The 52155-nt window shown below is 40.9% G+C and carries 50 protein-coding genes, 1 rRNA gene and 2 pseudogenes; 7 read left to right on the top strand and 46 right to left on the bottom strand.

Going from position 1 to position 52155, the window contains the following annotated elements:
* From O0550_RS21920 to rpsU, 29 genes are all read right to left on the bottom strand, one after another.
* Nucleotides 1-104, bottom strand: a 16S ribosomal RNA gene (locus O0550_RS21920); the annotation flags it as partial.
* A 692-nt stretch (nucleotides 105-796) separates the two neighbouring features.
* The gene (locus O0550_RS21915; protein WP_258427227.1) at nucleotides 797-1630 is read right to left on the bottom strand and encodes an alpha/beta hydrolase family protein; all 834 of its coding nucleotides are present in this window, start codon (nucleotides 1628-1630) and stop codon (nucleotides 797-799) included.
* A 185-nt stretch (nucleotides 1631-1815) separates the two neighbouring features.
* On the bottom strand, nucleotides 1816-3375 hold the full coding sequence (locus tag O0550_RS21910; RefSeq protein ID WP_003342979.1) for a S41 family peptidase: 1560 nt from the start codon (nucleotides 3373-3375) through the stop codon (nucleotides 1816-1818).
* Nucleotides 3365-5428, bottom strand: coding sequence for an S-layer homology domain-containing protein (locus O0550_RS21905; RefSeq protein WP_258427226.1), 2064 nt, complete (start codon nucleotides 5426-5428; stop codon nucleotides 3365-3367). The genes O0550_RS21910 and O0550_RS21905 overlap by 11 nt, the downstream gene beginning before the upstream one ends.
* Entirely contained in the window at nucleotides 5400-5903 is a 504-nt protein-coding gene (locus tag O0550_RS21900; protein ID WP_003342984.1) for a C4-type zinc ribbon domain-containing protein, read from the bottom strand. The genes O0550_RS21905 and O0550_RS21900 overlap by 29 nt, the downstream gene beginning before the upstream one ends.
* Before the next feature lie 29 nt (nucleotides 5904-5932).
* Nucleotides 5933-7048, bottom strand: a complete 1116-nt coding sequence (locus tag O0550_RS21895; RefSeq protein ID WP_258427225.1) for a Nif3-like dinuclear metal center hexameric protein — start codon at nucleotides 7046-7048, stop codon at nucleotides 5933-5935.
* A complete protein-coding gene (locus O0550_RS21890; RefSeq protein WP_258427224.1) occupies nucleotides 7015-7755 on the bottom strand; it encodes a tRNA (adenine(22)-N(1))-methyltransferase in 741 nt (246 codons plus the stop codon). The genes O0550_RS21895 and O0550_RS21890 overlap by 34 nt, the downstream gene beginning before the upstream one ends.
* Nucleotides 7756-8017: 262 nt before the next feature.
* Nucleotides 8018-9157 carry an acyl-CoA dehydrogenase family protein gene (locus tag O0550_RS21885; protein WP_003342989.1) on the bottom strand — a complete coding sequence of 380 codons (1140 nt, stop codon included), beginning with the start codon at nucleotides 9155-9157 and terminating at the stop codon, nucleotides 8018-8020.
* A 215-nt stretch (nucleotides 9158-9372) separates the two neighbouring features.
* Complete coding sequence (locus O0550_RS21880) at nucleotides 9373-10311, bottom strand: MraY family glycosyltransferase (RefSeq protein ID WP_258427223.1); 939 nt, start codon at nucleotides 10309-10311, stop codon at nucleotides 9373-9375.
* A gap of 143 nt (nucleotides 10312-10454) precedes the next feature.
* A complete protein-coding gene (rpoD, locus tag O0550_RS21875; RefSeq protein WP_003338179.1) occupies nucleotides 10455-11579 on the bottom strand; it encodes an RNA polymerase sigma factor RpoD in 1125 nt (374 codons plus the stop codon).
* 36 nt (nucleotides 11580-11615) lie between these two features.
* The gene (dnaG, locus tag O0550_RS21870; protein WP_003338180.1) at nucleotides 11616-13460 is read right to left on the bottom strand and encodes a DNA primase; all 1845 of its coding nucleotides are present in this window, start codon (nucleotides 13458-13460) and stop codon (nucleotides 11616-11618) included.
* A 91-nt stretch (nucleotides 13461-13551) separates the two neighbouring features.
* Nucleotides 13552-14373: a pyruvate, water dikinase regulatory protein gene (locus O0550_RS21865; protein WP_003342998.1), complete on the bottom strand. Its 822-nt coding sequence runs from the start codon at nucleotides 14371-14373 to the stop codon at nucleotides 13552-13554.
* An 18-nt stretch (nucleotides 14374-14391) separates the two neighbouring features.
* Nucleotides 14392-15024 (bottom strand): transcriptional regulator CcpN, encoded by a 633-nt coding sequence (gene ccpN, locus O0550_RS21860; protein WP_003338182.1) that lies wholly within the window; start codon nucleotides 15022-15024, stop codon nucleotides 14392-14394.
* A 218-nt stretch (nucleotides 15025-15242) separates the two neighbouring features.
* Entirely contained in the window at nucleotides 15243-16016 is a 774-nt protein-coding gene (gene recO / locus O0550_RS21855) for a DNA repair protein RecO (RefSeq protein WP_258427222.1), read from the bottom strand.
* Nucleotides 16007-16165: a YqzL family protein gene (locus O0550_RS21850; protein ID WP_003338185.1), complete on the bottom strand. Its 159-nt coding sequence runs from the start codon at nucleotides 16163-16165 to the stop codon at nucleotides 16007-16009. Before O0550_RS21850 ends, recO begins: the two co-directional genes overlap by 10 nt.
* Before the next feature lie 108 nt (nucleotides 16166-16273).
* Nucleotides 16274-17191 (bottom strand): GTPase Era, encoded by a 918-nt coding sequence (gene era, locus O0550_RS21845; RefSeq protein WP_003338186.1) that lies wholly within the window; start codon nucleotides 17189-17191, stop codon nucleotides 16274-16276.
* Entirely contained in the window at nucleotides 17184-17582 is a 399-nt protein-coding gene (locus O0550_RS21840; protein ID WP_258427221.1) for a cytidine deaminase, read from the bottom strand. The genes era and O0550_RS21840 overlap by 8 nt, the downstream gene beginning before the upstream one ends.
* Nucleotides 17583-17703: 121 nt before the next feature.
* Complete coding sequence (locus O0550_RS21835) at nucleotides 17704-18078, bottom strand: diacylglycerol kinase family protein (protein ID WP_258427220.1); 375 nt, start codon at nucleotides 18076-18078, stop codon at nucleotides 17704-17706.
* 11 nt (nucleotides 18079-18089) lie between these two features.
* Nucleotides 18090-18569 carry an rRNA maturation RNase YbeY gene (ybeY, locus tag O0550_RS21830; protein WP_003338190.1) on the bottom strand — a complete coding sequence of 160 codons (480 nt, stop codon included), beginning with the start codon at nucleotides 18567-18569 and terminating at the stop codon, nucleotides 18090-18092.
* Nucleotides 18570-18642: 73 nt separating this feature from the next.
* Nucleotides 18643-19608: a PhoH family protein gene (locus tag O0550_RS21825; protein WP_003338191.1), complete on the bottom strand. Its 966-nt coding sequence runs from the start codon at nucleotides 19606-19608 to the stop codon at nucleotides 18643-18645.
* A 30-nt stretch (nucleotides 19609-19638) separates the two neighbouring features.
* Nucleotides 19639-20850: a sporulation protein YqfD gene (gene yqfD, locus O0550_RS21820; protein WP_258427219.1), complete on the bottom strand. Its 1212-nt coding sequence runs from the start codon at nucleotides 20848-20850 to the stop codon at nucleotides 19639-19641.
* A 20-nt stretch (nucleotides 20851-20870) separates the two neighbouring features.
* Nucleotides 20871-21155 (bottom strand): sporulation protein YqfC, encoded by a 285-nt coding sequence (gene yqfC, locus O0550_RS21815; protein ID WP_003338194.1) that lies wholly within the window; start codon nucleotides 21153-21155, stop codon nucleotides 20871-20873.
* Nucleotides 21156-21478: 323 nt separating this feature from the next.
* On the bottom strand, nucleotides 21479-21721 hold the full coding sequence (locus O0550_RS21810) for a CDGSH iron-sulfur domain-containing protein (RefSeq protein WP_003338195.1): 243 nt from the start codon (nucleotides 21719-21721) through the stop codon (nucleotides 21479-21481).
* Between the two features lie 388 nt (nucleotides 21722-22109).
* Nucleotides 22110-22772 carry a spermine/spermidine synthase domain-containing protein gene (locus O0550_RS21805; protein ID WP_003343006.1) on the bottom strand — a complete coding sequence of 221 codons (663 nt, stop codon included), beginning with the start codon at nucleotides 22770-22772 and terminating at the stop codon, nucleotides 22110-22112.
* A gap of 263 nt (nucleotides 22773-23035) precedes the next feature.
* Entirely contained in the window at nucleotides 23036-23668 is a 633-nt protein-coding gene (locus O0550_RS21800) for a hypothetical protein (RefSeq protein WP_258427218.1), read from the bottom strand.
* 11 nt (nucleotides 23669-23679) lie between these two features.
* Nucleotides 23680-24675 carry a flotillin-like protein FloA gene (floA, locus tag O0550_RS21795; RefSeq protein ID WP_003338198.1) on the bottom strand — a complete coding sequence of 332 codons (996 nt, stop codon included), beginning with the start codon at nucleotides 24673-24675 and terminating at the stop codon, nucleotides 23680-23682.
* A gap of 6 nt (nucleotides 24676-24681) precedes the next feature.
* On the bottom strand, nucleotides 24682-26031 hold the full coding sequence (locus tag O0550_RS21790; RefSeq protein WP_096886890.1) for an NfeD family protein: 1350 nt from the start codon (nucleotides 26029-26031) through the stop codon (nucleotides 24682-24684).
* Between the two features lie 202 nt (nucleotides 26032-26233).
* The gene (locus O0550_RS21785) at nucleotides 26234-26680 is read right to left on the bottom strand and encodes a GatB/YqeY domain-containing protein (RefSeq protein WP_003338200.1); all 447 of its coding nucleotides are present in this window, start codon (nucleotides 26678-26680) and stop codon (nucleotides 26234-26236) included.
* 18 nt (nucleotides 26681-26698) lie between these two features.
* Nucleotides 26699-26872, bottom strand: a complete 174-nt coding sequence (rpsU, locus tag O0550_RS21780) for a 30S ribosomal protein S21 (RefSeq protein WP_003338202.1) — start codon at nucleotides 26870-26872, stop codon at nucleotides 26699-26701.
* Nucleotides 26873-27252: 380 nt separating this feature from the next.
* On the opposite strand from rpsU, the gene O0550_RS21775 reads away from it, so the two are divergent.
* Together O0550_RS21775 and O0550_RS21770 are read left to right on the top strand one after the other, a co-directional pair.
* Complete coding sequence (locus O0550_RS21775) at nucleotides 27253-28629, top strand: UDP-N-acetylmuramoyl-tripeptide--D-alanyl-D-alanine ligase (protein ID WP_258427217.1); 1377 nt, start codon at nucleotides 27253-27255, stop codon at nucleotides 28627-28629.
* 701 nt (nucleotides 28630-29330) lie between these two features.
* A complete protein-coding gene (locus O0550_RS21770) occupies nucleotides 29331-29903 on the top strand; it encodes a coiled-coil domain-containing protein (RefSeq protein ID WP_258427216.1) in 573 nt (190 codons plus the stop codon).
* A 94-nt stretch (nucleotides 29904-29997) separates the two neighbouring features.
* Here O0550_RS21770 and O0550_RS21765 read toward each other — a convergent pair whose 3' ends face one another.
* Nucleotides 29998-31146, bottom strand: a complete 1149-nt coding sequence (locus O0550_RS21765) for a D-alanine--D-alanine ligase (protein ID WP_258427215.1) — start codon at nucleotides 31144-31146, stop codon at nucleotides 29998-30000.
* A gap of 621 nt (nucleotides 31147-31767) precedes the next feature.
* Here O0550_RS21765 and O0550_RS21760 point away from each other — a divergent pair.
* The gene (locus O0550_RS21760; protein WP_258427214.1) at nucleotides 31768-32397 is read left to right on the top strand and encodes a dienelactone hydrolase family protein; all 630 of its coding nucleotides are present in this window, start codon (nucleotides 31768-31770) and stop codon (nucleotides 32395-32397) included.
* A 210-nt stretch (nucleotides 32398-32607) separates the two neighbouring features.
* Here O0550_RS21760 and O0550_RS21755 read toward each other — a convergent pair whose 3' ends face one another.
* On the bottom strand, nucleotides 32608-33966 hold the full coding sequence (locus O0550_RS21755) for a class I SAM-dependent rRNA methyltransferase (protein ID WP_258427213.1): 1359 nt from the start codon (nucleotides 33964-33966) through the stop codon (nucleotides 32608-32610).
* Between the two features lie 85 nt (nucleotides 33967-34051).
* Between O0550_RS21755 and O0550_RS21750 the strand changes: the two genes are divergently transcribed.
* On the top strand, nucleotides 34052-34984 hold the full coding sequence (locus O0550_RS21750) for a Na/Pi cotransporter family protein (RefSeq protein WP_174250741.1): 933 nt from the start codon (nucleotides 34052-34054) through the stop codon (nucleotides 34982-34984).
* 88 nt (nucleotides 34985-35072) lie between these two features.
* Here O0550_RS21750 and O0550_RS21745 read toward each other — a convergent pair.
* From O0550_RS21745 to O0550_RS21685, 13 genes and pseudogenes are all read right to left on the bottom strand, one after another.
* Nucleotides 35073-35589 (bottom strand): annotated as a pseudogene (locus tag O0550_RS21745) (GNAT family N-acetyltransferase).
* 83 nt (nucleotides 35590-35672) lie between these two features.
* On the bottom strand, nucleotides 35673-36344 hold the full coding sequence (locus tag O0550_RS21740; protein WP_003338211.1) for an LrgB family protein: 672 nt from the start codon (nucleotides 36342-36344) through the stop codon (nucleotides 35673-35675).
* Nucleotides 36345-36349: 5 nt separating this feature from the next.
* A complete protein-coding gene (locus O0550_RS21735) occupies nucleotides 36350-36730 on the bottom strand; it encodes a CidA/LrgA family protein (protein ID WP_003338212.1) in 381 nt (126 codons plus the stop codon).
* Nucleotides 36731-37005: 275 nt separating this feature from the next.
* Entirely contained in the window at nucleotides 37006-37437 is a 432-nt protein-coding gene (locus O0550_RS21730; protein ID WP_101667798.1) for an NUDIX hydrolase, read from the bottom strand.
* Nucleotides 37434-38795, bottom strand: a complete 1362-nt coding sequence (gene mtaB / locus O0550_RS21725; protein WP_258427212.1) for a tRNA (N(6)-L-threonylcarbamoyladenosine(37)-C(2))-methylthiotransferase MtaB — start codon at nucleotides 38793-38795, stop codon at nucleotides 37434-37436. The genes O0550_RS21730 and mtaB overlap by 4 nt, the downstream gene beginning before the upstream one ends.
* A 30-nt stretch (nucleotides 38796-38825) precedes the next feature.
* Nucleotides 38826-39557 carry a 16S rRNA (uracil(1498)-N(3))-methyltransferase gene (locus tag O0550_RS21720; RefSeq protein WP_003338215.1) on the bottom strand — a complete coding sequence of 244 codons (732 nt, stop codon included), beginning with the start codon at nucleotides 39555-39557 and terminating at the stop codon, nucleotides 38826-38828.
* Between the two features lie 21 nt (nucleotides 39558-39578).
* A complete protein-coding gene (prmA, locus tag O0550_RS21715; protein WP_096886898.1) occupies nucleotides 39579-40517 on the bottom strand; it encodes a 50S ribosomal protein L11 methyltransferase in 939 nt (312 codons plus the stop codon).
* A gap of 44 nt (nucleotides 40518-40561) precedes the next feature.
* A complete protein-coding gene (gene dnaJ / locus O0550_RS21710; RefSeq protein ID WP_258427211.1) occupies nucleotides 40562-41683 on the bottom strand; it encodes a molecular chaperone DnaJ in 1122 nt (373 codons plus the stop codon).
* 155 nt (nucleotides 41684-41838) lie between these two features.
* Entirely contained in the window at nucleotides 41839-43680 is a 1842-nt protein-coding gene (dnaK, locus tag O0550_RS21705) for a molecular chaperone DnaK (RefSeq protein WP_096886900.1), read from the bottom strand.
* Between the two features lie 62 nt (nucleotides 43681-43742).
* Complete coding sequence (gene grpE, locus O0550_RS21700; protein ID WP_258427210.1) at nucleotides 43743-44309, bottom strand: nucleotide exchange factor GrpE; 567 nt, start codon at nucleotides 44307-44309, stop codon at nucleotides 43743-43745.
* 70 nt (nucleotides 44310-44379) lie between these two features.
* The gene (hrcA, locus tag O0550_RS21695; RefSeq protein WP_003338220.1) at nucleotides 44380-45438 is read right to left on the bottom strand and encodes a heat-inducible transcriptional repressor HrcA; all 1059 of its coding nucleotides are present in this window, start codon (nucleotides 45436-45438) and stop codon (nucleotides 44380-44382) included.
* A 275-nt stretch (nucleotides 45439-45713) separates the two neighbouring features.
* Entirely contained in the window at nucleotides 45714-46859 is a 1146-nt protein-coding gene (gene hemW / locus O0550_RS21690) for a radical SAM family heme chaperone HemW (protein WP_035318759.1), read from the bottom strand.
* 340 nt (nucleotides 46860-47199) lie between these two features.
* The gene (locus O0550_RS21685) at nucleotides 47200-47421 is read right to left on the bottom strand and encodes a hypothetical protein (RefSeq protein WP_096886901.1); all 222 of its coding nucleotides are present in this window, start codon (nucleotides 47419-47421) and stop codon (nucleotides 47200-47202) included.
* A gap of 263 nt (nucleotides 47422-47684) precedes the next feature.
* Here O0550_RS21685 and O0550_RS21680 point away from each other — a divergent pair, with 263 nt between their 5' ends.
* Nucleotides 47685-48113: a hypothetical protein gene (locus tag O0550_RS21680; protein WP_003343038.1), complete on the top strand. Its 429-nt coding sequence runs from the start codon at nucleotides 47685-47687 to the stop codon at nucleotides 48111-48113.
* A 439-nt stretch (nucleotides 48114-48552) separates the two neighbouring features.
* On the opposite strand, the gene O0550_RS21675 is transcribed toward O0550_RS21680, so the two are convergent.
* Both O0550_RS21675 and O0550_RS24760 read right to left on the bottom strand, forming a co-directional pair.
* Nucleotides 48553-49470 carry a class I SAM-dependent methyltransferase gene (locus O0550_RS21675; protein ID WP_258427209.1) on the bottom strand — a complete coding sequence of 306 codons (918 nt, stop codon included), beginning with the start codon at nucleotides 49468-49470 and terminating at the stop codon, nucleotides 48553-48555.
* A gap of 555 nt (nucleotides 49471-50025) precedes the next feature.
* Nucleotides 50026-50196: pseudogene (locus O0550_RS24760) on the bottom strand (DUF7667 family protein); the annotation flags it as partial.
* A 129-nt stretch (nucleotides 50197-50325) separates the two neighbouring features.
* Between O0550_RS24760 and O0550_RS21670 the strand changes: the two are divergent.
* Together O0550_RS21670 and O0550_RS21665 are read left to right on the top strand one after the other, a co-directional pair.
* Nucleotides 50326-51549 carry a hypothetical protein gene (locus O0550_RS21670; protein WP_258427207.1) on the top strand — a complete coding sequence of 408 codons (1224 nt, stop codon included), beginning with the start codon at nucleotides 50326-50328 and terminating at the stop codon, nucleotides 51547-51549.
* Nucleotides 51546-51803 (top strand): hypothetical protein, encoded by a 258-nt coding sequence (locus O0550_RS21665; protein ID WP_258427206.1) that lies wholly within the window; start codon nucleotides 51546-51548, stop codon nucleotides 51801-51803. Before O0550_RS21670 ends, O0550_RS21665 begins: the two co-directional genes overlap by 4 nt.
* Nucleotides 51804-52155: the final 352 nt, after the last annotated feature.

The following is a 52155-nucleotide window of genomic DNA, read 5'->3' as shown; positions in this document are numbered from 1 at the left end:
TTACTCACCCGTCCGCCGCTAGGGTCCGAAAACCCTCGCTCGACTTGCATGTATTAGGCACGCCGCCAGCGTTCGTCCTGAGCCAGGATCAAACTCTCCATTAAAGTAGTTCTTGATCAAAGCTTCAGCGAACCTGTCGGTTCATTGATTTAAATATCGTACGTTAGATTCTATCTGGTTTTCAAGGAACAAGTTTTGTAATCATGCCACTCAGTCTTTCAAGTAGCGGCAACGTTTAATAATGTACCACATAAAAAAAGTAAATGCAATACCTTTTTTAAATTTAACTAAAAAAATAGCAATTCTACTTATAGAAGCTAGAAAATGCTCATGCCTTCACGTTGGATCAAACATTAGAGTGTCGTTTATTATAGATATAGGGTATCTGTACCCCATCTATATGCTAAAAAACTCAAACTCGTTCCTGTTAACTTCCAAAATAAATCTTCAAGTTTTCCACAATTTCAACACTAATCCCTATTCATATAAAATAGAAATAAGTTTAATCAGAATAAAAAATACCTCTTCCTAAGTTACCCCCTCAAAAAAGAAGCTATCCATAACTCATCAGTCCCAAAAACCTTACTTATTATTTGCAAATTTTCACATTAATTTTATTTACCTTTTAAAAATCACTTAGAATTTTCATTAAAGTTCTTCCGAAACATTTTCCCTCGAAACCAACAAAGAAAAGCCCCTATTTCAAAACGGGACTTTTTCCTTGATCCTAAAAATATAAGAAGAATGGAATGTCAGCAGGGAGAAAACGCAGAATAACAGCGATAAGAACTCTTTTCTATATGGAATAACCTAGGGTGCGAGTAATGGCTCCCCCCGATTGTTTATAATATCGTTCACCAGAAAGCCATTCCCGAGTACTATCAATTAACATCGTTCGACTGCAACCGTCAGAAAAAGTATGATCTGCTTCTAAAATAATCTCTTTGTCACTTTTACCAGTAGAACGTGAACGAAAGGCATAATAATAGTGAAAGCAATACTCGACTGGAATGTCAATATCTGCTGTGCCATGGGCAATAAAAACATCTCCCGCATATTTCTGTAGCTCTTTAAGCGGCACATAAGAATGCAGCGACTCAAAGAATGCAAGTGTCAATCCATAGCCCATGTAATCCACAGATGTATGCTGCCATGCTCTTTGATAGGTATCTACTCCAACAATCCGAACAATATCTTTATAGGGGTGAGCAACTGGAGACCATAGCATAAGCTTACGAATATTAGGTTCGCTTATAGCTGTATACAAAGCAACCGGACCACCTAAACTATGACCTAGTAAAGAAATTCGTTGTGAATCAATTTCCGGAAAATGTGCTGCTTCTTGTAGAACATGCCTAGTTTGGGCAACTAATTGATCAAAACCTGAACGGCCATATTCGCCTGTACTCTCTCCACATCCCACATAATCAAAGCATAACACTGCATAGCCATCTTTAATCAATTGAGTAGCAGTTTCAACAAACAATCGATTGACACCAATACGCGAACCGATAAAACCATGACAAATGACAATCAGAGGAAATGTTTTTGCTTGATTTTCGGGATCAGGTACATATAAGGTAGCCGCCAATGTTTCATCCTGCCATTTGATTTCAACATGTCTCTTCACGTGTCACACATCTCCTTTTTCCTCTCACCACTCTTACTTATCAAAAAGGAAAATTCGCTTTTTCCTTTGCTACTCAGCCTATCTGGATTGTTAGTTCAAGTTTAATTCATACTATTCCGACCTGTCAAATATGAATTGGTCAATAAAATTGCCCGAAACTTTTCACTGTTTCGGGCATATGGCTATTATTTCTGCTCACTGATAAAAATATATTCATCATTTTCTTTTTTCCAAGTAAAAGTAACAGTAGGATTGGTAACTGAGACTATCGGGCGATATTCCGATGAAACAGCCGTTTTTTCCCGAAGCATACTTTGCATAAAGGTGCTACGGATATTTAAGCTATTCCCCACCTTTTTGAGTAAAGGAGAAGTGCTATAGAAACTGACTCCATTTACCACTACCTCAAAACCACTTTTTTGTCTTACCTCAATGCGTTTTTCTCCCAGTTCATATAACGCTCCCACCACTTGACTAATATCGTCTTCAATTACAATATCAGGTTCAAGGCCAACCTTGTTGACTTTACGGTGAGCCGGTGTTTTGTACTCTTGCAATGTCACTTTTAATGCATCACCATCAACGAGAGGTAGGACTGTTTGAGCAATTCCCTTACCAAAAGTCTTGGTTCCAATCAATTTGGCTATTTTATGATCTTGTAGCGCTCCAGCTAGCATTTCTGAAGCTGAGGCTGTTTGTCCGTTTACTAACACCGTAACAGGATAGGGAGCTGGTCTGCCATTGCGCACCCAATTTTCCACTTCAACATCATTGCGATTAGTCGTATACATCAATAAACCATTTTCCATAAATAAACTGGCAATATCCTTCGCTGCATTAAGATATCCCCCACTGTTATCACGTAAATCAATGATCAAGCCTGTCAATTTCTTTTGATTTTCTATTTGATCTAATTGCTCTTTAAACTGATCACCTGCATCGCTTCCAAACGTATCCAGCTTAACATACCCTATCGCTGTGGATTTGGAGCCGAAAAGTTTACTTGTTGCTTCTGGTATAACCAGAGGTGAGCGTTTGATCGTGTAATCCTTCATTTTTGCGGTCCCCGATTTGGAAAAAGTAAGAGTTGCACTCGTCCCCTCTTCACCTTGCAGGATCCTATTTAACTCTCCTATACCCTTTACGGTTATTTTACTACCATTCATTGCTTCCAGCTTATCACCTGAATGAATTCCTGCCTTAGCTGCTGGAGAATTTTCAACTACACTACGCACAATAAAACCGTTATCAGTTTCGCGAAAGGTAATTCCAAAGCCCACAAAGTTATTATTCACACTGTTCTGGAACTGATCCAATTCCGTTTCAGTAAATAAAGTTGTGTAAGGATCATTTACTTGGGCCAGCATTCCTTCAATCCCGTAGTAGCTTACCGTATACCAATCCAGCTTTTGCTGGGCTTGCCATTGTGTTATACGATCCACCATTTCGGTAATGGTATCATCTTTCTCGTCCACGACAACTTCAGCATGTTTTTCAGCTTTTATATATTGTTGAACACCTTGCAAGGCTCCTTGTACAAGTTTTTTTTCACTTGGTTTATCAAGGTGGTTTTCTTGCAAAATATAATACACCTGTTGTAGCTCCAGAAGCGGCATGTTACTCGTACTGTTTATATCAAAAGATGAAGCTTGATTAAAGGACTGTGACATAGAAGCCATAGCCCCCGAGCCAGGCAACAAGAGCATGAGTGTAAGAGCCAGAATCCCCGTTTTTCTAAGTTTCATGTATAACAACAGCTCCTTTTGTCACCTCTTGTGGAATATCCAGACGTAAGCTCTCGGGAAATTCATATTCTTCATCGCCATCCACCTTGAGGTATTCCCCATTATCATAGGCCTCCGTAATTTTCCAAGATTGGCGTAATAATTGTTTCGTTTCAGAATCCAAATAGTACTTCACAACAAACGTAGGAGCATATAAAAGCTTTTTCCCTTGTAAATCAAGCGTTTCAGCATAGCGCTGAAGTTCATTTGGTTCATAAAATTCGGTAATAATCTCATATGCTCCGAAGCTTTGCTTTAAGTACCTAGCATGAAGCTTATTTAAACGGCTTGAAACAGGTAGATCAGTCACATACTCATGTAGATACGCTTTTTTCCCAATTAGGTTACCAGTCTCTTTTTTGGTCCAGATACCCTTTTCATTATCCCAATCGTACTTGACTTGATTACGACGATCTGTATATCTTTCCATTTTATTTAAAACGGCTTGATCCGCTTTTTGGTAAATACCTTTTGTATGCGTGATTCCTCTTTGAGCATCCATCTCTTCAGTAGTTTTAAGCACCGTACCACCGTAATTCATTTCCGTCTTGACAATAATCCTTTGAGCTTCGTCCAGCTTGTTATAAGCATTACTTAATAGAGTGGCATAAAGATTTTGTCTAGTGGAGGACAACAGATCTAATTCGTGAGCCGCTTGTTCATATAAAGCTTGGAGCTCACGATCTTGATCTGCTGCTTTCATAGCACGTTTTAACAAATTTTCCGCATCAGAAATCCGATTTTCTTTCACCAAATAGTACAAGCCATTTTGTACAGCCAGCTTGATATCCGGTCTTTCCTCATAACGTTTACTTGCATTTCCATATTGACCTAAATGAATTTCAATAGCTGCCAAATATAGACCAAATACTTTCCATTCCTCTGAATGCTTAACCAGTTTTGATTCATAAGAAAGTAATTTTTGATGCAATTCTTCAAATTCTTTACCTTGATTAGTCCGTAGCATTTGTAAGCCAACACCATAGATATTAGCCGTAAGAAGGCCTAGCATTTTTGGATCATGCTCCACTGTTTCCAGATAAGCGTCTAATGCAAGGAGGGCTTCTTTTGCATTATCTGCGGGTTCCTTATAGTAGTTCCAGCTTTTGTAGTAATGAACTCCCACCTGGTTAGGAAAATCAGAAGGTAGCTCCTCCAGCTCCTTAAAGGTTCCCTCTTCTTCAAGATAATTTTTGATTGAATCCACGATATCTATGAATTTCTGCTCCGTTTCCGTCGGAGAATCATACGTGGCAAATAAAGGATACATCTCCTTCTGAACAGGGACGAGCGGGTATAAAGAACGCGTTTCATCAGCTAAAGGCAAGAGCATCTGGGCTTGAATTGAATCGCTCACCTTTTCCATCAAAATAGCAGCTTCTGCACGTGTTAATCTGCTTGAACCTCTTTTTAGCAATTCTAATTCCCATTCAGATTGCTTCGTGGCAAAGGATAGTACGGACAGCACTTTAGCTACCTCTTCATTTGTGATAGGCTGGTTCGGATAAAATTGATCTCCTGGAAAAATCTTATGTAGTGTCCTAGCTCCTGCAATCCGATCGTGATACACAAATACCCGCAAGATACCAGGATACATCCACGTCATGTAGTGAACATCCTTATAGGGTAAATATGGCTCGTCCATTCCTTGTCCCCGACCGAATTCATCATTGTCTTCCAACAAGGTCAAGGGAAACAATTTATTTTGGTTTAGCTCCAAAAAACGGCTGGTCAATAAAAAGAACTCTGCCCGTGTCATAGCCTTATCAGGGAAAAATTGCTTAATCGCTTTCGTTGAATCACTAAACAAACCTTCCTCATAGGCTTTGACAATAGCCTCTTTAGCGGGATGATTAGAAATATCAATGAAAGGCAATGGAGCCAAAAGATCATTCCCTATTTCTTCCGCTTGCACAGGTTCTAAGAAAATACAGCTAGCCATTGCAATAGCTACAGTAGCAGGAATTGCTTTCCCCCATCTCCTACTACACAAGAATTCTTTCACACTCGTCACAATATACCAGCCCCTTCCCTCTCCGCCATTTATCAAAGTTGCTGGTTGATAATGGCATAAAACACCCCATACAAGACTTGTTTTTTACTTCAACCACTGGATTTTTTTTCGTTTCCAGCAGTCGGTCATATTCTTTTAGCCATTCTGGGTTACATTTTGCTTGACGTTCTTCTGCTTCCAAACGAGAGAGCTGCAGGAATTGTTCTAAAGAAAAACGTTTTTCAATCAGCTCATTTCCATTACGCTCCCACTCTTTTTTAAGCATCCAGAGCTCTTGCTCCTTTAGCATTCGTTCAATTTGTTGATCAGGGGTGTCAGTAGGCATGCCTTCTATTTGATGTTCAATCGCCCTGATATGTTTCATTTGTTCTCTTTCTTGCTCTTTTACACCAGCCAATTCACGCTCGGCTCGCTTTATTTTTCCAAGTGATAGGTGCCATTCATAGAAATCACGAATCGAGGACAAGTTGCCCACTCCCTTAGTTATTCCGTAGCTCTTTGGCCTTAGAGGTATTGAAACGGGTCTGTATGAACCTCTGAGGCAATTACTTCGGTTTTATATTTCTGTTCCTGTAGCTTTTCTTGTATAAAACTAGCTAATCTTGGCTTCATGATCTTTTCGATGTTATGACCGGCATCAATTATTGATAGTCCTTCCACGAAAGCGTCCTGCGCTTCATGATAGCCGACATCGCCAGTTACCATTACATCTGCACCACGAAAAGCAGCTTTTAACAAATAAGAACCGCCGCTACCTCCCAGAACTGCCACCTTTTTCACGATGCGATCCCTAGGACCAACTATACGAACTCCTTCTAAACCAAGCTTCCTTTTGACAAATTGGGCATACTCCTCTAGCGTCATAGGTTCGGCCAGTTTGCCAATTCTCCCAAGCCCAAGCGTAAATGGTGGTAGATCAAGAGGATAGATATCATATGCTACCTCATCGTAGGGATGCGCCGCTTTCATAGCCCTAATCACAGAAGCTTGCTGACTACTTTTTATAACCGTTTCAATTCGAACCTCATCTACATGCTCCACTTTTCCCTGCTCCCCAATGAAAGGAGTCGTGCCTTCAAGTGGTAAAAAAGTACCTGTCCCCTCAATTTGGAAGCTACAGTGACTGTATTGTCCAATATGACCAGCACCTGCATTCGCCATAGCCTGGAACACTTGTTCACGATGCGATTTTGGTACAAAGGTTACTAGCTTTTTCAGCTCATCCTGATAAGTTACATCTAGAATTTCAGTTTGTTGTAATTCCAATTCTTCTGCAAGCCAATCATTCAAGCCCCCATTTGCGACATCTAGATTCGTATGCATGCTATAGACGGCGATATCGTGAGCCAGCAACTTTGCTAACAAGCGGCCAGCCGGCAAATCAGTGCGCAAATGCTTTAAGGGGCGGAATATCACAGGATGGTGAGCAATTATAAGCGAAACCCCTTTTTGAATCGCCTCTTCAACCACCTCTTCATTTACATCCAACGCTGTCATTACCTTCTGTACAGGCTTTTGCAGTGTCCCGACTTGCAATCCGATCTTATCCCATTCCATCGCTAGGGATTTTGGCGCTAGTCTCTCCACTAATTGTATGATGGTTTGTCCGTTTGCAAGCATGTCAAAACTCCTTTAATCCAAATAATTTTATCCTCAATTTCCGACAGTTTTTCCTGTGTTTCCGCACGAGTGGATGCCATCATGCGCGCTTTGATTTTTTCCCATTTTTCTAATTCAGACTTCCATTTTGTGAGCAAAATCGGTGATTGTTGCTGCAATAAAAAAGGCCCGATTTCCATTAGCTCTGCTTGACTCCATTTATCCGATTGATATGGCTTATCTGGATTGCCTGGTTCAGCTACCAGCACTTCGTAAATAATGCCATCTTCCTCTACAATATCCTCAGCTACTAATTGATAACCATGGTCATATAGCCATTTACGCAGTATATCTTCTCCAACATTTGGTTGAAGGATTAAACGCTGTACTTTTCCTAATTTATCAAGGCCGGCTTCCAAAATAGAAGCGATTAATTGGCCACCCATTCCGGCAATGCAAATGACCTCTGCCTCATTTGGAGCCAAAACAGCTAAGCCATCTCCTTTGCGAACAGAAGCTCTATCTTTTGCTGTTAACGTTGCAATTTGACGAAGTGCTGCTTGATATGGTCCTTCATTTAATTCCCCTGCTATTACAAAGCGAGCCTGATTATTGACTAATAAATAGGAAGCCAGCAGGGCGTGGTCCGATCCAATATCAGCTACAAGCGCATCTTTGGGGCAATATGTTGCAATTGTTTGTAATCGTTTAGAAATAGTTAATGTCATGTTCCTATTACCTCCAGTTCATCCATTTTACCTCATCTTGCCAAAAAAACACATGCAGAAACTGGATGAGTAATATGGTAATTTTTAGCCCACTATCAGGAAGCAATTCCTAAATTAAATGCGTAACCAGATATTAACAAATAACCTTTAAAAAGACTAGTATGACACAAGAATACTATTCCCAGATAGCTGTTTTTACACTTGAATTTCCACTAATAAAAAAATCCCTCCATCATAAAAGCTGGAGAGATCTTTATATGTCTTATTTACTGATTTCACGTGCAATTACCATTCGCAGAATTTCTGAAGTACCTTCACCGATTTCTAGCAGACGTGCATCTCGGAAATAACGTTCCACCTGATAATCCTTCATATAGCCGTATCCTCCGTGAATCTGAATAGCCTGATGAGTCGCAGACATTGCGATCTCCGAAGCATACAGCTTAGCCATCGCCGCTTCTTGGGTGAATTTGCGTCCTTGATCTTTAAGCCACGCTGCTTTGTAAACCAAAGTACGAGCTAATTCGATCTGAGTTGCCATATCCGCCAACTTCTGCTGAATCATTTGGAAATGCGACAAGCTAGAACCAAAGGCTTTCCTTTCTTTGGCATACTGTAAGGCGCGATTAAAAGCTGCCTGTGCTATTCCAACTGACATGGCACCAATACCAATGCGACCACCATCCAACGTGATTAAAAATTGTTTGAAACCCTCTCCCTCTTTGCCTAAGATTGCCTCTTGGGGGACTACAACGTCTTCTAAGACTAACTCTGTAGTATTCGAAGCATGTAATCCTAGTTTTTCATAGCGATCTACTACCTTAAATCCCGGGGCATCTGTCGGGACTAAAAGAGCTGTGATTCCTTTCGTACCCTTCGTTTTATCGGTTACAGCAGTTAAAGCAAGAAACGTAGCATAGGAAGCATTCGTGATAAAGCATTTCGAACCGTTAATAACGTATTGTCCATTCTGTAATACTGCCTGCGTTTTGGTACCACCTGCATCAGAGCCTGCCTGCGGTTCTGTTAACCCAAATGCTCCTATACTCTCCCCACTACAGATTTTTGTTAAATAGGCTTCTTTTTGTTGCTTTGTTCCAAATAAATGCAAGGGGGCTCCGCCTAAAGATATATGGGCTGAATACGTAATGCCTGTAGAAGCACAAGCACGACTAAGCTCCTCCGTGACAATAGCAAAACTAATCGTATCCGCTCCAGCTCCACCAAACTCTTCAGGAAATGGCAATCCCATCAATTCCAATTCACCTAGTTGTTTCATAATCTCAATCGGAAACCGCTTTTCCTTATCGCGTTGCTCCGCCCCTGGTGCGACTACTTCATCCGCAAATTCCCGAATCATTTTCTGCAACATCTGCTGTTCTGATGTAAGATCAAAATGCATGTCAATCTCCCCTTTATGTGCTAAATTATGTTCAAATCGCCACAGATGCAAATAACAAGAACGACTGACCGAGCGTTTGTTCAGAATTTACTTATTATTATATACAATTCAAAAGATATTTGGATAGTCTCCATAACAAAATAAAGAGACTCCGTGTTGACGAAGCCTCCATCCTTTATAAAGAAAGTAATGATTCATTTATGTACGCGACTAATCTATCTTCGAAGCCATTCAAGCCAGTAGTGACGAGTAATGGTTAGCAATAATCCACTCAATAAAACCTTACTACCCAATATAATTTGCATTACCTCTCGTGACGCTTCGGGTACCCACAATGAACTAATCTCTGGACCAAAAAAGTACAGTAATCCACTTACCACAAGTGTATACGCAAGCTGCTGATGACGAGCATGGAACAAATACCCTAATCCAATCATCAGGAAAGATAAAGGTACCCAATATAATTCTATATTTGTCCAACTAAAAAATTCCCCCATACGTGTCAGCATAGCTGTTCCATATAAAATACCTATACCTATTAGTCCAGCTAATATCAACAACGAATAACGAAATAGTAAACCATGTAAAAAAGAATACCCGGCAATTAAAAGAAGCCACCATAAATATGTAACTTGACTTATTTTCCATTTTTCCCCAAAATAGTAGAGACTAGTTATAGCAATGAGGATCGTAACAAGTAAGAAAAAATAGGATAATAACGGTATTTTTCGCTTAAATACAAAAGCTAGGACGTATGCAAGTATCCAACTGAACACCAAAATGCTCATTTGCATTGGAATACTAAAAGCGTTAAAATAAAAAGCAAGTAAAAGCATGACAGCGATTACAAGTCCTATAAAAAATATTCCTCCCATTAGTTTTACGGAAAGGATTTGTGCTTCTTTACCGCTCCCTTGAATTGGAGTGCTTGCACTTTGTAGAAAGGCTTGCTGATTATAAAGCTTATCCATTCTCGCTTTTCTGTTGGGAAAAAGGAAGAAACGTTTTTTTGTGATGGGCTCCTCTTGATTCGGAGCATGCTTGCCTTCTGTATAGAGATTTAACAGAAAAATGCAATAATGTTCTGGCAGTAAATGATTACGTCGCCAATTTTCAATCTCTGTAATAATGATTTTTCTACGTTGATCATCCAAGTAGACATCGCCTCCTTACTACCATTTCTTTTTGATTAATGAAATGGACTATTTTTGAAGTAACATCCCGTTCTTCCCAACAAAAAAGCCTACGCAGCGTGTGTGGCAAAACGTAGGCTTAGTGCTTACTATATCTTTATCGGCTATTCCAAAAAATCTTTTAAACGTTTACTACGAGAAGGATGTCTTAATTTACGTAGGGCTTTCGCCTCAATTTGACGAATACGCTCACGAGTTACCCCGAAAACTTTTCCTACTTCCTCAAGCGTTCTCGTCCGACCGTCATCTAATCCGAAACGAAGACGCAGTACGTTTTCTTCACGATCTGTTAATGTATCTAACACATCTTCTAATTGTTCTTTCAACAGCTCATACGCAGCAGCATCAGAAGGAGCTAGCGCTTCCTGATCCTCAATAAAATCACCTAGATGGGAATCATCTTCTTCCCCGATCGGTGTTTCTAATGATACAGGCTCCTGAGCAATTTTCATGATTTCACGTACTTTTTCAGGAGTTAGATCCATCTTTTCAGCAATCTCTTCAGGAGCAGGTTCACGTCCCAATTCTTGTAGTAATTGGCGAGAAACTCGGATTAGCTTATTAATCGTCTCAACCATATGCACTGGAATACGGATGGTTCTGGCTTGATCAGCAATAGCACGAGTGATCGCTTGTCGAATCCACCAGGTTGCATAAGTACTAAACTTGTATCCTTTTTGGTAGTCAAACTTCTCAACGGCCTTAATAAGACCCATATTACCTTCCTGGATAAGGTCTAGGAATAGCATACCACGACCCACATAGCGTTTAGCTATGCTTACAACGAGACGTAAGTTAGCTTCAGCCAATCGGCGTTTTGCTTCTTCATCGCCTTGTTCAATGCGTTGCGCAAGTTTAATCTCCTCTTCAGCGGAAAGTAGAGGAACACGCCCAATTTCTTTTAAGTACATACGCACAGGATCATTAATTTTGATTCCTGGCGGCACAGACAGGTCATCATATTCAAACCCTTCCTGCTCATCATCCTTGATCATCATAGCATCTGCTTCTTCGTCTTCTTCATTATCATTATTGACATCGATGCCTTGATCTCCTAGAAACTCGAAGAACTCATCCATCTGATCAGAATCCTGATCAAAGTTAGATAGACGATTTGTAATTTCTTTGAAAGTCAAGCTTCCCTTCTTCTTACCTAATTCCACTAATTGTTCTTTTACCTGATCCACCGACAGGGTCTCCATGTCTGATGTCAAGTTTTGCTTGTTCATCTATTTTCCCTCCTTCCTCGGGAATGATGCTGATAACTACCCTTCCCTCAAAGCATTTTCCAATTCGGCGATCTTCATCCCTAGTAAAGCGGCTTCAATAATAAGCTTTTTACGCTGCTCCTCATCTATGGTGCTTCCCGCTTGCAAATTTAGTTGCTTTTGTTGTTCACGTAGCTTTTGTAGTTCCGCGCGAACAGGGTAATTGTTCACCTGCTTGATGTAGTCTTCAATTTCCTTATCAGATACATCTTCTCTGCATTCCATCATGGCTAATCCCGAGGCTAATTGCTTGCACTTCTCATCTTCAACATAGTGTATAAAGGCTCCAGGATCTGCCGGATGCCCCTCTGCATAATAAGCATACAAGTAAGCGGCTAGAGCACTGTGTTCGTCCACTTGGAAATCTGCGTTACATTCCTGTTGCACACGTAAAGCAATTTCCGGATCACGCATCATATAGTATAGCAACATTCGTTCTGCATTTTCGTGTGCAGGTGCTTTTGTAACCATAAATTTGCCATTATTTATACTATTATTCCATGGTGCTGTAACTTTATCCCTTTGATTCATTAATTTTTGTTGCTTGTACAGCTTTTTTGCTTCTGTCTTTACAGCATCAAGGGATAGAGAATACTCTTCAGACAGTTTCCGTTCATACATATCCCGCTCGATCGCATTCGGGAGTGTAACGATGAATTCCAGTGCCTGTCTTACATACTCAGCCTTATCCGCTTCGTCTTGTATTACAGTTTTACTCCGCAAATGTTTCAATTGAAAGGACGTCACCGGCATAGCTTGTAATAATACCTGCTGGGAAAATTGTTCAGCGCCATACTGCCGTATATAATCATCAGGGTCACTACCCTGGGGGAGTGGAGCAATTCGCACCGTACAACCAGCTTTTTGTAATTGGTCAATCGCTTTTGCCGTAGCCTCCTGTCCGGCAAAGTCGCCGTCGTAGCATAGGATTACCTGATCTGTATTTCTTCTGATCAGATGGGCTTGTTGCTCCGTAAAAGCGGTTCCTAGCGTAGCGATTCCGTTACTAATGCCAGCCTGCCACGCAGCAATTACATCTGCATATCCTTCAAAAAGGATTGCCTGGTTTCGTTTACGTATTTGGCTTCTTGCGCGATGCAAGTTAAATATAGTGCGACTTTTGTTAAATAGGAGCGTTTCTGGACTATTTAAATACTTGGGTTCCGAGCCGTCTATAGACCTTCCTCCAAATCCGATAACCTCTCCCTGTGAATCCTGAATCGGAAAGATAACTCTCTTGCGAAATTTGTCATACACTCTTCCGCGATCATTGGAGGATAGCAATCCTGCTTCGACCATTAGCTCTAACGGAAAGTTACGCTTTACAAGGTTATCCTTAACGAAATCCCATGATTCTGGAGCAAACCCAATCATGTATTCGTCAATTGTCGTCCTAGTAAAGCCTCGATTCTCCAAATAGCGAAGAGCTTCCGATCCATAGGGAGTGGACGTTAAAACATAATGATATAGTTTCGCCACAAAACGGTAGGCTTCATACATTTTCGCCTTCGCGCTCTGCATCGGATTATCTTCGTGAGTGAGGGGAGCTGGCGGGGTTAATCCCACCCGGTCTGCAAGTTTTTGCAAGGCCTCGGGAAACGACAGCTGTTCGACTTGCATAACGAAAGAGAATACGTCACCACCTGCATGGCACCCGAAGCAATGATAAAACTGTCGCTCCGCGTTCACATTAAAGGAGGGGGTTTTTTCCGAATGAAACGGACACAAGCCTAGATAGGCGCGCCCCCTCTTCTTCAGTTGTACGTATTCTCCCACCACGTCTACGATGTCAACAGCTGCTCGAACCTGGTTGACGAACTCTTCGGGTGTAGATTGAGCCATAGCCATCCACCTTTTCACAGCAATGAAATTACTTTATTCGTCAAAGTTCGGCAAAATCCTTCTTCCAACTACTATTTTTTGTTCCTGAATCTTATCGGCGTGCTTTGAGTTTATTACGTCGAATAATGTCAAGGATAATATTAGCTGTTTCTTCAACCGCTTTGATAGAAACATCAATCACGGGACAACCTACGCGTTCCATAATTTTTCTTGAGTATTCCAATTCTGTTTCAATTCGATCCATTGTTGCATAATTCGCTTGGGCAGTTAGACCTAATGCTTTTAACCGCTCGGTACGAATCCCGTTTAATTGATCTGAATTTATGGTAAGTCCAATACATTTTTCCGCCGGCAGTAAGAACAATTCCTCTGGCGGCTCAACCTCTGGAACCAAAGGTACATTTGCTACCTTCAAGCGTTTGTTAGCCAAGTACATGGACAATGGGGTTTTTGACGTACGCGAAACCCCAATTAGTACAACATCCGCCCGAAGTAAACCACGAGGGTCTCTGCCATCATCGTATTTTACAGCGAACTCGATGGCTTCCACTTTTCGGAAATAATCTTCATCCAATTTACGTACTAATCCAGGCTTTCCGGATTGTTTTGTCTGGAGTAGATCTTCCATAATGGTCAGCAACGGACCCATTACATCCACAATGGGTACCTGATGTTTGTTGGCCTGTTCCAAAATATACGTTTTTAGTTCAGGAACAACGAGAGTAAAGACCACCAGAGCCTTTGATTCTTTGGCGGAGAGGATAACTTCGTCAATGGACTCTTTATCCTCCATGTACGGATACTTGTGAATATCTACCGTTTTACCGTTAAATTGACTTGCTACTGCCCTTACGACAAATTCTGCTGTTTCTCCAATTGAATCCGATACGACATAAATTAATTGGGTATTCATTTCCAATCCAACTTCCCCCTACACATTCGTCTCTTTGCCAAGCTCCACAAAAGCTCTAGAAATTGTTGTTTTGGTAATCCTGCCCAACAATTCAAAGGTTTTTGGATCTTCTTCGTTGGGGCGTACGACCGGCAGTGAATCAATTTGGAATTCAATCAATTTTTGCGCGGTATCCAGAAGAGTTTCTTCTGGAGTGCACGTGACGATGTTGGGCATTCTTGTCATGATAATGCTGACAGGAATGCTCTCCAATCCCTTGTTACCTAATGAAGCCCGGAGTAAATCCTTTCGGGACACTACACCAGCTAACAAACCTTTTTGATTGACAACAAACAATGTACCTACATCCTCTAAGAATAATGTCACAATTGCATCATACACCGACGCTGATTCAGCCACGACGATAGGCACTGCTTTATAATCATTTACTATTAGCTTGTGCAATCGTTCTGCAATTACCGACGATGTAGGACGACCTGCATAAAAATAGCCAACCCTCGGTCTTGCATCTAAATAACCCGACATAGTAAGAATGGATAAATCAGGTCGAAGAGTAGCCCTTGTAAGATTCAAGTGTTCGGCAATATTCTCACCTGTAATTGGACCTTCATCTTTTACAATTTGCAAAATTTGTTCTTGGCGTTTGGTCAATTCGATGACGGATCACCACCGATTCATAAATTACTATCCCTAGTATTACTCTATAAAGAGATAGATTCCTGCAAAAGAATCGTAAAAAGCTTTTTTTCTGCTACTGGAATGTACTGGAAGTAGAAAAAAGCCTCCACAAGAGGAGGCAGGGAGCTATGTCCCGATAAGCCGTTGTATATGTATTTATATGATCACAATTGATCATGATAGCCAAAAAACTATGCCTTGTCAAATCCATCTGAAAACTCTAGACGTTCCATTTGTTCTAGAAAGTTTCGACTTTTAAGACGCAGGTCAATATGCTGATCTAGATATCTATGCAGTAAAAGCCTTAGTTGATTTCGCGTAGATGTTTTTACTTCAATCTCACCTAAACGTTCGAGAGGGAATAATAAAAACAGCCGTAATAATTTCCAGGTGGCTGGTAAAATATGAAATGAATAAGGATCAGTATGTGTACATCTCTGACATAAAAGACCGCCTTGTGTGATACTAAATGTGTAAGGATCGCCCTCTGCCCCACAGGAAATGCAGCTTTCAACATGCGGACGTATTCCTGCGAGAACCAGCATTTTACTTTCAAAAATACGGCAAAGAATTTCCGCATCCTTGCCTTCATCCAAATACTGAAGGGTATGGACTAATAATTGGAACAGGTAAGGATTGGGCTCACGTTCCTCTGTCAAGCGATCTAGCATTTCTGCCATATAAGCAGAGTAGGCAGTCAGCATTAAATCCTGACGGAGATCTTTAAAAGAGTGAAGAATATCCCCTTGTGTGAGCTCCGGCATTCCTGTCCCTGTTCCTTTTTTACATAGATAGTATCCATGTGTAAACAATTGAGATACGGCGGCCAGGCGACTTCGAGGTTTTTTTGCCCCCTTTGCCATTACCCCGACCTTACCGTATTCCCTAGTGTAAAGCGTAACCACTTTACTACTTTCTCCGTAATCAACACTACGGATGACAATACCTTCCCACTTTACAAGCATACCTGAGAATCACCCTGTTCCAATAGGGCTTGATCCAGTGATCCTGCATCATCTGCATCGTTTCGTGCTTCATGATGTTCCTTATAAAGAAGGTAAGCGTGGATATCACCGGTTGAAGCAAAATAACTCCAAGAAAAGTTGCGAAGCATGTTGCATCATCCTTTCCTTTTTTCGGTCACCACTTTCTTTATATAGAATCCACCGTAGCCCCCATTTCTATGCCTTGGAAAAATTGTCACGTATAGCAAAGAAAAAGTTTATTTTTCTTCATAAAAACCAAAATTACGAAGCATCCTTTCCTGATTACGCCAATCTTTCTTTACTTTGACCCATACTTCTAAAAAGATTTTCTCTCCTAATAAACGCTCCATGTCCATCCGTGCACGTTTGGAAATTTCTTTTAGCATGTCCCCTCTTTTGCCGATCAAAATTCCTTTTTGGGAATCACGCTCCACGTAGATGGCAGCATAAATGTATAATGTTTTGCCATTTTCTCCGCGCTTCATCTCTTCCACCGTTACAGCAATGGAATGAGGAATTTCTTCCCGCGTCAGATGAAGAACCTTTTCACGAATCAGCTCCGCTACGATAAAGCGCTCTGGATGATCCGTTACTTGATCTGCTGGATAATACATCGGCCCCTCTGGCATTTCCAGCAAAATGGATTGCAATAGGGCATCAGTATTGTTACCCTGCAAAGCAGAAATAGGAACAATTTGTTTAAAATCATGATGCTTTCGATATTCATCAATTAAAGGAAGCAATTCTTCTGGATGAATTTGATCAATTTTGTTTATAACCAAGAAGACAGGAGTATTAACCTTTTTCAAACGCTCAAGAATATACTCTTCCCCTGCCCCGCGTTTCTCCGTCGCATCAATGACAAACAGTACCAAGTCTACCTCATTAAGTGTATTTTCGGCCGCCGCTACCATATAATCGCCCAATTTGGACTTCGCTTTATGAATACCCGGTGTATCAATAAAAATGAATTGACCTTTGTCAGAGGTATACACAGCACGAATCTGATTTCGTGTCGTTTGCGGTTTATTAGACATGATGGCAACCTTTTGTCCAACAACCTGATTTAATAATGTGGATTTCCCTACATTGGGACGGCCAATAATTGAGACAAATCCTGATTTAAACGTTTCTTTCTTTTTTTGATTATCCAAGAAGATCCTCCTTTGTAAAAGCACCTGGCAATAATTCACTCACTGTAGTAACCGTAACATCTCCATTCAGATTGGACAAGATTACCTTCATATCAGGTGGGCACATTTCTGCCATTACCTGACGGCACGCTCCACATGGCGGTACTGGCTTCGGTGTATCCGCTACCACAGCGATGGCTTGATAGTTCTTATCTCCCTCGGAATATGCTTTAAACAAAGCTGTTCTTTCTGCGCAGTTGCACAGAGGATAAGCGGCATTTTCAATATTGCATCCTAGATATACTTTACCCGTTTCGGACAACAATGCAGCACCCACCGGGAATTTAGAATAAGGTACGTAAGCTGTTTCTCTTGCTGTTTTTGCTTGTTCAATCAGTTGTTGTTGGTTCATACAATTCTTCCTCTCCTGTGTCTAAATAAAAATGAAGATGCCAAGAGACCAGACGAGGCCGTTCCCATTTTGGAAGGTTCGTCTAGCTGTTTCCTTGACCGTAAATAGCGTCTCTTTTGTCCTAGCGAGTAAAGAAATAGGCATACAAAGGTGGGCCAAGAATGAGGATTCCAATCACGATGGCAAACATAGCGGATACAAAGACAGCTCCAGCAGCAACATCCTTCGCTATTTTTGCCTGTGGATGGTACTCTTTTGTCACCAGATCAACGCAAGCTTCAATGGCGGTATTAAGTAATTCAAGCGCCCAAACAATCGCAATAACCAATAGTAACAAGCTCAGCTCCATGCGAGTAATTTGTAGCCATATGGATAAAATAACCACACCGAGTGCAACTGCTACGTGTATTTGCATGTTTCGTTGGGTGCGTACAGCATGGTTAATTCCCTGTAAAGCATAACCAAAGCTGCGCCATAAACGAAGCCATTCCTTCACGTTGACCGCTCCTATCTCGTCAATCCGACTTCTTGCAGAATATTTTCTTGACGGGTAAACATGTCTTTTTCTTCCTCAGGTGTCCCATGGTCATAGCCAATCAGATGCAAAAATCCATGCACGGCTAGAAAACCAAGCTCCCGTTCAAAAGAATGGCCATAATCCTGTGCTTGTTCTTTTGTTCGCGGGATGGAGATGATGATATCGCCTAGCATATTTGGATAGTCATCAAATTCACTTTCTTCCACAAAGATCTCCATGTCACCCTCGCCCTCTTCATTCAGCGCAAACGATAGTACGTCAGTAGGACGATCCACTCCACGATAATCGCGATTCAGCTCATGGATACGTTCATTGTTAACAAGTGTGATAACTACTTCACCCTTAATTTCTTCAAATTGGGCCGCTTTTTGCAAGCAATTTTCAATAAGCTGTTGGTGCTCTTGCGTAATTTCTTCGTCTTGCTCATTTACAATCTCAATCGTCAGCAATGTTCTTCCCTCTTTTTCTTCTGAAACTTTACCTCATGTATAATCACATAAAGAGACTCCAAGAGGAGCCAGCCTAGATCTGCTGCTCCTCTTTGGAATACGCTGTAATGATTTTTTGAACCAAGCTATGACGCACAACATCTGTATCCTGAAATTCAATAAAAGCAATATCAGTAATAACGGAAAGAATGCGCTCTGCTTCTCGCAGCCCAGACTTTTTGCCTTTTGGCAGGTCAATTTGGGTTACATCCCCCGTGATGACCATTTTGGAGCCAAAACCCAAGCGCGTCAAGAACATTTTCATTTGTTCTGGTGTAGTATTTTGTGCTTCATCCAGAATAATAAAGCTGTCTTCTAATGTACGCCCTCTCATATAAGCAAGCGGAGCTACCTCGATGATGCCTCGTTCCATCATTTTACTAACCTGTTCGGTTCCTAACATATCATACAAAGCATCATAGAGCGGCCGTAGGTACGGGTCTACCTTTTCTTGCAAATCACCTGGTAAAAAGCCCAGGCTTTCGCCTGCTTCCACTGCTGGGCGCGTGAGAACGATTCGTTTTACTCGACCGTTTTTAAGGGCCTGTACGGCCATTACAACCGCTAGATATGTTTTACCAGTACCAGCAGGACCAATCCCAAACACGATATCATTTCGTTTAATAGCAGACAAATAATGGCGTTGCCCTAAGGTTTTAGCGCGGACTAGTTTACCGCGGTGAGAACGTGCTACCTCTTCTTCATAAAGATGCAGAAGCTCTTGCTCTTCTCCTTTTTCTGTTAGCTGCATCGCATAGTATACATCACGTTCTGATAATGTAATCCCCCTGCGGATCAGCTGCAATAAAGTATCAAATAGCGTAGCCAGCTTGTCGACTTCTGCCTTTTCCCCACTGATGACGAATGCGCCGGTGCGGGTTCCTATCTGAGCTGATGTTTTTTCTTCGATCTTTTTTAAATAGGAATCATGAGGTCCAAACAAAAGCAATGCTTCCTGTGCATCTGCAAACTGGATCACTACTTCTTCTTGTACTTGCAACCTTTGTCCATCTCCTTGCCATCAGTTATTTTAGTTTGGTGTGTCTTCTAGTGCGGGTGGCGTAGCAACAATCGGTTGGTCCATCGCTATATTTTCGATGACGGAAAAATAGATACTTACATAAACTTTACCATTCTCTTGTTTTACGTGCAAAACTTTTTCTTCTTTTATCTTCGCATCTTCTCCAGCTCGTTTCAAGATATCTGCTTTTGCAAAATGTTTGGCTACCTCTAAAGCGTCCCGATCGCTCATTCGGATAACCTTAGGCTCCAGCTCTCGATCAATTTCTGTCTTCCAGCCAAACGGCAATTGATAGTCAAAAAAAGCCGCTTGAAAACGTTTCTCTGTTTTACGAGCATGCTTGTACGACTTGATTTCAAACGGCCAAAGACGTACTGCCGATGATCCAAAAATCAAAAAGTGTTGCTTCTGTTTTTCACCTGTATAAAGAAGCTGGTTCTGGATTAAGGGGACGGTCACATCAGATCGATACCAGACCTCTCCTGTCACTTGTCCCCGGGCAGCAACGATCGATTGGCGCTCCTCATTACCAATAATACCTGAAATTAAAATCTGGTCTTTATCAACATACTGATTCGCTTTAACCATAGTCTTACCTGTTTCAGCAAAAATACTGTGAATGACCGCTTTTTTCTTTGCCACAACGTGTTTAGGTTCATGCGCAACAATCTTTTCCGGATCAACCTTTTCAACGACTTGAATAATGGCCTTTGTACCATTTAACTCAACACCTACCCATGAGGCTTCTGGAATATACCCCAAAATACGGCGCTGTAACTCTTGGGGGTCTCCTATTTTTAATTTCCACGCACCTGCTCTTAACCCTACCTTCTCGGCTGCCTGTGTCACCTGATACGGCGAAATATTATGCGTTCCTTGCACCTCGACTTGCCATACAAACGTAGAGAGCATGTACAATCCGAGTAGAAAAATAAAAATACCTGCAACAAATCCGCTCCTCATTCGCATTCGTAACAACAAAAACGGTAAACCTTGTCGACTCGTCACATGCACCCGGCAGCCTGTCTCCTTTAAGAAGGGACGAAGCCGATAGAAATCGGCAATCATCATCTCACACTGTCCTAACTCAGGCCCTAAACGCTTGATATTCCACATTAAAATGTTTTCGCGGACGGCTAGGTTGATAAGACGTTCAAACCGTTTGCCGCGAATCGTTACTGTTATATGACCCTCGTACCATTCTTTTATTACGTTTCGCATCTGTATCCCCCTCAAACTCGTCACGTATTTTGAATGAATGTTATCTTGCCGATTCTCCCCTCCAACAACACTTCTTCCTTCAAAATAGCACGAATCACCAGTTGTTCCCCTATGACAAGCAATTGTCCGTTTGTAAGTAATAAACGAAGCTCGTTCTCACTAAATTGCAGGACACCTCGATGGTTTTCTATATACATTTGCAAATGACCAATCATCGTAATTCTCGGGACTTCAAGTACCACGTCCTGAGGTAAATCCAACACGCCCACAGCCATTCGGCGCAGTCGGCGGCTCCATTTCTTCATATGTAAGCCCCCTTTTTCCTTGCATATGCATTAGACATGCGTAAGCGGAGTCTGTTTAATGGGATAGCCGTGTGCTTGCAAAACAAAATCCGTTCTTTTATACCTATGCAGGGGGTAGGGCTTATCATGCTGGGAATTTGAAAAAGGGAAGGGGGATTTTCATACGTTAAAAAACGGCAAAAACCTCCTGATGGACTACGGTTACAGATAGTGGTTTAAAAGGCATGCTCTAAAAGAATTTACATGGCTAGAAAAGAGAAAAGCCTCCTTTTCTAAATAAAAAAACCCGCATGTCTACGTACAACATACGGGTCTTGCATCATTTACTTTTCGTCTTGTCCATGTGCCCCATCACAATAAGGTAATTTTTCCGATTTTCCACAGCCACAGATCCTTACCGTCTTGGCTTCCTTAAATCTAACAATATACGGAGTTTTTCCTGTTCCTTGTCCATTATGAGAGCCATCACAGTAAGGTGCATCCTCTGTGAGGCCGCACATACAGTAAAATGTAACGCCTGGTTCTTCCTTCACAACAATCGGACCTTTTTTATCATAGAGGGCCATAAGGTTTTCTCTCCTTTGTTCACTTAGCCTATCTAGTGGTAGGTAGTATTACTTATAGTATAGCACGTCCTCAGTTAGTAGGTTTTAGATGTAGACCAATCCTTTATGAAGGAAAAAACCAAGCGTAGAACAGCCCCGATTGTCATGGATCACAAAACATAGTCAGGCTTTGTATTCTTTATTACACTCAAGTGGGCTAATAAATAGATCTATTGAAGACGATTCTGATTCATCATTAAGTATGTTTTATGCTTTAGTAAAGTCGCACGATTAGATACAATGCTAAGGGTTATCCCCAAGCATTTCACATTCTGTTACCTATAAGGTTGCAAGCTTCGTGGGATTTAATTAACTATTTTGTTATCACTATCTTATGTAATCCTCTAAATCATTTCGGTAATTTTGCGATATACACAACATCTGGCTCGCCTCGCTCCACCTCTACTTTATACTCTTCTACTTCATGAAAATACTCAGATAATCGCAAAGCAAAAGCATCAGAAGAATTAGCACTCCAAAATGCAATAACACCCCCTGGGTTCATCAAACCAAGTAAGGTGTTGAGTCCTGATTCCTTATAAAGTGAATGGTTCGCTTCTGTCACGGTCCAATCGGGCCCATTGTCAATATCAAGACAGATCACATCAAATTTTTCGTTAGCTTCCTGAATCCATTGGAGAAGATCAGCTTTAACAACACGAGTTCGGGAGTCAGTGAGTGGATGATTAGAATATTCGCCCAAATATCGGTTATTCCATTCAATGATCTTTTCCTCTATTTCTAAAACAACTACCTCTTCTACTCTGTTATTTTTTAAAGCTTCTGAAAGGGAAAATCCCACACCTAATCCACCAATCATTACTTTTCGGGGATGATGAACGCTGTCAAGTGATGCCTTAACCAAAAGACGTTCGGATTCTCCATTATAAGTTGCCATTAAAAAAGTACCATTGCTAATAATCTCATAATTGTTATTCCGATACTGAAGCTGAATGTCACCGCGTGGTGTGGAGCATCGTTCTAAGATTGTAATGTCTGATTGCAAGATCATATCCTCCTTATTGAAAAGATAGGCTCCCTCAATCCTTTTGACGGATCGTAGCTGTGAAGCACTTAAAGAGCATACAAGCGTTAGCTATGTCGCAGGTAGGTTGTGCAATTCACTGGACACCTGCATCTTCTATTCAATAGTAACAAAAATCCGACATAGGAATCTTGCCCTTATCTTTTTATGCGGAAAGTGTACATGGGAGTATAATATTTTATGCATTAGCTAAAGATGTGCTTGATAGCGCTGAAAAAATTAGTAAACGGCTACCGGTATTTCCCCATTCTATAGCCGCCAAGGGCTGATGTAGGGTGAGGATCTTTACTGCGCGGCTTTCCTAAAATAATCGCCCATCTCATACCATCTAATGCTGTTCCAGCTAGTTTAATCGAATGTCTTTTAGTGGTAGCTCCCGTTTGCTTCTGTGATGTAGGAATGGTTGATCCATGTAATTCAACGCTCAATAACTTACTGTTTTTATGCTCGATAGGTGCTAACACCATTTGAGCGGCATTGGGTTCATACTGCTCTTCTAACATTGATCGACCTTCTTCGAGCTCCTTCTCCAGTTCAGTTCTTCCATCCCGTGTCGAGTCGTTCACTGACTGTGCAGGTTGCCCCTCCATATAAGTCCCCTGCCATTCTGCTGGCATTGAGGGTGAACTAGTTGAGTCAGTATTGTAAGGAGCTGAATTTTGCGTTCGAGACGTTGAAGGAAATTCAAACACACCTGGTTTTGCTTCCTGTCTTGGGTTCCGTTTTACTACCTGACGTTGATAGGGTGGTAGCATTCCTCCCGGCTCCCTATTCGTAGGTTGCATCGGATACGTCTTAGGTGTCTTGTTATGATTAAATTTACCCGTTAATAAACCAATGATCAGCTCGATGAGAGTTTCCATTGCCTCAACACCTATTTCTTATCTATGTCGTTTTTCTTCGTACCTTCAGGGTCACCAAATGATTCTCTCATAGCGGTATCTGCCATGATGTTCTGCATGTTGTAATAATCCATAACACCTAGCTTACCTGAACGCAATGCTTCAGCCAAAGCAAGTGGTACTTCCGCTTCAGATTCCACTACTTTCGCTTTCATCTCTTCAACGCGCGCTTTCATCTCTTGCTCCGTTGCCACAGCCATAGCACGACGTTCTTCTGCTTTTGCCTGCGCGATGCGTTTGTCAGCTTCTGCTTGGTCTGTTTGTAATTGGGCGCCAATATTTTTACCTACATCTACGTCCGCAATATCGATCGACAGAATTTCAAAGGCTGTACCTGCATCTAGACCTTTATTTAAAACGGTTTGTGAAATAAGATCTGGGTTTTCTAATACATCTTTATGTTTGTTGGACGAACCGATAGTTGTGACAATCCCTTCGCCAACACGAGCGATAATTGTCTCTTCACCAGCACCACCAACTAAACGATCAATATTCGCACGTACTGTTACTTTCGCCTTCGCACGTACCTCAATCCCATCCATCGCTACTGCGGCAATAATTGGAGTCTCAATCACTTTCGGATTTACGCTCATTTGTACTGCTTCCAACACATCACGACCAGCTAGGTCAATCGCCGCTGCTCGTTCGAAGCCTAGTGGAATATCTGCACGCTGAGCTGCTACCAAGGCATCTACGACTCTATCAACATTACCACCCGCTAGAAAGTGACTCTCTAATTGATTCGTATTAAGGTCAAGTCCAGCCTTACGTGCCTTAATTAACGGATTGACGATACGGGCCGGTGTTACACGACGCAAACGCATTGCTACCAATGTTAGAATACTCACGTTCACACCTGAAGCTAAAGCAGAAATCCATAGCATTACCGGTACAAATGAAAAGAAAACAGACAATACAATGATGACAACCGCGATCATAAACACGAAAGATATCATGCTTGTGTCCATCTAAATCTACCCCTTACTTTCATTTTTCCAATCTTGCACGACAATCCGTGCTCCTTCTACTTGAACCACTTTTATTTCGCTGCCAGCCGCAATGTATCCACCTGCACTTACAGCATCAATACGTTGTTCGCCAATCAAGATCACTCCAGCAGGGCGCAAATTGGTTAATGCTACACCAGTTTTCCCAAGTAGATCATTTTGATTTTTAGGAGCAACATACCCTGTATCCCTATGCTGCTCCTCTTTTAGAACAAATTTACTCCAGGTTCCTCTTAATCCGAAATATTTAACCAGTATAAACGCTACAATAAGCGTAATAATCGCCGCAATCCCCAGAGATGTAAGCCCTTGTTTTGTATCGTAAGCAGCTAATACTAGACCTGTGGACATGCTTGCAAACCCAAGGAAGCCTACGATGCCACCCGGTAAAAAGATTTCTAGAATCATCAAAATGACCCCAATAATAAACAGGCCAATATCCAGCCAATTAGCAAAACCTGCCACAAAATGTCCGAAGAAATAGAGTGTAAAGGACAAAATACCAATAGTGCCCGCAACTCCAAACCCCGGAGCAAACAACTCAATAATGACTCCCAGCATTCCAATTAACAAGAGACAGCTTAGAACAACTGGATTGGTTACAAACCTTGCGACCTTCTCGGTAGGAGTAGGAGAAATGTGTACAATTTCACTCTCATTCACCCCTACATATTGAAACAATTCTGCTTTACTACGAACAATTTTATCAGCATAGCCTAGTTTCTGTGCTTCCTCAGCACCAAGGGATAAAACTTCCCCCTTCTTTTTTAATCCAGCAAAATCCTGATCAATATAAACCATCGCTTTTGCTACGGAAGCATCTCTGCCGTTTAACTTAGCTGCTTCCTCCATCATTTGAGCCCATCCAGAAGTAATTTTCACTGGAGCAGCATTACCTTGTACATCAATTGGTGCAGCAGCTCCGATACTACTTCCTGGTTCCATTACAATCTCATTTGCATTCAAAGCAATATAAGTTCCTGCTGAAAAAGCCTGATTGTTAATATATGCAACGACTTTCATAGGTGCACTCCTAATCAATGCACCAATATTACCAGCCGAAACCACATCTCCACCTGGAGTATTAATGTCAAGAATAACGACATCAGCGCGTTGTTCATTGGCTTGTTGAAAAGCACGTCGCAAAAAGCTTTCAAGACCGCGCTCAATATCTTGCTCAACAGGCACATAAAAAACGCGTTTACCTGCTGCTTCTACAGGCTGAGACCAAGCTGTCCAAGCCAACATCCCTCCAGCAAACATCATAAGAGCGAGCATACAGGTAAACATGCGAGTAAAGGCTAGATGCTGTCTCAAGATGTGAATTCCTCCTTTCCTATCATGTTTTGTAACATCTTATGTAGGTATACGAGAAGATAGGAAGGAAGTTTCATTAAGTTGTATAAATCGCTTATAAGCAAAGAAAAGCCCTGTCAATGAGAAATCTTTCTCTTTGACAAGGCTGCTTATTTACTGTACCGCAAAAAATCCAGCCTGCGTGAGACTGGATTTCATTTGCTTATGAAGGTAATTCTTCAGAGACGATTTGTTGGACAAGGTTGCCGTCAGCTTTGCCTTTTACTTTAGGCATGATGGCTCCCATGACTTTGCCCATCTCTTTTTTGGATGTAGCGCCAACAGCAGCTACAGCCTCGCGAACGATTTGACGAATCTCATCTTCGCTTAATTGAGCAGGCATATAAGCCAATATAATATCCAACTCGTCACGTGTCTTTGTCGCTAAATCCTCGCGACCGGCTTTCTCAAACTCATGGAGGGAGTCACGGCGTTGCTTTAACTCACGGGTCAAGATAGTCAGCACTTCATCGTCGGACAGATCTCGACCCAACTTAATCTCTTCGTTTTTAATGGTGGCTTTGACCATGCGAATAACGGAGAGCTTTAAGACCGATTTGTCCTTCATAGCTTGCTTCATATCGTGATTGAGTTGCTCCATTACACTCATGATGAGCCCTCCCGTTAATTAGAACTTACGTTTACGAGCCGCTTCGGATTTTTTCTTACGAGCAATGCTAGGCTTTTCAAAGTGGCGACGCTTACGAAGCTCAGCCAACACTCCAGCTTTAGCATTTTCACGCTTAAAACGACGAAGCGCGCTCTCCAAAGATTCATTTTTTCTAACGCGTACTTCTGCCATCTATTTTCCCTCCCTCCGCTTGAAACCGTGGGACAACTGTTCATTATTCTACAGACTGTCAGACTACATTATAAATCAGGAAAGGGCGGTAGGTCAACCTTTTTCCAACCCTCAACCCAAATACTTGCTTGAGTATCTTTTACAAAGATTCTTCAAGCAAGGCATACTATTATCATACCTTATAGAAACAGCTACCGCAATAGACGCATACTCCTATTTCCATTTTATCCACTTTTCATGTTCTTGCTATTGCGGCAATTCGTCCACCGTGTTAGCATGACGTGGGATGCCTTCTATATAGGCTATTTTTTATCCATATCGGTTATACCCATCGTTATCTGTGGACATAGCAGAAATGATGACAAGGAGAGAATAAAACTATGCTACCCACTACTTTAAATACCATTGCTAAAATGGCGCGAGGGATACTCGTTCAAGGGAATCCCGCAGCCAATGTTACCAGCGCTCACTTTGACAGCCGTCAATTACAACCCGACAGTTTATTTGTACCACTGGTAGAAACACGCGATGGACATGATTTTATCAAGCAGGCTCAGGAAGCTGGAGCAATCGCCACACTGGTATCCGACTTGTCAAAAGTTCCAGCTACTCTTCCTAAAGATTTCGGTCTGATTCTTGTAAATGACACTTTGACAGCATTCCAAAAAATATCAAGTGCTTATCGAAATCAGTTTTCTATTCCATTCATTGCAGTTACAGGCAGTACAGGAAAGACAACTACGAAAGATATGATTTCTCACCTTTTAGCTAGTACACGTCCTATTTGCAGTACGTATAAAAACTTTAACAATCATATCGGTCTTCCCTTTTCCATCCTACATGTAGACAATAGTCACGAAGCCGCAGTTCTAGAGCTCGGCATGAGTCATGCTGGAGAGATTGATTTATTAGCTTCTATTACAAGACCAACCTATAGCGTGATTACAAGTATTGGTGAGGCGCATATGGAATACTTTGGTTCACTAGAAAAAATTGCTCTAGCAAAAGCAGAACTATTGCCGCATACTGCACCAGCAGGACGTGTTTATTTGAATGGAGATAACGAATACCTCCAGAAAGTTAAACACTTATCTGATAGCCCGATTTGCTATTATTCCGTGAAAGGCCCTGCTGATCTATGGGCATCGGATTTACTTACAGATGATAAAGGTACGCATTTCACTGTCCACTTTGAAGATCAGCAAACCCTGCGTGTATTTATGCCGCTATTTGGGACCTATAATGTATCTAATGCCTTACCAGCTATCGGAATTGCCCGTGAGCAAGGAATGAGCCTTGAGGACATTCAACAAGCAATGGCTACCCTAAGCATTTCAGGTATGCGGTTTGAAATTCATACATCTCAAAACGGGATGATTATCGTTAATGATGCCTACAATGCCAATCCCTTATCCATGAAGGCGTCTATTGAAAACTTTGCAGACCTTTTTCAAGACCGCACCAAAGTACTAATAATAGGTGATCTATTGGAATTAGGCTCAGATAGCCAAGCATTACACGCTGAAGTAGGAGAATACGTATCAAAGTGGGATGACCGCTTTACTTGTATGGTAACTATTGGAGAGAATTCACGATTTATTGGAGAGCACTATAAGGGAGAAAGCCATCATTTTAGCTCTAAGGAAGAAGCGATCGTCTACCTTCGTTCTTTAGTAAAACCACATTCTGCCGTTTTACTAAAAGCTTCCCGAGGCATGAAGCTAGAAACACTGCTACCTTCCTTGCTGGAGATTTAAGCTTTTTAACCCTAATTATCCTACATGTTGTTCGAATTAGTTGAGTAAAGCATTTCTTTTAGCGTCTAATTTATTGCTGAAAGAGGTGCTTTTTGTTTTTAATCCTTGTTAGCTAATCATTTTCTGAAACTTCCCTTCAAAACAAACGTTATACTTAGTGAGGAAGAAAAATATCTCAACCATCAGTAAAGATGATCGGAGGTACATAATTTGTTTGATATTATAATACTTATCATGCTACTCTTAATCATTGTCCCCCTCTTGCTAAAACTCCGCCACTCCCATTCACATTCGCGTTCACAATCTACAGATCATCATTCGTTTTCAACTAACTCTTCTACATTTTTGTCTCACAATGATACTCAACCAGGTTGTGGGGAGGTATCAACTAGTTGGGACAGCTGTAGTGACTCCGGAAGTAGTGATTCTGGAGGTTGCGGATCAGATTAAATTAAGGGAGGATTGTAATAAGCTTCGTGAATCACACCTGCTGGGATAAAGTACCTCAAACATAAGAGTGATCCATACAGCCTTCTTGGGTTAAAGAGGGCTTTTTTTATATCCTTTAATAAAGATAGTAAATAGAAAGCTTTATCAACCGAAACATCTAAAAAATAGGGAAATCGCGCTTTTTGCTCGTTTTTTTTTGCAGTCACCCCTTAACATATCGTATGTTAGAATCAAACTTAGGGGGGATAGACATGGAATTTCACATATCAGTAATGGAGGCTTTACAGGGAATTAATGCCAAACTCGACAGCATGAACCATGATATTAAGGCTACTCAGCTAGAAACTAAAGAGATAAAAAAAGAGGTAAGTGGGATTAATTCAAAAGTGAGTAGTATCGAAGCAGAGTTAAACATTGTAAAACAAGATTCAAGACTTATTAAAAAAGATATAGACTGGTTAAAATCTGAGTCATATAGTATCAAAAAAGACATTGATGCGATTAAATCTGAATCTAGTGGTATCAAAAAAGAATTAGATGCACTCAAATCTGAATCTAATGGTATCAAACAAGAATTAAACGCAATCAAATCTGAATCTAGTGATATCAAAAAAGATTTAGATGCGATCAAATCTGAATCTAGTGGTATTAAGAATGATTTGAGTATTATTAAGAAAGAGCTTCATGATGTAAAAGCTGTCCAAACTGATCATACACACCTACTGCAACGAATTGAAGAAAACCAAACACAAGATATCCTAGCTATCCTAAAAACGATGAACAAAAAGATAGATAGCAAAAGATTTGGACATTACGCTACTTAATGTAAAATGTAATCAGACCAAATTAGAAAAAACATCGTTATTACTAAGAATTGGACGTAAAGAAAAAGCCTTCCCAAACGAGAAGGCTCCCACTCTATTCTAGCTCTTCAGCTGCTACAATATTCCTTTGTTTTTCTTCATAACGCTCTAGCCCTAGTTGAACAAGTTGATCGATTAGTTCAGCATACGGAATGCCTGCTTCTGCAAATAACATTGGATACATGCTAAATGGGGTAAAGCCTGGCATCGTATTAACCTCATTAATTACTACACGGTCATTCTCCTCATCATAGAAGAAATCAACACGTGATAAACCGGAGCCATCCAATGCCTGAAATGCCGTTTTTGCCATCTCAGCAATACGATCGGCTACTTGCTGTGGTAGATCAGCTGGGATTTTGAGATCAGTGCCTCCACCTTTATATTTCGCTTCATAATCATAAAATTCTTTGGCTGCAATAACTTCCCCAATGACGGAGGTGCGTAATTCTTCATTCCCTAATACACCAATTTCTACTTCACGGGCTTTAATGAACTCTTCAACAATAATACGACGGTCGAATTTACAAGCAAGTTCCAAAGCTCCACGCAAATCTTCTCGGTCTTTAGCTTTAGTAATTCCAACACTAGAACCCATATTGGCTGGCTTTACAAAACAAGGATAGCCTAGCTTTTGTTCAATCTGGTTCATAACGCTGTCTACATCACGCTCGATTTGAGAACGTAAGAAGCCCATGTATTGAACTTGATCAAGACCTGCTTGAGCAAAAACATTTTTCATCATCAATTTGTCCATTCCCACTGCAGATGCCATAACTCCTGTACCGACATAAGGAATACCAGCTAATTCTAATAAACCCTGTACAGTACCATCCTCACCATTTGGTCCATGAATCACTGGAAAAATAACATCTACTTCCTGATGAATAGACATCACATTAGCTGGCTTACCCATCAGTGATTGGTTACCCGCATGAGTTATTTGCCCTTGCTTTTCTTGATCATGATCATTACTACCAGAAGATACTCCCCCATCTAAGCGTAACACATTCACACTTTCAAGGACTTGATCTGCGATAGGTCCTCCTTTTAACCAAGTCCCATCCATTTGTACATAGATCGGTTGTACTTCATATTTATTTTTATCTACTGCCTTCATAATAGAAAGGGCCGTTAAGAGCGATACCTCATGCTCAGATGTCTTTCCTCCGTAAATAATGCCCAATCGGATTTTGTTTCCCATGTATATGCCCCTTTCCCTTCTGTTCGACACGGCTGATTCGCTTAATTCTTATTCATATGCTCACAGCCTAAAAAGTGCTTTTGCTACACATTTTCCTTTCTCAGCATACAAAATGTTACTGTGGCTGACAAGAGTGAATGGGGTTAATTCTAAGAAGACTCACAAATCTTTCCTACCTAAGATAGCTACTAACGTTGCTACTACTCATCTCTAAATCAAGCCCTCACCAGTAAAAAGAGAGTTGAACTGAGTACATTATCATCATGTTATCTGCATGAATTAAGGTGAAGTATATTAACTTGGTTCGAAGGTGTTACTGCGCGTTAACAGAAAAGTGAAAATACAGCTCTGAGTACTTATAGCTAAGTCTACTACAATTCTTCAGAAGGAAAGAGGAATAGTAAATGAGAATAGTCAACAAAATGTATGTAAATAAGATACCTGCACAGGTCATCATTGAATTTCGTGCCATTTTACATCGTTTTCAATAAAAATACAACGTTCCAGCCAAACAACTATAGCAAAGATATAGTAAATACCGTGACAAATGATACAAAAAAAATCTATGAGTAAATCCTGTTGTCAGAATAATAGTACGTTTGATATGATGAACAAAATTATTTGGATGAGAAAGTAGGCTATGTCCTTATGTATTTCTTGCGTAGTGGCGAAAAAAGATTATTGGTAATTCTACCTGAGATATATGGGCTTAATCAGCACATGCTAGAGGTTTGCCGACAGTATGCCAATCAATCGTGGGATGTGTTCGGCTTCTCCTGGTACAAAGAAATACCTTTTTTCCTCCAAAAAGAAGAAGAGCAGGCTTACCAACGTTTTATGTCTATTGGCTTTGAACAAGCCACTAGGCAAGTAGCTGAAGTGCTACAAAATCAACGTCCTTTATACCAACACATTGTTGTGATGGGCTTCAGCGTTGGCGCAACAGTCGCTTGGTTACTAGCAGGGTACACAGGCCTATGCGATGGTAGCGTTGGTTACTACGGTTCCCGTATCCGTCACTATACGAACATCATTCCCAAAGTCCCTGTTCTCCTTCTGTACGGACAGTCTGAGCCTGCATTTGATCTCTCTGCTTTATTGCAAACACTAGCCAGAACCCCGGAGGTTATCTTAAAACAGTATCCAGCCCTTCATGGTTTTAGCAATCCATATTCCAGTCACTATCAGCCGGTTGCTGCATCGTTAGCAGATGAGGACGTGCAACAATTCTTGGATAATCTAACAAAGTAAACTAGCAAGAGTTTCAAGTACTTGCTACGAAGCTCAATGAAATATCCTGAAGAGACAAGTGAAAAGCAAAAAAGACAATTGATCACTGTACACTCCCTTTATTTCCAACTTCCAGAGGTAAGTCTAAGTAAAAAAGCACCCTTTTCACTTTCATTTTAATAGTGAGAGGATGCTTCCTGTTTTCTTTACAAAAGCCGTGAGTTACTTCTCTTATTTACGGTCTCTTACTTCAAAAATCGCAAATTTTAAATAGTGTCCTTCATCCGCTCCACTAATTTGCGGATGGTCTTTGCCAGCGCCACGCCATTCTATTAAACGTAAAATCTTTTTCGCATCATATGCTGCTTGCTGAATGGTTTCCAGAAATAAATCTGGTGACATATGATACGAACATGATGCTGTTACTAAGTACCCCCCTGGACGTACTAGTTTCATGCCGTGTAGATTAATATCCTTGTAACCACGGCAAGCACCTTTTACCGCACCACGAGATTTTGCGAAGGCTGGAGGATCTAGGATAACAACATCCCAGTTCTTACCCGCTTCCACATTTTCGCGCAGATAATCAAAGGCATTTGCTACCACAAAATCAACTCGATGTAAATATCCATTAAGTCCTACATTGCGCTTTGCTGTTTCGATAGCATGTTCCGAGATATCAAGTGCTGTTACCTTCTTTGCACCGTGCTTACAAGCATTTAGAGTAAAGGAACCCGTATGTGTAAAGCATTCCAATACTTCTGCTCCATCCCAAAATGGATTTTTCACTACTTTACCGCGTCTATCTACTGGGCGCTGGATTGGTTGACCCGCCTCATCCATCTTTGGTAACACATCGCGATTTTTACCTTTTTTGTCGTAGATAGGCTCATCATCTTCGCCTATTGGTAAAAGCTTGATGCCATGTTTTTCTCCCCAACTGGTCATTAATGGAGCAATCGCTGCTCGGTTTTCACGCTGATCGTAGAAAAAACCTGTTTTCTGCCCTTCCACAATATCCACGACATATTTCAAACCGTTTTCCTCGATCTCAATCTCAGCCGGGCATTCTCCATACAAAACGCCCTTTCCTTGTTCCAATCCTTCTAGCTCTCGCACAGGTACATCATTGCGCAAATAAATGCCGGCGGGCTCAAATACTTCTATCAAAGCCATTTTAATCATATCGAGACGGATATCCATCCCCATAGATAGAACTTGCATAACCAGAACATCGTTATAACGGTCCACAATAAGACCCGGTAAAAAATCTGCCTCTCCATATATGACGCGACAAGCTCTAGGATTGTCTACAAAGCGTTCACGTGTTTCTTTTGCCTCGCGGAACCGACGAACAAAAAAGTCATAATCAATCTCTTCTTTTGGATTATAGCTCATTACACGCACGATCATCTGGGAATCAGGGTTTATATAGCCTTTTGCTAAAAAATGTCCTTGATGATTACAAATTTCTACGATATCCCCAGCTAGAAAATCTCCCTGAATCTCCAATACTTCGGATTGAAACACCCAAGGATGGCCTGCCTCCAAACGCTTTTTACGATTTCGTTGCAATAATACTTTCGTCACTTCTCTATATCCTCCTAGTCATGCTTGTCTATGTACAAGCATAGCGTATTATAAGGTACCTTTCATGGGGGGAATTGAATTGTCCATGTTATATCACATCTTGTTGCCGTTTTTCATGGGACTCAGTTTCTTTTTGCTTGGACTGTACGCTATGAGAATTGGCTTTAATCAATTAGCAGGACGGCGAATGGAACTGATTATAACACGTTTTACCCGTTCAACAACACATAGTTTTTTTTCTGGTCTTTTTTCTACCTTTGTTTTGCAAAGCTCTACGGCTGTTACGGTCTTAACAATCGGGCTGACGCAAGCAGGTATTATTGGCTTCTCACAGACTATTGGAATCATTTTAGGTACCAATGTAGGTTCTACGATTACTACAGAATTAATTGCGCTACATCTCGAGGATTTTGCCGTTCCTATGTTATTGATCGGAGTGGCTATGTGGTTACAGCCCAAGCGTAGATCAAAAGCAATAGGACTAATTATTGGAGGATTTGGCCTCATATTTCTAGGCATTGATACGATGCAAGTCATTGCCAAGCCGTTAGAAAACTCACAAACGTTCCGAACCTTATTTCTTGAAAGCAAGCACTCTCTTTGGATTGGTCTTTTGACTGGGACAGTCTTTTCAGCCTTAGTTCACAGTAGCGCTGCTACAACAGCCATTACTATGACATTAATATCCTACGGAGTCTTTTCCATGGACACAGCCATCTCCATCGTGTTAGGTGGTAACATCGGTACCTGTATCACCGCCATCATTGCTAGCATTGGCACAAATACCGCTTCCAAGCAAGTGGCTTGGTGCCACACGCTATTTAATGTAGTCGGGGGACTTGTATTCCTCCCATTTGTATCAATGCTAGCTTATTTAGCAGGATTATTGACAACCAATCCTTCTATGCAAATTGCCCATGCGCAAACGATTTTTAACTTATTATGCTCCGTAATTGCTCTCCCCTTCGCTTCTAGCATAGCCAAAGGAATTCAGTGGTTAATCCCAGAACACAAATAACCTTTATCTTAAATCCCCTTTTCGCAAGTAAAATCACAATAAAAAGGTAAGTACGTATGGGTTTTCCCGCATAGTTACTTACCTTTTTTCACGTATTTGATTCGGTTAATTGCTTCACAAATAAAACACGATGCTCATTTTTCCACCATAGTCAGTAAAAACAAAAAATGCCATATACTTCTGTATCCTTTTTTCGATTTCAAATCCCATTTCCTGATGATAGGCTATGAAGCCTTGTTGACAGACGACGTTACGCAGCGCACAACATTGCGATTACTTTCTAACACCTTTTGAAAAAATTGGCTCATACAAGCGTTTTCCCAGTTGATTTTTCCGTTACTCAATATGTATACCTACAAAGTGAATATAAGCTTCATCTCTATGAGTTTGAGACAAAAAACCAATTAAGAAGCCTAGCAATTCGCCATTCTTTTCAGCAATGAAGCTGTATGAGTAAAATGCTCAAAAAATAATTTAGGGAGCATGTCCGCCATCTGTCTACCACCCCATCACTCATTAATAAGCGGTGATATGATTGCATAATCTGAAGGATTAACGTGACGAATAACCGTTAAACACCTCGCAAGAAGAAGATTTAGTGGCATGCAAAAATACGCATAGGTAGTTCTAGTTCCATTATAGGCAAAGCTTTTGTTGCTCGATAAGTGTTAAATAAACTGCACGATGGTTAAGAAAGCAACATCTGAATCGGGATAAAATATATAGATGTAATAATTCCCGCTAAGATCATTGCCAAGCTAGACGCCGCAGCTTTTCGTTGACTCTGATTCATCATACCTGCTGTGCCGACTGCATGAGCGCTGGTTCCCACTGCTAATCCAATGGCCCAATCATCTGAGATGCGTCCCACACGTATGACAAGCCGATATAACAAGCTTCCCACAATACCTGTTACGGCTGTAAATAAGGCCGCTAATGCAGGTATTCCTCCAATTGTATTGGTTAATTCAACCGAGATAGGAGTCGTGACTGATTTAGAAATCATGCTACGAATCAGGGTTTGATCTCCTCCCATTATCCAAATCATGAACCATGATGAAGAAATCGCCACAATACATCCGCTAGCGACACCAGCTAAAATAGCTTTCCACAGCTCTAATACCTGTTTAAATTGTTTTGCCAATGGGATGGCTAACGCTACTGTTGCCGGCCCTAAAAAGAAAGAAATATACGAGCCCCCTTTATCATAGAGTTGCCAATCACTATTGATGAGCCACCACACTAACCACACTAAAATCGACGCTGCTATCATTGGCTGCACAAACGGATATTTTTTTGATACCATTTTAGCTACCATATAACCAGCTAGTGTTAGGAGAATCGCGATAACCTCCCACATAATCCTCAGTCCCCCCGTTCACTTTGCTGTAGAAGTACATCCTCTTTTCGTTTTTCCCAGTCACGCCATTTTTGGACCACAATTCCGGTTACCATCATGACAGCTACTGGACCTGCCACTAATGCCACAAGGATGGCAAGCGGTTTTTGCTCCAAATAATGAAAATAAGGTGTAACTCCAACGATAATAGGAACAAAAAACAAGAGCATGTTTTTGAGTAAAAAATCTGCCGCCCCTTCCACTAATCGCAATGGTACCAACTTTGTTACCAAACTCGTTGTCAAAAGTATAAGCCCAATGAGACTGCCTGGAAGAGGAATATACAGGTAATTATGAAAGATAACACCTATACCGTAAAAGGCAAACAGGATGATCCATCCGTACATTCCTACCACTCCCTTTTCTATTTGTCGTTCTTTATCATAACGCTGTTGAGCTACGGAACAAACCCTTTTTTAACACTATACGTAATTGTTCATTTTTGTAAGGGGTTTCTTAGATGCTCTGCTCTGGAGTTTGACTTTCTTTTACTGTTCCCCCTAATGACAAGGTCCACAATCGCCTATATCTTCCTGTCCTCATAACCATACAAGGTTCATCCTGCCACGAAATGCGACTGGACAACAAAAGCCCAACCATTTCTGGTCGAGCTCTCATTGTTCTATATAACCTGTATTCCCAAGGCTTCAAAAGCTTTTCGTAACACACTGCGGTTGTTCTCGTAACCGGCTTGTTCGTGTAGTTCCCAAGCAGCCTCTGGCTTGAGCCATTGCACTGCATCGATTTCTTCTACCTGAACCGTTACTTGATCCGTCAATGCTTTGACTAAATAATAGTGTACTTCTTTTTCGATCAAAATTTGCTGAATCGGATGCTGGTAGGTGTAGTGAACAACCTCTAGCAATGGGCCTAGTTCCCCTTGTATGCCCGTTTCCTCTTCAATTTCTCGAATAGCAGTCTGCATCAAGGTCTCGTCTGGCTCTTGCTTACCTTTCGCAACCGTTACCTTGCCAAAACGATCCTTGATCATCAATAAGTTAATCTCTCCATCTCGTTTTCGGTAGACGACACCGCCTGCGGAGATTTCCTTCATACTGCTTTTCCTTTGCTATCCATTTCGATAGGTAGGGATTCTATCACTCGAACGAACGTTCCTTTGCAATATTCAGCATCAACCTCATCGAGACGAACCTTACAAATTTTCCCGATCATATCCTCTGTACCCTCAAACACCACGTTCAAGTAATTATCGGAATAGCCCATTAGCATGCCGCTCGTTGGGTCTTCCTTATACGGACGCTCTGGAATGATCTCTAAAACATCACCGATAAACGGCTGTGCATATTCCACAGATAGCTGTTGATTTAATTCAATAAGCTTCGCTACACGTTCCTTCTTCACTTCTTCATCCACCTGATCTTCCATACGTGCAGCAGGGGTTCCTGTGCGCATAGAATACGGGAAGACATGCAGCTCTGCAAAGCCTAGTTCTTTAATAAAGTTATAACCCGCTACAAATTGCTCTTCGGTCTCACCCGGGAAACCAACAATCACATCCGTTGTGATAGCAACCCCAGGTAATGCCTTACGAACTTTATGAATACGCTCCATAAATTCTGCTGTAGTATACTTGCGACGCATGCGTTTTAATACAGCATCATCACCTGCTTGCAGTGGTACGTGCAGGTGGCGGCAAATTTTCTCGGAGCGATCAATTACTGCCACGACCTCATCCGTAATTTGACTCGCTTCAATAGAACTAATGCGAATACGTTTTAGGCCTTCTACCTTTTCCAATTCAACTAGTAATGTAGCCAGATTGTAATCCTCTAAATCCTCTCCATATCCACCTGTGTGAATACCAGTCAGAACGATCTCAAGATATCCTTCTGCTACTAGTTTTTCAGCTTGTTCAATCACGCTTTCAGGCTTACGGGAACGCATGAGACCACGTGCCCACGGAATAATACAGAAGGTACAGAAATTGTTACAGCCTTCTTGAATTTTAAGGGAAGCACGCGTACGATCGGAAAAATTCGGTACGTCAAGCTCTTCAAATTCACGTGTTTTCATGATATTTCCTACCGCGTTAATCGGTGTGCGTTCTCCGCGAATCTGTGCAACATACTCCAATAAACGATCGCGGCCTTGTGTACCTACCACGATGTCAACACCTGGAATTTCAGCAATTTCTTTTGGTGAGGTTTGTGCATAGCACCCTGTAACAGCAACAATCGCCTCAGGGTTACGACGGATAGCACGTCGAATTACTTGACGGCTTTTTTTGTCACCAGTATTTGTAACTGTACAGGTATTAATAATGTATACATCGGCTACATCCTGCTCAAAGTCTACCCGTTCATAGCCATTCTGCTTGAACAGATTCCAAATCGCTTCTGTTTCATAACTGTTTACTTTACAGCCCAATGTATGGAAAGCAACCTTATTCATTGCTCTCCTCCTTTCACTGTTACGTATGACTTATTCAAAATGATAGGAAACGGCAGCTAGCAAATACTGACTAGCTGTTTCCGTGCGTAAAATACGGGGACCTAGCGAAACAGAATGGATACCATTTTCTTCTGCGTACTGAATTTCACTTTCAGAAAATCCACCTTCTGGTCCAATCATGACGAAAAGCGAGTCGCCAACAGACAAGTTTGACAGCACCTCGCCCAATCGTTTGGTATCTTCTTTTTCATAAGCAATAACAGCAGTTGTATAGCTTTTCGCATGTTCAACCACTTGCTTAAAGGAAAGCGGAGTTAACACCTCAGGTAAATAGGCCCGATGTGATTGCTCAGCAGCTTCTTTTACAATTTTTGACCAACGTTCCAGCTTTTTAGCTTCTTTCTTTGCATCTAGCTTAACGATGGTACGCTCTGATTGAAACGGTACAAAGGAAGTCGCTCCAAGCTCCGTTCCCTTTTGTAAAATCCACTCTAGTTTGTCCCCTTTTGGCAACCCCTGACCAATCGTTACCGATACGGGTAATTCTGTTTGTTTCGTAATATGCTCCACGATCTCAGCGCGCACTTCTTTGGGCTCCAAGGCAGAAAGACGGGCTTTAACCACCCGTCCTCTCCCATCGCTAACCAAAATATGATCGCCAATCTCTGTGCGCATAACCTTCACAATGTGGTGAACATCGTCCCCGGTAATAACCACTTGATTGTCAAAAAATTGTTGGCTATCTATAAAATAACGTTGCATCTGATTATTAACCCCATTATTCTAACGTTTTTTAGCGATAATTGCTACCCAGTCTTCCATGTAAACTGTTTCTATAACTTCCAAATTCGAGGCAGCTAATGCCTCTTTTACATCATTTTCACGCGCTCCAATAATCCCTGAAGCAATAAACGTACCGCCAGGCAATAATACACGATGAACATCATCCGTGAAACGAATAATTACTTCGGCTAAGATATTGGCAACCACGACTTCAACTTTTTCAGTAATCCCATCGAGCAGATTGTTCTGTTTCACCAAAACCTTGTCAGCCACTTTGTTAATGCTACAGTTCTCTTGAGCAGAACGAACCGCAATCTCATCTAAATCCATGGCCGTCAAGGAAGATGCGCCTAACTTAGCAGCAGCAATACTTAAAATTCCTGTGCCTGTTCCCACATCATAAACGCGATCCCCTTTTTTCAGGTAGCGTTCAATCGCACGAATGCACAGCACAGTGGTAGGATGTGTACCTGTACCAAAAGCCATGCCGGGGTCCATTTCGATAATAAGCTCCCCTTCTCGCTTTGGTTTGTACTCCTCCCAGATCGGTGTGATCGTGATATGTTCTGAAATGGCAACTGGCTTATAATATTTTTTCCAAGCAGATGCCCAATCATCTTCATGAACCTCGGTCATTGTAACGGTTCCTTTACCGACATCCAATCCGAAGGTCAGAAGTTCATTTACCTGTGTTTTAATTTCTTCAACGGTTTCGCCCAAATAGCTATTCACAGGGAAATAAGCTTTTACAATCACACCATCAGTTGGAAAGTCATCTGGTGAGAGGTGGTAGATTTCACCAAAAGGCGTGCTCCACTCACGGGATAAAATTTCGGGATCTTCAATGACAACGCCACCTGCTCCCGCTTCATACAAAATACTAGAGACAGCCTCAACCGCCTCTGCCGTGGTGTGAATACTAACTTCTGACCAATTCATGCTCTACCATCCCCCATCTAGCTTTCCACAACATATTATTCGCCTTATTCGCCACGTAATTTACGCTTGATTTTATCAAAGAAATTCTCTTCTGGTTGTTCATGCAGGGGTGCACCATCCTCTAGTCCCCCAAGTTCACGTAACAGCTCTTTTTGACGATCGGTTAATTTCGTAGGTGTCACTACTTTAACCTTCACGTGCTGATCGCCTCGTCCATTTCCACGTAAGTGTGGCACACCTTTTCCACGTAAGCGGAAGAAAGTGTTGGTTTGTGTTCCTGATGGGATTTTCAGCTTCACACGTCCATCTACTGTAGGCACCTCAATTTCATCACCTAGAGCGGCTTGAGCAAAATTAATTGGCATCTCACAATAAATATCGTTGCCATCACGTTCGAAGAAATCATGTTTACGTACACGGAACATAACATAAACATCACCCGCTGGTCCACCATTCACACCAGCTTCACCTTCGCCTGTAATGCGCATTTGCTGTCCATCATCTACCCCAGCAGGGATGTTAATGTGGATCGTGCGTTTGACTTTATTGCGACCAGTGCCTCTGCACGTTGAACATCTTTCCTTGATCTGCTTTCCTTTACCATGACAAACAGAGCAAACACGGCGATTAACAACGCGCCCAAATGGAGTGTTTGCCTGAACTTCCTCCTGTCCAGATCCATTACATCTTGAGCAGGTTTCTACCTTTGTACCAGGTTTGGCTCCACTGCCGTGACACGTATCGCATTCTACTTCACGTTGAATCTCAATGTCTCTTTCTTTGCCAAATACAGCATCCAAGAAGTCAATGTTGATCGCATACTCCAAGTCAGCCCCACGGCGCGGTGCATTTGGATTAGCACGACGTCCGCCGCCACCAAAGAACATGTCAAAGATATCACCAAAGCCGCCCATACCAGAAGCATCAAAGCCCCCGCCAAAGCCTTGGTTCGGGTCCTGATGCCCAAAACGATCGTATTGGGCACGTTTTTGGTCATCGGAGAGTACATCATATGCATCTTTGACTTCTTTAAATTTCTGTTCAGCATCTGCCTCTTTATTAACGTCCGGATGATACTGTCTTGCCAACTTGCGATATGCCTTTTTTATATCATCTGCACTGGCGTCTTTTCCAAGTCCCAGCACCTCATAATAATCTCGTTTCATACTTGTCTATCACTCCCGTATCCAAGACAATCAAAGATAATCTTAGCATGTATACTTTCAAGCTTCAATAGAATCCCCATTCCAAAAAGGAAAAGAGTCAAAGTCAACATTGTGTGACTTTGACTCCTCTTACAATCATTGTATTGTATTTATTCTTATTGTTTCTTTTCTTCGTCAACTACTTCATAGTCAGCATCTACTACGTTGTCTTTTCCTGCTTGATCTGCACCTTCACCGTTCGCATTTTGAGCCGCTTGTTGTGCTTGTGCTGCTTGCTCATACAATTTAACAGACAATTGTTGAACGATTTCAGAAAGCTCTTCCTTCGCAGCTTTAATCTCGTCGATGTTACCGCCTTCTAGAGCTTTTTTCGTTTTATCCTTCGCTTCGTTAGCTTTATCGATCTCAGCTTGCTCTACTTTACCTTCAAGGTCTTTTAGTGTTTTCTCAGTAGTAAATACTAACTGATCTGCTTCGTTGCGAATTTCTACTTCTTCTTTGCGTTTCTTATCTGCTTCGGAGTTTAGTTCCGCTTCTTTTACCATGCGGTCGATTTCCTCGTCAGACAGACCGGAGTTAGAAGTGATTGTGATTGCTTGTTCTTTACCTGTTCCCAAATCTTTAGCTCGAACGTTTACGATACCGTTAGCATCAATGTCGAAGCTAACCTCTACTTGTGGAACACCACGTGGTGCTGGTGGGATATCACTCAATTGGAAACGGCCCAACGTTTTGTTGTCTGCTGCCATTTGACGCTCCCCTTGCAGAACATGGATATCAACCGCTGTTTGGTTGTCCGCTGCTGTAGAGAACACTTGAGATTTACTTGTTGGGATCGTTGTGTTGCGATCGATCAACTTCGTGAATACTCCACCCAATGTTTCAATACCAAGAGAAAGTGGTGTTACGTCAAGAAGTACTACGTCTTTAACATCACCAGTTAACACGCCCGCTTGAACAGCAGCACCAAGGGCTACTACTTCGTCTGGGTTTACACCTTTATGAGGTTCTTGGCCAATGAATTTCTTGATTGCTTCTTGTACCGCTGGGATACGAGTAGAACCACCAACAAGAAGAACGCGGTCAATTTGGTTTGGAGAAAGACCAGCATCGGATAGAGCTTGACGAGTAGGACCCATAGTACGCTCTACCAAACCAGCAGAAATCTCTTCAAATTTCGCACGGGACAAACTAATCTCCATATGCTTAGGACCAGAAGCATCTGCTGTGATAAACGGTAAAGAGATCGTAGTAGTAACAACGCCGGACAAATCTTTTTTCGCTTTCTCAGCCGCATCTTTCAAACGTTGCATAGCCATGCGATCTTGAGCTAGGTCAATGCCGTTTTCTTTCTTAAATTCAGCTACCAAATAATCCATGATCACTTGGTCAAAGTCGTCTCCACCTAGTTTGTTATCTCCAGAAGTAGCTTTTACTTCAAAGAAACCTTCAGACAACTCAAGGATAGATACGTCGAATGTACCGCCGCCCAAGTCATAAACTAGGATTGTTTGGTCTTCATTTTTCTCTAAACCATAAGCAAGTGCCGCTGCTGTAGGCTCGTTGACAATGCGCAAAACTTCCAAACCAGCGATGCGTCCTGCATCTTTAGTAGCTTGGCGTTGGCTGTCATTGAAATAAGCAGGAACTGTGATAACTGCTTGAGTCACCGGTTGTCCTAGATATGCTTCTGCATCTGCTTTAAGCTTTTGCAGAATCATTGCGGAAACCTCTTGAGGTGTATAATCTTTACCTTCTAATGTTTCTTTATGGTTTGTACCCATCCAACGTTTGATGGAGATAACCGTATTATCAGCGTTTGTAATTGCTTGGCGTTTTGCTGTTTCACCAACAATGCGCTCTCCGTTTTTGAAAGCAACTACAGAAGGTGTTGTACGGTTTCCTTCAGCATTGGCAATAACGATAGGCTCGTTACCTTCCATAACCGCTACACAAGAGTTAGTTGTACCAAGGTCAATACCAATTACACGACTCATAAATCTTTTCCTCCTCGATTATCTACAATATGTGAATGATTTTTGGGCTAAAACATCTACTTTTACGCGTTTACTTTAACCATTGCAGGACGGATAACACGGTCCTTGAATTGATAACCCTTTTGTAATTCTTCTACGACAACATTTGCTTCGTATTTAGAATCTTCCACTTGCATCACAGCCTGATGTACATGTGGATCAAACGCATGACCAACTGATTCAATAGCTTGTAGGCCTTCTTGCTCGAATACCTGGATTACTTGGCGGTACACCATTTGCACCCCTTGTAAAATACTTTCAGTAGTAGCAGTATTAGGATCAACAGCAAGAGCGCGTTCAAAGTTATCAAGCGCTGGCAGTAAGGATTCCACTACCTTTTGAGAGGCATATTTTTGTAAATCCTCTTGCTCTTTACGTGAGCGACGACGCATATTATCCATATCTGCCAAGTTGCGTAGCAAACGGTTTTCTTGCTCTTGCAATTGAGCCTGAAGACGCTCCACTTCCATTGCTAGGTCAGATGTTTCACCTGTTTCTGTTGCCTCAGTTTCAGCTTGCTCATTTTGCTCAGCTTGGTCTTGAGCCATTTCTTCTTGCTCAAGTTCAACCTTTGCTTTCTCTTCGCTCAATCTGATTACCTCCTCTTGTGTGACTAATAATCTATGTAAGCGAGCAACTGTAACCCGCCCGCCTTGTGCGTCATGAATCCTCTTGCTCCTCTGAAGATCGTCCTTCTATCTGTGCAGTTAACATCCGTGACAATCCCAAAGCAATGAAATCCAGGACAGCAATCACTTTACCATACTCCATACGCGTAGGTCCAAGTATACCAATAGTACCTACAGGCTTACCGTTAAAGGAATAATTGGTCGTAACGATGCTACAATTCTTCATGGCGTCAAGATGATTTTCATGACCAATGCGTATCTGCAATCCCTTCTCATTGGTTTCGAACAGATGCGTCATTTGGTCACTGCGTTCAAACAGCTCTAAAATCTCTTTGACTTTTTCTACATCCTGAAACTCTGGCTGCTCCATGAACTTAGTAGTTCCTCGCAGCAACAAACGATCAGATGAATCACTTTCAATAGCATTACTAATCATAGTTAGCATCTCTTCATAATGATTCACATGACGCTTCAACTCATCAGATACTTCTTGATACAAGCGTTGGCGCAATTGCCATAATGGTGTATCTTGCAATCTTGTGTTTAAAACGTTAACCAATTTCTCCATATCGCTCGGTGATAGTCCCGTCGGCAAATCAATACGCTTATTTTCTACACGCCCTGTTTGAGTTACAATAATCGCTACAGCTTGTGTGTCACTCAAAGGGATAATTTGCAGATGTTTCAAGCGATGTTCAAAGATTTCTGGTCCAAGAACAACTGCCGTATAGTTAGTCAATTGGGATAAGACTGATGCTGTCTGTTCCACGGCATTTTCAAAATGCAAGATCCGATCAGCAAACATTTGCTTCCAAGTGCTTACATCTACATTATTCTTCAACAAATTAGGCTCCACTATGTGGTCCACGTAGAAGCGATAGCCTTTCGTGGAAGGAACACGTCCCGCAGAGGTATGCGGCTGCTCCAAATAACCCAAATCCTCCAAATCAGACATTTCGTTGCGGATCGTAGCCGAACTGAAGGTGATTTCAGGCCGTTTTGAAATGGTTCTGGAGCCAACGGGTTCTGCTGAATGAATATAATTTTCAATAATAGCTTGCAAAATAAGCTTTTGTCGCTCCGTTAGCATATCTAAACGCCCTCCTTCTAACATGTTTGGCTATGTCGATTGGCAACTTCTGGTTTGGTTTTGTTAGCACTCAGATCAAGCGAGTGCTAACGGATACTATTAACTTATCAAGTGACAGATGATTTGTCAACTTCTCTCCTATGAAAAATGCAAAAAAATAGGAGAAAAAAAGCACTTTTTTCGGGTTTCTCCGCATAAAAGTGCTTCCTGATGTCATTTTCTAAAATTTGATACCTTGTCTCTTCTCTTCCTACTTCATTCATATGATATTCCATCTACACGCGTAAAAAAGCAGCAAACACTTCGTTGCCAAGTGGTAAGCCCTTTGGTGTTAGACGTACATGCTGGTCTACGATTTCTATCATTCCCTTTTGAAGTTCCTGCTGTAATGTTTCTCCAAATTCTTCTTGGACGGTTCGACCAAAGCGATTAGCAAAGCTCTCCATATCTACTCCTTCACGCAAACGTAAGCCCAGAATCATTTGCTCCTCCATTGCTTCCTTCTGCGTTACCTCAAATTCCTCTACACGCGGAGAGCCTTCCATTGCCATTCGTGTGTACACAGCTAGCGGACCGGCATTAACATGTCTTTTTCCATTTATATATCCATGCGCTCCAGCCCCAATACCATAATAATCCTGGTTTAACCAATAGGTCTTATTATGCTTGCTCTGTTTACCCGGCTTGGCAAAATTACTAATCTCGTACATGGACATTCCGTTTTTCTCAAGTGTTTCTATTAAAAGAAGATACATCTCTAGCTCAGTGTCCTCTGTCGGTAGTGGTAATTGATCTTTTTGATACAGAGTATGAAATAAGGTATTCTCCTCTACTTTTAAACCGTAGGAGGATAAGTGCGTGATTGGTAGTTCCATGGCTTTTTGCAAGCTTTGAGCAAACATCTCCATGGTCTGATCCGGCAGACCAAACATTAAATCAATTGAGATGTTGTCAAACCCAGCTTGAATCGCATTATTCACACTTTGATAAACCTCATCTACATCATGAATACGGCCAATTCGTTTTAATAAATCACTTTGGAATGATTGGACACCAAAACTAATTCGATTTACTCCAGATGACCTCATCAGCTTCAATTTCTCCAGATCAGTAGTACCTGGATTTGCTTCCATGGTCCATTCTAGATCAGCACTAAAATAAGGAGCCAGATGTTCATTTACCATATGCAAAAATAGCGCCATTTGCTCCTGGTCTAAATACGTTGGAGTGCCTCCTCCAACAAAGATTGTCTCTATCTTCTCTGGAGGATTTTGTTGGAACGTTAACGTCATTTCCCGGCGTAAAGCTTCTAAGTAATCCCAGACCAACTGAGGATTATTGGTAACAAAAGAATTAAAATCACAATAGTAACATTTATTAGTACAAAAAGGGATGTGGATATATACAGCATTTGGGGACATCTCTACCCCTCCTTGTTTACGAAATTGAGCCTAACAAAGCGAAGACCTGACAGCCAGAATGGTGTCAGGCCACGACTCTAAGATATCAACTATGCATAGAACAGCCTTCATGCTTTTCGTTGCCATTGAGCATTTACCTGTATCAAAACTGTATTCTGTTTAACCTACAAACATTGATAAAGCAATGTTTTAGGGTTGCTAGAACATCATAATGTATTCTTATCTATCACGTCAACTCGCCGTCATCCTCTAAGTATGACGGGGGTCACGATAGGTAGATGTAAGAAAATCTATTCAACAAAGGGGCTTATTATAATAGAAACAATATAATAACTAAAGTCTACGATAATAAAAGGCCGTGTATATTTGGATACTTGCTAATTTCCGTATACATACGTAGAGATGTTCTTGTTTCCCCTTCTTGCTCTGCAACTTTTGCCGTAACCCCTTTATATGATTGATATAGTACAGGCTGTTCTAAGCGGTGAAGTTCTCCTTCACGATACCATTTCATCCATACTTGTAATTGAGCAAAATTTAAACGTATATGTAACTCCTCCATAACCTTCTTTTACTGGAACACCTGCTAGTCTAAGCTCAATTGCCTTCGTCTCACACATTATGGGGTCAACCCAATTTTAGAGGGCTTTTTACTTTTTAGGAACTTTTGAGAGATAGATCGATGAATGATTCCAAGGAATTCATTACGGATTAACGATGTTATCTTTGTTCCGGGACTTGCCGTTTGCGGAACTTTTACCGATGTCCAAGCAAATTCCTCCTGTCCAACATATTTTAACTAGCAGATGTGAGGAGGTGATTTTTATGGTACGTATTCTCGATTATAATGCAACTCAACCACTTGATCGTTTCGACGTAGCACAGTCATTTACTATCAATAGCACGCCAAATAGAACTGACTTAGCAAACATTAAAATTAGAATACCCCATTCCTGCGCTGTGCCTAATCGCGTGGAATTAGTAGCAACTGTTGGTGTTCGGGGCATTACTAATATCTCTCAGATCCTTTTTAGAATCTTCCGTGACGGAATAGAGATTTTTAATACACTAGTAGGTATTGAGTCAACTGATTCTGAACAAAACTATGTCGTTACATTTCAGGCGATTGATAGTAATGTAAGATCGGGTTGTCATGTTTACAGTTTAACTGCAGAAAACCTGGCTCCAGATACTAGAGCGGATGTAGTTGGCCCCATTTCTTTTAGTGGGCTAGCTATACAGACGAGGCATTAACTTTCGCACCCGTGTAGGGTGCTTTTTTATTTACATGCCAAAAGTATCAAGGGTTCATTGCATTTAATTACATTTAATCGCATGAAATCTTATCGTTTGAAGCTAAATAAACTGACGCCTAGTGAATTTAGGCGTCAGTTAACTACCTAACTGCCAGAGCTTTCCTTACAGTCTACAAAACAGGGGCTTGCCAAATTGACTTGATATCCCTCAAGTTTTGATCTTCATTCTATGGAAATCATTTCTTCAAAACATGGGTTATCATCTTCTTTCCCAAATTAATAACATAAAAACAAACAGAGATGATCCTGGACATTGATTAAAACGCTGCAAGTGGCATTTTTTGAAATTTTTAATTTATTGTGGTTTTTTTGATCGTTTTGATTACCCGATCAACCATAGGGAAGATCGAGAGGTCAGTCTGTTATTAACTGAAATATTATTTTTTTACAGCATGGATGTAATGAATCGTTTCGAATGCAGACAAATAGTCTGTACGATTACGAAAAAATTGATTATTAATAGTAACTGGTGATAAATGTTCATAAATGAGAAAACCTGAGTTTTCTAACATTTTCTCCATTTCATCATAAGAAAAACATGATTTCATTGGCTCACCACTAGCTGACGCCATTTGAACCATATTTTGAACTCTATTAGACATTCCTTTTTCTTCAAAAAGTTTGTCGTCTGCATAATCAAAAACGATAGAACTTCCTGATGGAACTTCGGCAAATAATTTATTGATCAAGTTGGCATTTTCCTCTTTTGTTACATAATAAGAAACACCTAAAAGACTAAAGAAAGTTTTTTTGTTAGGCATAAAACCTTCTTCAACAAGATTTTGAATCGTAAATTCTTTGGTGAAATCTATTGACACAAAATGAAGATTATTCGGAATTTGATAATTAGCATTTGCTAACCTTATCTTTTTAAAGTCTTGAGTGGCTGGATAATCAACTTCAAATATTTCTAAGCTGTCGTTTAATTCTGGGTGTCGGAAACAAAAGGTATCTAATCCAGCCCCTAGAATGACATACTGTTTTACGCCTAGCAACATTTCATGGAATAATACGTTTTCACAATAGGCAGCACGTGCTAAAGGAGTTGGAGAAAGTTGGACCTGTGTAATCCATTTTAAAATTTCATCTGGATGATCTTGAAACTTCTTTGCAATTTCTTTATTGAAGAATGGAATTCCTTTAATCATGTTCTCACGAATATCTGAAAATTCTCTTGGGGTAATTAATTCTTTTGCAATAAAATCATCAAAAATTTTTGGTGTGTCATATTTGCTGTGGTATGCTCGGCCAAAGGCTGATAGTAAGGAAGTTAAACTTGACTCATTTTTCTTCATACATTAATCCTCCCATATAACAAAAATAAGATTCCCCTGGCCAGGAGAATCTTATTATATACACAAATATTTTAAATGTAAATTATATCATAAAAAATTTTTTTGTCAACAAAAATTTATAATAACAAATTTTCTTGTAGTATGAGGCTAAAATAATCCCCCACCATTTTACCACTTTGGTGGCTATAGGGTGGGGGAAGTGAATTTTTGGTATTAACACAAATCGTAAAACCCTTTATTTATCAGCTATTACTTGTCATCCATACGTAAAACAGCCATAAATGCTTCATGTAGTTATTGAGCAACGAGCTGTATCTAGTTGTATTCTACTACATCCTATAACTATTGATATAACAAGGTTTTATAAGTGCTGAAATATCATAGTGTATTCTAGTACAGCCTGTTATATCGACGTTCTCCCTCCAATTACGGTGGCAGTAGGGTGGCAGTGTTTTTAATGAACTAATCAATGGAACCTTCCCATTTCGATCATTCTTTCGCGAAACTAAAGCAAAGAATCGCATAAAATGCATTTATTATAGAGGGCTTTTCATTTCAGCCCTCTATCTTCTCTATCCTTGAGCATAACTCATGCTGCCAATCCGCGTCGTTCGTTATACTGGCGATCAAGGATAAGTTTTTGAGTTTTGCAATCTCCCAAGCTCTTTGAGCGTTTGCACTCAGACAATGGCTCATTTCTGTCATTTCCGAGTCGTTAAGCTCCCTCCCCTAAAAAGTTCTTTTTGATAGGTACCCATTTAAACAAATAAGAGATCATTAAAATTCAAAGAATAAATACTCTGATTAAACGGCATATTATCATTTAGGAAATTAAATTTAATCTAAGGAGAAAAAATGGCAGATCTTACTGGACTGAAATCGTTATTTAGTATCACTCAAAATCAAACAGATCCCCGAAAACCAGTCATCTTAAATCTTATTCCTTCTGATAAAAATTTTAAAATAACAGATGTGGTTTCAAGTAAAGTACAACTTACATGGATTACTAAAGATGTTCGTTTTCAAAATAATACCGTAGAATCAGCGTTTAATATTTTTCCGTTTGATCCTTCCAATCTAAATTCTACAATGGAGGGGGGAATGCCTGTTAGAGTACCTGCAATAGGTAGTTTACGAACTGAAGAGTTAGAAGGTGTTCCTGGACAATTAGCACAACTTGCAGGTAGTGTACCAATACCCATAGAATTACAAGTTAATGTGTCAGTAAGATGGATTGTAACTAATGAGAGGGGGGAAGAAATACCTGAAGGACCTACTACTTTCACAGCTCCAAATGGTCTCGATACATCCGAAGTTTCTCTCGTATTTACGCCACCAATCGTAGAAGATAACTCAGATACCTCTCTACAAACGATAACACGTTATGTTTATGCTAATGTAAGACTTTCTGCAGCTGGTTCATCTCCTGTTGAATTTAATATTCCTGAGCCTATTCCAAATACACCCACTGGAATTCCTTTTGTAATTCCAGCAATCCCAATTCCTAAATTGGCTGCGTTTTTTTTACACCCCAATTTTGCTTCTGGTGGAGAGTATGGAGACGGGGCAGTGTTAATTGTTGTTCCTAATAATTCACGATTAGATAACGCTACAGCCGTTATGAATACTATTCATACACTTCAATCAGCTATTTCTTCATTATCTGCTATTACTGAACTTGCCGCTTTCTTTCTAGGGCTTACTCAACTTGCCAACGCATTATCAGTACAAACATATACTGTATTTCGTAAAACTGATAGCATTAACTATTTAGCTGATATTACCCTTATTGATCGAGGAGTTTTCGGTGACGATACAGAAGCTGAGGATGAACTAAGCTCTCTTATTTTTATTGGACCTCCAGGAAAGAAATTGTCCTGCTCTAATGAACGCCGAAATGAAATCGGAGAAGGTCAATTCGAACTTACAGTCGGTCCAAAATTATACGTTTCCGTTCCTACTCTACATTTGTCACACCCTGGAACTAAACCTGATGGAAATGAGATTAACATAATTAAAGAACCTGATAATACACCAGACCATAATTTTGCTGATTTGTCATCAATGCGTTTCCTATGAAACACGGATGGGTACGAGTTAATATTCCCTTAGTATTACAAAATCTTGCAGATTGGAGGGTTCGTATTGCTAATATTGAGGGTTTACCAGAAGTTACAATTAAGGCTCCCTTAGGAAATTACCCAGTCATCGTAGAAGCAGATAAATCTTTGCTTAACATACGCATAAAAGCACGTATTCAAATTCCAATAGTTATGGAACAAGAACAATTAATTGATATCCATATTCCCTCACCATACTATTTCCATCTTTAGGAAGGATTCTTTTAAAAATTCCATGTATCAATTATCTAGTAATTCTTAAATTGAATAATCTATCAAAACAATTCCCTGCAAACCATCCTTGCGTGGGGTATTATTCCCGGATCTTGTAGTAGGAATAGCCAACCCAACATAACACTTTGCATAACATAATAGCATTCGACATAAATATCTCAAAATATATCTTCTATTATATATAGTTTGATTGACCTGTTTTTTGCAAAAGAAAAAATCGTTTCCTTATTTCTTTAGGAGACGATTTTTTTCATTTTATTTCATCCTTGTATTTTTTCTAAACTAATACCACGCTTTTCCCTAACATCACTGAACTGTTACCAAGGGGCTC

Origin of the sequence: Brevibacillus halotolerans (assembly GCF_026891775.1) — a bacterium.
Taxonomy (GTDB): Bacteria; Bacillota; Bacilli; order Brevibacillales; family Brevibacillaceae; genus Brevibacillus_B; species Brevibacillus_B halotolerans.
The sequence above is the reverse complement of the archived record's forward strand: the minus strand, read 5'-3'. Positions and strand labels throughout refer to the sequence as shown.

What these genes read in the sequence shown, in the direction of transcription:
- O0550_RS21685 (WP_096886901.1), bottom strand. Translation starts at nt 47,421, where the DNA reads ATGGAGGAGTTACATATACGTTTAAATTTTGCTCAATTACAAGTATGG.
- recO (WP_258427222.1), bottom strand. Translation starts at nt 16,016, where the DNA reads ATGCTTGTAAAGTGGGAAGGTATTGTCATCCGTAGTGTTGATTACGGA.
- O0550_RS21865 (WP_003342998.1), bottom strand. Translation starts at nt 14,373, where the DNA reads ATGAATACCCAATTAATTTATGTCGTATCGGATTCAATTGGAGAAACA.
- O0550_RS21810 (WP_003338195.1), bottom strand. Translation starts at nt 21,721, where the DNA reads ATGGCCCTCTATGATAAAAAAGGTCCGATTGTTGTGAAGGAAGAACCA.
- dnaK (WP_096886900.1), bottom strand. Translation starts at nt 43,680, where the DNA reads ATGAGTCGTGTAATTGGTATTGACCTTGGTACAACTAACTCTTGTGTA.
- O0550_RS21670 (WP_258427207.1), top strand. Translation starts at nt 50,326, where the DNA reads ATGGCAGATCTTACTGGACTGAAATCGTTATTTAGTATCACTCAAAAT.
- dnaG (WP_003338180.1), bottom strand. Translation starts at nt 13,460, where the DNA reads ATGGCTCAATCTACACCCGAAGAGTTCGTCAACCAGGTTCGAGCAGCT.
- floA (WP_003338198.1), bottom strand. Translation starts at nt 24,675, where the DNA reads ATGGACACAAGCATGATATCTTTCGTGTTTATGATCGCGGTTGTCATC.
- O0550_RS21665 (WP_258427206.1), top strand. Translation starts at nt 51,546, where the DNA reads ATGAAACACGGATGGGTACGAGTTAATATTCCCTTAGTATTACAAAAT.
- yqfD (WP_258427219.1), bottom strand. Translation starts at nt 20,850, where the DNA reads ATGCGAAACGTAATAAAAGAATGGTACGAGGGTCATATAACAGTAACG.
- O0550_RS21785 (WP_003338200.1), bottom strand. Translation starts at nt 26,680, where the DNA reads ATGAGTGTAATGGAGCAACTCAATCACGATATGAAGCAAGCTATGAAG.
- O0550_RS21730 (WP_101667798.1), bottom strand. Translation starts at nt 37,437, where the DNA reads ATGAAGGAAATCTCCGCAGGCGGTGTCGTCTACCGAAAACGAGATGGA.
- hemW (WP_035318759.1), bottom strand. Translation starts at nt 46,859, where the DNA reads ATGTCCCCAAATGCTGTATATATCCACATCCCTTTTTGTACTAATAAA.
- dnaJ (WP_258427211.1), bottom strand. Translation starts at nt 41,683, where the DNA reads ATGAAACGAGATTATTATGAGGTGCTGGGACTTGGAAAAGACGCCAGT.
- O0550_RS21805 (WP_003343006.1), bottom strand. Translation starts at nt 22,772, where the DNA reads ATGATCTTGCAATCAGACATTACAATCTTAGAACGATGCTCCACACCA.
- hrcA (WP_003338220.1), bottom strand. Translation starts at nt 45,438, where the DNA reads ATGCTAACGGAGCGACAAAAGCTTATTTTGCAAGCTATTATTGAAAAT.
- O0550_RS21890 (WP_258427224.1), bottom strand. Translation starts at nt 7,755, where the DNA reads ATGACATTAACTATTTCTAAACGATTACAAACAATTGCAACATATTGC.
- yqfC (WP_003338194.1), bottom strand. Translation starts at nt 21,155, where the DNA reads ATGAAGAAATGGAGCCGCCGACTGCGCCGAATGGCTGTGGGCGTGTTG.
- O0550_RS21720 (WP_003338215.1), bottom strand. Translation starts at nt 39,557, where the DNA reads ATGCAACGTTATTTTATAGATAGCCAACAATTTTTTGACAATCAAGTG.
- O0550_RS21910 (WP_003342979.1), bottom strand. Translation starts at nt 3,375, where the DNA reads ATGAAACTTAGAAAAACGGGGATTCTGGCTCTTACACTCATGCTCTTG.
- O0550_RS21765 (WP_258427215.1), bottom strand. Translation starts at nt 31,146, where the DNA reads ATGGGAAACAAAATCCGATTGGGCATTATTTACGGAGGAAAGACATCT.
- O0550_RS21840 (WP_258427221.1), bottom strand. Translation starts at nt 17,582, where the DNA reads ATGAACCAACAACAACTGATTGAACAAGCAAAAACAGCAAGAGAAACA.
- mtaB (WP_258427212.1), bottom strand. Translation starts at nt 38,795, where the DNA reads ATGAATAAGGTTGCTTTCCATACATTGGGCTGTAAAGTAAACAGTTAT.
- O0550_RS21800 (WP_258427218.1), bottom strand. Translation starts at nt 23,668, where the DNA reads ATGGAAACTCTCATCGAGCTGATCATTGGTTTATTAACGGGTAAATTT.
- O0550_RS21680 (WP_003343038.1), top strand. Translation starts at nt 47,685, where the DNA reads ATGGTACGTATTCTCGATTATAATGCAACTCAACCACTTGATCGTTTC.
- O0550_RS21770 (WP_258427216.1), top strand. Translation starts at nt 29,331, where the DNA reads ATGGAATTTCACATATCAGTAATGGAGGCTTTACAGGGAATTAATGCC.
- O0550_RS21895 (WP_258427225.1), bottom strand. Translation starts at nt 7,048, where the DNA reads ATGCTTGCAAACGGACAAACCATCATACAATTAGTGGAGAGACTAGCG.
- O0550_RS21740 (WP_003338211.1), bottom strand. Translation starts at nt 36,344, where the DNA reads ATGTGGGAGGTTATCGCGATTCTCCTAACACTAGCTGGTTATATGGTA.
- O0550_RS21735 (WP_003338212.1), bottom strand. Translation starts at nt 36,730, where the DNA reads ATGTACGGATGGATCATCCTGTTTGCCTTTTACGGTATAGGTGTTATC.
- O0550_RS21885 (WP_003342989.1), bottom strand. Translation starts at nt 9,157, where the DNA reads ATGCATTTTGATCTTACATCAGAACAGCAGATGTTGCAGAAAATGATT.
- rpsU (WP_003338202.1), bottom strand. Translation starts at nt 26,872, where the DNA reads ATGGCAGAAGTACGCGTTAGAAAAAATGAATCTTTGGAGAGCGCGCTT.
- O0550_RS21850 (WP_003338185.1), bottom strand. Translation starts at nt 16,165, where the DNA reads ATGCTTCGCAACTTTTCTTGGAGTTATTTTGCTTCAACCGGTGATATC.
- prmA (WP_096886898.1), bottom strand. Translation starts at nt 40,517, where the DNA reads ATGAATTGGTCAGAAGTTAGTATTCACACCACGGCAGAGGCGGTTGAG.
- O0550_RS21675 (WP_258427209.1), bottom strand. Translation starts at nt 49,470, where the DNA reads ATGAAGAAAAATGAGTCAAGTTTAACTTCCTTACTATCAGCCTTTGGC.
- O0550_RS21775 (WP_258427217.1), top strand. Translation starts at nt 27,253, where the DNA reads ATGCTACCCACTACTTTAAATACCATTGCTAAAATGGCGCGAGGGATA.
- rpoD (WP_003338179.1), bottom strand. Translation starts at nt 11,579, where the DNA reads ATGAACAAGCAAAACTTGACATCAGACATGGAGACCCTGTCGGTGGAT.
- O0550_RS21750 (WP_174250741.1), top strand. Translation starts at nt 34,052, where the DNA reads ATGTTATATCACATCTTGTTGCCGTTTTTCATGGGACTCAGTTTCTTT.